General features: G+C 50.1%; 53 protein-coding genes (1 of these 53 running past the window's edge). 6 read left to right on the plus strand and 47 right to left on the minus strand.

Features of this window, described 5'->3' with window-relative positions; all coding sequences use genetic code 11:
* The coding region (locus tag DWZ76_RS13265; RefSeq protein WP_147353114.1) for a LysR family transcriptional regulator substrate-binding protein at positions 1–522 on the plus strand (522 nt) is incomplete at its 5' end.
* Between the two features lie 130 nt (positions 523–652).
* On the opposite strand, the gene DWZ76_RS13270 is transcribed toward DWZ76_RS13265, so the two are convergent.
* From DWZ76_RS13270 to DWZ76_RS13420, 31 genes are all read right to left on the minus strand, one after another.
* Positions 653–1,963, minus strand: a complete 1,311-nt coding sequence (locus DWZ76_RS13270; protein ID WP_118472963.1) for a cytosine permease — start codon at positions 1,961–1,963, stop codon at positions 653–655.
* Between the two features lie 12 nt (positions 1,964–1,975).
* Positions 1,976–2,740: a carbon-nitrogen hydrolase family protein gene (locus DWZ76_RS13275; protein ID WP_118472964.1), complete on the minus strand. Its 765-nt coding sequence runs from the start codon at positions 2,738–2,740 to the stop codon at positions 1,976–1,978.
* Positions 2,741–3,049: 309 nt separating this feature from the next.
* Positions 3,050–4,363, minus strand: coding sequence for a M18 family aminopeptidase (locus DWZ76_RS13280; protein ID WP_333549123.1), 1,314 nt, complete (start codon positions 4,361–4,363; stop codon positions 3,050–3,052).
* Positions 4,360–5,787, minus strand: coding sequence for an amino acid permease (locus DWZ76_RS13285; protein WP_107001735.1), 1,428 nt, complete (start codon positions 5,785–5,787; stop codon positions 4,360–4,362). Before DWZ76_RS13285 ends, DWZ76_RS13280 begins: the two co-directional genes overlap by 4 nt.
* 316 nt (positions 5,788–6,103) lie before the next feature.
* Positions 6,104–7,312: a TolC family protein gene (locus DWZ76_RS13290; protein ID WP_117796619.1), complete on the minus strand. Its 1,209-nt coding sequence runs from the start codon at positions 7,310–7,312 to the stop codon at positions 6,104–6,106.
* Positions 7,313–7,433: 121 nt separating this feature from the next.
* Complete coding sequence (locus tag DWZ76_RS13295) at positions 7,434–8,675, minus strand: TolC family protein (RefSeq protein WP_182431333.1); 1,242 nt, start codon at positions 8,673–8,675, stop codon at positions 7,434–7,436.
* A gap of 20 nt (positions 8,676–8,695) precedes the next feature.
* The gene (locus DWZ76_RS13300; protein WP_118472966.1) at positions 8,696–9,337 is read right to left on the minus strand and encodes a TetR family transcriptional regulator; all 642 of its coding nucleotides are present in this window, start codon (positions 9,335–9,337) and stop codon (positions 8,696–8,698) included.
* 88 nt (positions 9,338–9,425) lie between these two features.
* Complete coding sequence (locus DWZ76_RS13305) at positions 9,426–12,476, minus strand: efflux RND transporter permease subunit (protein ID WP_118472967.1); 3,051 nt, start codon at positions 12,474–12,476, stop codon at positions 9,426–9,428.
* Entirely contained in the window at positions 12,473–13,594 is a 1,122-nt protein-coding gene (locus tag DWZ76_RS13310; protein WP_227589701.1) for an efflux RND transporter periplasmic adaptor subunit, read from the minus strand. The genes DWZ76_RS13305 and DWZ76_RS13310 overlap by 4 nt, the downstream gene beginning before the upstream one ends.
* A gap of 302 nt (positions 13,595–13,896) precedes the next feature.
* Entirely contained in the window at positions 13,897–14,448 is a 552-nt protein-coding gene (locus DWZ76_RS13315) for a TetR/AcrR family transcriptional regulator (RefSeq protein ID WP_182431334.1), read from the minus strand.
* Between the two features lie 263 nt (positions 14,449–14,711).
* Positions 14,712–16,391 carry a potassium/proton antiporter gene (locus DWZ76_RS13320; RefSeq protein WP_117796614.1) on the minus strand — a complete coding sequence of 560 codons (1,680 nt, stop codon included), beginning with the start codon at positions 16,389–16,391 and terminating at the stop codon, positions 14,712–14,714.
* A gap of 101 nt (positions 16,392–16,492) precedes the next feature.
* Entirely contained in the window at positions 16,493–17,773 is a 1,281-nt protein-coding gene (locus DWZ76_RS13325) for a DUF1576 domain-containing protein (protein ID WP_107001742.1), read from the minus strand.
* A 196-nt stretch (positions 17,774–17,969) separates the two neighbouring features.
* Complete coding sequence (locus tag DWZ76_RS13330) at positions 17,970–18,506, minus strand: shikimate kinase (RefSeq protein WP_118472969.1); 537 nt, start codon at positions 18,504–18,506, stop codon at positions 17,970–17,972.
* A complete protein-coding gene (locus DWZ76_RS13335; RefSeq protein ID WP_118472970.1) occupies positions 18,496–19,188 on the minus strand; it encodes a flavin reductase family protein in 693 nt (230 codons plus the stop codon). The genes DWZ76_RS13330 and DWZ76_RS13335 overlap by 11 nt, the downstream gene beginning before the upstream one ends.
* 12 nt (positions 19,189–19,200) lie before the next feature.
* Positions 19,201–19,476 (minus strand): type II toxin-antitoxin system HicB family antitoxin, encoded by a 276-nt coding sequence (locus tag DWZ76_RS13340; RefSeq protein ID WP_118293722.1) that lies wholly within the window; start codon positions 19,474–19,476, stop codon positions 19,201–19,203.
* Between the two features lie 94 nt (positions 19,477–19,570).
* Complete coding sequence (locus tag DWZ76_RS13345; RefSeq protein WP_118472986.1) at positions 19,571–21,235, minus strand: putative manganese-dependent inorganic diphosphatase; 1,665 nt, start codon at positions 21,233–21,235, stop codon at positions 19,571–19,573.
* Between the two features lie 406 nt (positions 21,236–21,641).
* The gene (locus DWZ76_RS13350) at positions 21,642–22,586 is read right to left on the minus strand and encodes an ROK family glucokinase (protein ID WP_107001744.1); all 945 of its coding nucleotides are present in this window, start codon (positions 22,584–22,586) and stop codon (positions 21,642–21,644) included.
* Positions 22,587–22,815: 229 nt separating this feature from the next.
* A complete protein-coding gene (gene tkt, locus DWZ76_RS13355; RefSeq protein ID WP_022360014.1) occupies positions 22,816–24,801 on the minus strand; it encodes a transketolase in 1,986 nt (661 codons plus the stop codon).
* A gap of 46 nt (positions 24,802–24,847) precedes the next feature.
* On the minus strand, positions 24,848–26,131 hold the full coding sequence (locus DWZ76_RS13360; RefSeq protein WP_118472971.1) for a DUF5711 family protein: 1,284 nt from the start codon (positions 26,129–26,131) through the stop codon (positions 24,848–24,850).
* A 72-nt stretch (positions 26,132–26,203) separates the two neighbouring features.
* Positions 26,204–27,502, minus strand: a complete 1,299-nt coding sequence (locus DWZ76_RS13365; RefSeq protein ID WP_117796612.1) for a LysM peptidoglycan-binding domain-containing protein — start codon at positions 27,500–27,502, stop codon at positions 26,204–26,206.
* Between the two features lie 191 nt (positions 27,503–27,693).
* A complete protein-coding gene (gene yyaC / locus DWZ76_RS13370; protein WP_118472972.1) occupies positions 27,694–28,293 on the minus strand; it encodes a spore protease YyaC in 600 nt (199 codons plus the stop codon).
* Positions 28,294–28,508: 215 nt separating this feature from the next.
* On the minus strand, positions 28,509–29,603 hold the full coding sequence (locus DWZ76_RS13375; RefSeq protein ID WP_117796611.1) for a hypothetical protein: 1,095 nt from the start codon (positions 29,601–29,603) through the stop codon (positions 28,509–28,511).
* A gap of 45 nt (positions 29,604–29,648) precedes the next feature.
* Complete coding sequence (locus tag DWZ76_RS13380; protein WP_107001749.1) at positions 29,649–29,915, minus strand: hypothetical protein; 267 nt, start codon at positions 29,913–29,915, stop codon at positions 29,649–29,651.
* Positions 29,916–30,065: 150 nt separating this feature from the next.
* Positions 30,066–30,869 carry a sugar phosphate isomerase/epimerase gene (locus DWZ76_RS13385; protein WP_227589700.1) on the minus strand — a complete coding sequence of 268 codons (804 nt, stop codon included), beginning with the start codon at positions 30,867–30,869 and terminating at the stop codon, positions 30,066–30,068.
* Between the two features lie 78 nt (positions 30,870–30,947).
* The gene (locus DWZ76_RS13390) at positions 30,948–32,096 is read right to left on the minus strand and encodes an ABC transporter ATP-binding protein (RefSeq protein ID WP_117796609.1); all 1,149 of its coding nucleotides are present in this window, start codon (positions 32,094–32,096) and stop codon (positions 30,948–30,950) included.
* 42 nt (positions 32,097–32,138) lie between these two features.
* A complete protein-coding gene (locus DWZ76_RS13395; protein ID WP_022360021.1) occupies positions 32,139–32,963 on the minus strand; it encodes a carbohydrate ABC transporter permease in 825 nt (274 codons plus the stop codon).
* The gene (locus DWZ76_RS13400) at positions 32,953–33,843 is read right to left on the minus strand and encodes a sugar ABC transporter permease (protein ID WP_022360022.1); all 891 of its coding nucleotides are present in this window, start codon (positions 33,841–33,843) and stop codon (positions 32,953–32,955) included. The genes DWZ76_RS13395 and DWZ76_RS13400 overlap by 11 nt, the downstream gene beginning before the upstream one ends.
* 213 nt (positions 33,844–34,056) lie before the next feature.
* Positions 34,057–35,424, minus strand: a complete 1,368-nt coding sequence (locus DWZ76_RS13405; protein WP_118472973.1) for an ABC transporter substrate-binding protein — start codon at positions 35,422–35,424, stop codon at positions 34,057–34,059.
* Positions 35,425–35,852: 428 nt separating this feature from the next.
* Positions 35,853–37,202, minus strand: a complete 1,350-nt coding sequence (locus tag DWZ76_RS13410) for a glucose-6-phosphate isomerase (RefSeq protein ID WP_117796606.1) — start codon at positions 37,200–37,202, stop codon at positions 35,853–35,855.
* Between the two features lie 126 nt (positions 37,203–37,328).
* Positions 37,329–38,414 (minus strand): hypothetical protein, encoded by a 1,086-nt coding sequence (locus DWZ76_RS13415; protein WP_117796605.1) that lies wholly within the window; start codon positions 38,412–38,414, stop codon positions 37,329–37,331.
* A gap of 331 nt (positions 38,415–38,745) precedes the next feature.
* Positions 38,746–39,444 carry a 5'-methylthioadenosine/adenosylhomocysteine nucleosidase gene (locus tag DWZ76_RS13420; protein WP_022360026.1) on the minus strand — a complete coding sequence of 233 codons (699 nt, stop codon included), beginning with the start codon at positions 39,442–39,444 and terminating at the stop codon, positions 38,746–38,748.
* A 458-nt stretch (positions 39,445–39,902) separates the two neighbouring features.
* Here DWZ76_RS13420 and DWZ76_RS13425 point away from each other — a divergent pair, with 458 nt between their 5' ends.
* Positions 39,903–40,151 (plus strand): TIGR03905 family TSCPD domain-containing protein, encoded by a 249-nt coding sequence (locus DWZ76_RS13425; protein WP_022360027.1) that lies wholly within the window; start codon positions 39,903–39,905, stop codon positions 40,149–40,151.
* A 191-nt stretch (positions 40,152–40,342) separates the two neighbouring features.
* Here the strand turns inward: DWZ76_RS13425 and DWZ76_RS13430 are convergent, their stop codons facing one another.
* Positions 40,343–40,879 (minus strand): hypothetical protein, encoded by a 537-nt coding sequence (locus DWZ76_RS13430; RefSeq protein ID WP_117796604.1) that lies wholly within the window; start codon positions 40,877–40,879, stop codon positions 40,343–40,345.
* 13 nt (positions 40,880–40,892) lie between these two features.
* On the minus strand, positions 40,893–41,735 hold the full coding sequence (locus DWZ76_RS13435; protein ID WP_117796603.1) for a hypothetical protein: 843 nt from the start codon (positions 41,733–41,735) through the stop codon (positions 40,893–40,895).
* A 175-nt stretch (positions 41,736–41,910) separates the two neighbouring features.
* Between DWZ76_RS13435 and DWZ76_RS13440 the strand changes: the two genes are divergently transcribed.
* Positions 41,911–42,978 (plus strand): undecaprenyldiphospho-muramoylpentapeptide beta-N-acetylglucosaminyltransferase, encoded by a 1,068-nt coding sequence (locus DWZ76_RS13440; protein WP_117796602.1) that lies wholly within the window; start codon positions 41,911–41,913, stop codon positions 42,976–42,978.
* Between the two features lie 100 nt (positions 42,979–43,078).
* Here DWZ76_RS13440 and DWZ76_RS13445 read toward each other — a convergent pair whose 3' ends face one another.
* The 14 genes from DWZ76_RS13445 to DWZ76_RS15120 all read right to left on the minus strand — a co-directional run bounded on the left by DWZ76_RS13445 (position 43,079) and on the right by DWZ76_RS15120 (position 55,166).
* Positions 43,079–43,636 (minus strand): RNA polymerase sigma factor, encoded by a 558-nt coding sequence (locus tag DWZ76_RS13445; protein ID WP_227589698.1) that lies wholly within the window; start codon positions 43,634–43,636, stop codon positions 43,079–43,081.
* A 10-nt stretch (positions 43,637–43,646) separates the two neighbouring features.
* Positions 43,647–44,069 (minus strand): HIT family protein, encoded by a 423-nt coding sequence (locus tag DWZ76_RS13450; RefSeq protein WP_022360422.1) that lies wholly within the window; start codon positions 44,067–44,069, stop codon positions 43,647–43,649.
* A gap of 215 nt (positions 44,070–44,284) precedes the next feature.
* The gene (locus DWZ76_RS13455) at positions 44,285–45,907 is read right to left on the minus strand and encodes a DUF6382 domain-containing protein (protein WP_118472974.1); all 1,623 of its coding nucleotides are present in this window, start codon (positions 45,905–45,907) and stop codon (positions 44,285–44,287) included.
* Positions 45,908–45,920: 13 nt separating this feature from the next.
* The gene (locus tag DWZ76_RS13460; protein ID WP_117796600.1) at positions 45,921–46,313 is read right to left on the minus strand and encodes a hypothetical protein; all 393 of its coding nucleotides are present in this window, start codon (positions 46,311–46,313) and stop codon (positions 45,921–45,923) included.
* The gene (locus DWZ76_RS13465) at positions 46,310–46,873 is read right to left on the minus strand and encodes a prepilin peptidase (RefSeq protein ID WP_117796599.1); all 564 of its coding nucleotides are present in this window, start codon (positions 46,871–46,873) and stop codon (positions 46,310–46,312) included. Before DWZ76_RS13465 ends, DWZ76_RS13460 begins: the two co-directional genes overlap by 4 nt.
* 45 nt (positions 46,874–46,918) lie before the next feature.
* Positions 46,919–47,758 carry a hypothetical protein gene (locus tag DWZ76_RS13470; RefSeq protein ID WP_118472975.1) on the minus strand — a complete coding sequence of 280 codons (840 nt, stop codon included), beginning with the start codon at positions 47,756–47,758 and terminating at the stop codon, positions 46,919–46,921.
* A gap of 207 nt (positions 47,759–47,965) precedes the next feature.
* Positions 47,966–49,900, minus strand: coding sequence for a DUF5702 domain-containing protein (locus DWZ76_RS13475; protein WP_243017852.1), 1,935 nt, complete (start codon positions 49,898–49,900; stop codon positions 47,966–47,968).
* Positions 49,897–50,085 carry a Flp1 family type IVb pilin gene (locus tag DWZ76_RS13480; protein ID WP_022360416.1) on the minus strand — a complete coding sequence of 63 codons (189 nt, stop codon included), beginning with the start codon at positions 50,083–50,085 and terminating at the stop codon, positions 49,897–49,899. The genes DWZ76_RS13475 and DWZ76_RS13480 overlap by 4 nt, the downstream gene beginning before the upstream one ends.
* Before the next feature lie 27 nt (positions 50,086–50,112).
* Positions 50,113–51,336 carry a hypothetical protein gene (locus tag DWZ76_RS13485; protein WP_118472976.1) on the minus strand — a complete coding sequence of 408 codons (1,224 nt, stop codon included), beginning with the start codon at positions 51,334–51,336 and terminating at the stop codon, positions 50,113–50,115.
* A gap of 6 nt (positions 51,337–51,342) precedes the next feature.
* The gene (locus DWZ76_RS13490; protein ID WP_243015269.1) at positions 51,343–52,125 is read right to left on the minus strand and encodes a type II secretion system F family protein; all 783 of its coding nucleotides are present in this window, start codon (positions 52,123–52,125) and stop codon (positions 51,343–51,345) included.
* Complete coding sequence (locus DWZ76_RS13495; protein ID WP_333523633.1) at positions 52,076–53,284, minus strand: CpaF family protein; 1,209 nt, start codon at positions 53,282–53,284, stop codon at positions 52,076–52,078. The genes DWZ76_RS13490 and DWZ76_RS13495 overlap by 50 nt, the downstream gene beginning before the upstream one ends.
* 120 nt (positions 53,285–53,404) lie before the next feature.
* Positions 53,405–54,409: a hypothetical protein gene (locus DWZ76_RS13500; RefSeq protein ID WP_118472977.1), complete on the minus strand. Its 1,005-nt coding sequence runs from the start codon at positions 54,407–54,409 to the stop codon at positions 53,405–53,407.
* A gap of 35 nt (positions 54,410–54,444) precedes the next feature.
* Positions 54,445–55,020 (minus strand): prepilin peptidase, encoded by a 576-nt coding sequence (locus DWZ76_RS13505; RefSeq protein WP_182427989.1) that lies wholly within the window; start codon positions 55,018–55,020, stop codon positions 54,445–54,447.
* Positions 55,017–55,166, minus strand: a complete 150-nt coding sequence (locus DWZ76_RS15120) for a hypothetical protein (RefSeq protein WP_182427988.1) — start codon at positions 55,164–55,166, stop codon at positions 55,017–55,019. The genes DWZ76_RS13505 and DWZ76_RS15120 overlap by 4 nt, the downstream gene beginning before the upstream one ends.
* A gap of 384 nt (positions 55,167–55,550) precedes the next feature.
* Here DWZ76_RS15120 and DWZ76_RS13515 point away from each other — a divergent pair, with 384 nt between their 5' ends.
* The 3 genes from DWZ76_RS13515 to DWZ76_RS13525 form a co-directional block, all read left to right on the plus strand.
* Entirely contained in the window at positions 55,551–55,964 is a 414-nt protein-coding gene (locus DWZ76_RS13515; RefSeq protein WP_242995792.1) for a metalloregulator ArsR/SmtB family transcription factor, read from the plus strand.
* An 81-nt stretch (positions 55,965–56,045) separates the two neighbouring features.
* Positions 56,046–56,288 carry a YaaL family protein gene (locus DWZ76_RS13520; protein ID WP_107001765.1) on the plus strand — a complete coding sequence of 81 codons (243 nt, stop codon included), beginning with the start codon at positions 56,046–56,048 and terminating at the stop codon, positions 56,286–56,288.
* Positions 56,289–56,311: 23 nt separating this feature from the next.
* On the plus strand, positions 56,312–57,671 hold the 5' portion of the coding sequence (locus DWZ76_RS13525) for an alpha-amylase family glycosyl hydrolase (protein ID WP_243017854.1). The gene runs 185 nt beyond the window's last position; only the first 1,360 of its 1,545 coding nucleotides appear in the window; its start codon is at positions 56,312–56,314; its stop codon lies beyond the right edge, outside the window.

Here is a 57,671-nt window from a genome sequence, read left to right on the forward strand (position 1 = left end):
GACTTGTTAGTTCAATTAGCAAACGGAAGAATCCAGGCTTGTATTGTGGATACTTACTGTCCGCCGGAAGAATATGAATGCCACGAATTATTCGAGTCTGAAATCATCTGCATCTGCGCTCCCACTCATCCGCTGGCCGGAAAAACCGTAGATTTTAAAGAATTACATCCCTATCGGTTGATTTTCAGAGAAGAAGGTTCAAAATCCTATCTCAATCTGCGTTCTATTCTTCACGGTTACAATCAGGACATACATAATTTCGCCTCTTTTGTAGAAGTCGGAACCATCAATACCGTTCATAATCTTGTCATTGAAAATGTTGGTCTCTCATTTGTATACAAGTTTGTCGTACAGAAAAAACTGGATCGCGGTGTTATGAGCCAAATTTTTATTAACGATTTTAAAAGCAAAACCTTCATTAACTATGTATGGATGAAGAACAGCTTTTTCGCTGAAAAAAACAGGGAATTCCTGGATATATGCAAACATTATCTTGCCAGTCTGGGAGATCTGAATTTATAAGAAGAAATGTGCCATGGCACATAGAACGAGGTTTCCTATGGCAAAACAGCCGCTCCGCAATCTTATTGATCGCGAAGCGGCTGTCGACACTTATGTATAAGCTTTTCATACTTCTATTGCATATCTTAACTTAATTAATTCCCTCTGTAAATTTATCAGGTGCTACCTTTGCCTTCACCTTCATTATTACATAATAGGTAATACCGGTTATAATCAGAGATTGTGCCGGCGGAATTCCAATTACTACAACATAGGTTGTAATATAGCCAACTGCAATTCCCACAATCATTGCAATTGTAGCCATAAAATTCCATCCCTGCTTATCTTCCCACACTCCCTTTCTGAGGAAGAAATCAACAAACATAACCCCTGCAATGGCCGGATAAAGAAGAGCAGCCAGACTAAGCAGTTTCTGTAAATTTTCCAGAATACCCGTAAAACAAAGAAGAAGTGATAAAAATGTACCTGCGGCCGTTACAATCGCTCTTCCTTTATTTGTTTTTATATTCAGCATATTGGAGAAAGAAAGTCCCATTGTATAGTTATTTACAAGCTGACTGGTCCAGGCAGCAAGCCAAAGAACAATAAATCCCCAGATAGGAAATCCTAAGTTTTCCATAACTGCAACAATATCTGCAGTTCCATTTCCTGCTCCCATGATGGCACCAATAAAAAGAAGCGGAATACCAATTGCAACAATTCCAATCGGTATTAAAATATTATCCTTCCAACACGGTTTTGCATATCTTGTATAATCAGCAGAAATAACAAACTGCGATACATTCATGCCAAGTATCATCGTCACACCGGCAGCAAATGAAATCTCACCGCTTCCTTTGTAACTAATAATGTTCGACCATCCAATGTTCTTTAATGCCAGGTAAATACCAACAATGCACAGAAGAATTCCACCAGGAACCGCAAAATAATCCGTCCATTTCATAGATGAATATCCAATAACAGAAGGAATTGCGAACAATATTCCTGCGACAATGGTGGTAATCATCCAGGCAGTTCGATTAACTGTATAGTCAATTCCCAAAACTGCACAAAACGCATTGCCTGTTACCGATGTCTGAACGGCCCACCAGCCCATACTGATAACACCGATAACTAGCGCGATAATAAATTTTGCCTGTTTGTCGCCAAATCCTTGTTTTGCAATTACGGAAGAGGAAAGACCTGTTTTGGCTCCCATATATCCACTGATAGCATTTCCTACCCATGTTAAGCATATGAAAGTGAACAGTACAACCGGTATGATTCCTTTTAAGCCAAATGCGCCTATTAATGTAGAACCTATCATCAACAAGGTAACACTGAATTCAAGGCCTCCGAAAATAAATGCCGGTGCTGTCCAATGCTGCCGTTGATTTAGCGGTACCGGGGTCATCGGATCATCTATAATCACCGTTTTTTCTTTTTCTAATTCTTTTCCCATACAATCTCCTTCCTATATTTTGTTATAAACTTCTTCACGTCTCATTAATCTCCACGGGATGGTTTCTTTCGCTTTCTCCAAACATTCCTTTTTGAGCACAACACGTGTGTAGGATTCTTCTGATGTGCATAATCTGGCAAGCGTTGTTCCATCCGGATTCGAAACAGTTGTATTACCACAATACTCCACGTCCCCGGATGCCCTGTTTAATCCAACCGTATAAACCTGGTTTTCTGCTGCTCTTATACTGCTGCATCCGGAAAACAGGTAATCCCAACCCGGATTCCACGCGCTCGGATACATAATCACATCTGCGTTCTTTTTTAATGCTAAAGATTTTGCCAATTCTGAGAATCCAAAATCTGCACAAATTAACAATCCAATTGTCCAGCCTTTAAACGAAACCGTAACCAGCTCTTCTCCTTTCGCAAAAAAATCATTTTCCTTATCCCATAAATGAATTTTTTTGTACTCTCCCAAAAGTGTTCCTGTTCCATCCCAAATACAGGCAACATCATAATGCTGGTTTCCCTCTTTTTTATTAATTCCGGCCATGATTGCTATCTTATATTTACTGGCAAGCTCTGAGAAAAAAAGTGCTTCCCTATCTGAAATTATGGCCTTTTCAAAATTGTATCCGCTGATACAAAGTTCCGGAAAGCAAAGAAGATCTATGTCGTCAGAAGAATGGTTTCTAACAAGTTCTTCTATATGAGCACAGTTTTTTTCGATATTTCCTTCCTGGATAGATAATTGAATAATTCCTAGCTTTAACATATGTCCTCCTTTTTAAACTTACTTTTTTTCAATTTAATCCAAATATTCGATCCTTTTCTCCTTTCATTTTCATACTTACTCACGAAATTACGTTTCTTTTCTTGATTTTATCACGCAAATCAAACAAAATAAAATCATATTATTTTATAAAGTAATAAATCGTCATTATACCGACTATAGTCTGAATTCAAGTCTGTCGTCATTTAGATATAAAAATATAGTAAAAGCCCCGGAGTTTTGTGATTCCGGAGCTTTTACTATATTTTGATACCGGATTGCTATGTGCTTCGCACTTTCGCAATCCTAAAACTATTCAAACATTGCGCTCTCAGCGCCTTCAATCTGAAGATTGGTCTGATAGAATTTGGTCAGAGCACTGATTGCATACTCCACATCCTTCACACCGGCTGTCTCGTAGCAGGAGTGCATACCAAGCTGCGGAAGACCGATATCTACCGCATGGACGCTGACCTGTGTATTGGACAGATTGCCCAGTGTGGAACCGCCTGCGCTGTCACTGCGGTTTGCAAACACCTGAACCGGAACACCTGCCTCATTGCAGACATTCGTAAATACCGCACGGCTGAATGCGTCCGTGGTGTATTTCTGGTTCGCGCTCTCCTTGATGACGATACCTTTGTTCATCCAGGAGCAGTTGACTGCATCCGTCTTCTCCCCGTGGTTCGGGTGAACGGCGTGTGCGTTGTCGCAGCTTACGAGGAAAGAACCGGCAACTGCCTGATAATAGTCCTCCGGTGTCTTGCCAAGTGCGCCGTTGATGCGGTGCAGGACATCCTGTAAGAAGGTGGACATCGCTCCCTGCTTCGTATTGGAACCAACTTCCTCATTGTCGAAGCAGCAGTATACGCTGACATCGCGCTCATTCTTCGCCTCCAGGAATGCTTTCAGGGAAACGTAAGCGCACTGTAAGTCGTCCAGTTTCGGACTGGAAATGAACTCGTCCGCATACCCCCAGATCGTACCCGGCTGGCGGTTTACAAGGAAGAGATCCTTTCCTAAAATATCCTCCGCTGCCACACCAAGCTCTTTCGCAATCATCGCGTCAAACGCGCCTTTTTTCAGCTCACCAGCGGAGAACAGCGGGCATAAATCAACCTGACGGTTGTATTTGTATCCATTGTTCACCTCACGGTTGAAATGAATCGCTACGTTCGGAATGATGAACAGATCTTTATCGATGTACAGAAGTCTCGCGCTCACGCCCTGACCGTCCTTTACCAGCACACGGCCTGCGACAGTCAGAGGGCGGTCAAACCATGTGCTGTCGATCATGCCGCCGTATGCTTCTACATCGAGACGCAGATACTCGCCCGGACCATTTAACTCCGGTACATTCTTGATCTTGTAAGTCGGTGAATCACTGTGGGAGGCGCACATCTGGAAATGGTAATCGCCCAGTTCCTTTCCGACGCGGAACGCAATGATACTGGAATGGTTGCGGATCGTGTAATACGTTCCACCCTGCTTCACGTCCCAGCAAGTTCTCTCCGGCAGATAGGTAAAACCTGCCTCATCCAGCATTCCCTTGATCGTCTCAATCGAATGAAACATACTCGGGCTGTTCTCAATAAAAGTCAATAATTCCTTCGCAGCATTCATCATGCAGACTTCCCTTCTCTCTTCTTAATCGCCGGTAAAATCAGTCCCAGTGCTACCAGAACGACTGGTGTGATGACATTCAGCATGGTTGTGTACAGATCACCCTGTTTGTACATACCTAATAAGCAGCAGGCTGCGGTCAGGATAAAGCACCATGCGCCAAAGCCCAGTGCCACTCCGTTGTTCTTCACAAAACGATACTCGCGCTCAAACTTATCTGAATGTTTGCGAAGCATGAAGTACGCAAAGAATACCCACAGATAACGCATCGGCATGGTAACCGAATTAAGCTGTGTCAGCTGGCGCAGAACCGTATCCGCATTCGGAACCAGAACCTGAGCCAGAATGATGGAACCGGACAGGATGACTACCATCCAGATACCATTGACGTAAGCGCCAAATTTGTTTTTCTTTAAGAGCTTGGTCGGGATGAACTGACGCGCATCCTCGTTGTCAAGCAGCATACGAAGCGGTGCATCGATGCTGACTACCAGCGTCGAGAACTGGCCGATCGCGTTGCAGGCTGCATAAATGATCATAATCAGGTTTCCAACGCCGTAATACTCACCCAGTTTCTGGAATGCCCAGTACTGTCCATTCGCATTGTAAGAGTCAAAATTAGCCTCAACCAAGGATACATCGAACATCATACCCATCGCGATTGTACCGAAGATCGCGCAGACGATTACCATGATCGCTGCAAAAATCATACTCTTCGGGAATCCCTTGGACGGATCCTCTACCTTGTTTACATATGGGGAGATCTTCTCACAGCCGCCGACTGCAAATACAAGGATGGACAAGCTGCTGAAATACTTCCAATCAAAATGCGGAATCAGGTTTTTCAAGCTGAAATCCACCGACAGGTAACCACCGTTCGGATTGATGACCGGTGCAGCAAACATCAGCAGAATGTACAGGATACTCATGACAAACATACTGGTTCCCGCCAGGGTAGCCAGTTTCTTTAACGGGTTTAAGCCGCGGCTTGCAACCCAGCAGAAGAACAGCAGTACCGCAAAGGTAACTAACTGAACCGCTTTCGTGTTAAAGGACGCATACTTCTCTGCGTTCTGGAAAATCATCCAACTCAGCGCTTTCAGACCGCCGGATCCCTTCGATGCGATGTAGGTGACATGGCAAGCCCAGTAGGTCCAACCTGCGTAGTATGCAGCCTTCGCGCCGGTTGTCTCATGAATCCAGGAGCTGACACCGCCGCCCGAATTCTTAAATGCGGAACCAAGCTCTCCGACCATCAGTGCGTACGGTACAAAGTACAGTGCGAACATCAGAATCCAGGAGAAGATAACCTGTGTTCCATTGAAGTATACGAAACCATTTAAAACGTTTCCAAATCCCCAGAGGGTGGAGAAACACATAAAGGAAAGCATATACCACTTGATTTTGTTTTGTTGTGATTTGTTCATATCTTATTTTCTCTCCTTACTGAAAGTATCTTTTTTATTCTCTCATATGCTGCGTTAATTGTCAAAAGTATTTTTTTATTAACCCAGTATTTTCCAGTCCGAATCGGTAGTATTCTGTAGTTTGTGGCTACTTTTTGTTAAATCCATACAATATGCACCTATTTTTTCCCCAAAAAAAGCGGCGATTCGAAAGAAAACGCCGCTTTTTGCCTCTTGTTTTATAAATATTTTATTATATCATTTTCGATATACACAGCTCCTCCAGCGCCACGTTAACCCCCGCGCAGAGGAAGTGCCAGAGACTTAACTTCTGTCCCTACTTCATGTAACCTTTCAGCGCCCACTCATACGTCTCGATCGCCTGCTGCAGGTTCATGTTAGCTGTCTCTTTGTCGATCTGTTTCTCCAGGAAGGAAACTTCCTCGCTCTTGTACTCCAGCTGGGTCGCCATGCCAAGCTCCAGCTTCTTCTGCATCGCATTCATCGTCTGCGTCTCTGCTGCCAGGGACGCATCGGCAAGCTGCAGGGCTGTCTGCTTCTGCATGATGTCGTTGTAGAGTGTCTGCATACCGGAGCGGATCGTCTGCTCCTGGTTCTTGATGGTGCGGTCCATGTTTTTCTTATCAGCTGAACCTTCTGCCATATTGGCATAGCCGCGCTTATTGGACTGTAAGGACAGGTTCTGTTCGAGCGCCGTCTGTGTGTCCGCCGCCAGGTTCATTGCCGCGATCCGTCCAAGATCCGCCTGCGGCAGATCCTGGATATCCGGTTCCGCGTCATAGGTCCAGCCGGTCTGGACGCAGAGCTGCTGGTGCTGGGTCTGAAGCCCCGCTTTCGTCTGTGTCAATGTGGATTGAAGCGACTGCAGCGATTTCTGTGCATTTAACACATCAATCTGGGTCGCCTGACCGAGCTGCTGGCGTTTCTGAGTCATCTGCAGTGTCAGTTCCTGCAGTTCCAGCGATTTCTCCATCAGCGGAATTGTCTTTTTGACCTGATTATACGCCGCAAACGCTGCCTCTACCTGTACCACGACCGCATCCTGGCTATTCATATAGTCCAGACGGTCCATCTCGCTGTCACGGTAGGAGGCATCGGCCGACTGCTGCGTTTTTAATGCATTCTGCTCGACCATCGCCGATGCAGACATCAGGCTGGCATACGCACTTGCCATGCCCGGCACTGCCAGATAATCCTCAATCTGGTCTGCCTGATCCCGCAGGTTATCCGCGCTGTCATACAGGTCATTTGCCTGATTGTACTGCTTATCCTGCACTTCCTTCGCATTCTTTGTATCGCGTCCTGCCTGATAGGTTGTCTGGTTGTTTAAATACGTCGGGTTGTACTCCTGTACCAGATACGGCAGCTCGCTGTATTCCATCACATTGTCCTGAAGCTTCGCCCATGTATCCGCATCGTAGGCGAACTGCGGGCTGGCAGCCAGCGCCGCAAATGATCCCTGCAATACCAGAACCGCTGCTGCCGCTGCGCTCAGAAGCGCCGTTTTCCTTCTTCTATGTTTCATTTCCGGTTCCTACTTCCTTTCTGTTACCACCATGTTATCCTACGGCACTTTCTGTTCCAAAAGTGCCTACCCGTGAATAGCAACCTGTTCACACCTTAAGTAAACTGCCATTCCTGACGGATTAATTCGTCACAATCAGACCTTTCACAGCCCACTCGTAGTTTTCCACCGCTTTGGTATATTCCAGTTCCGCGCTCTTATACGACGCCACGCTGCTGAGCCAGGAGCACTCAAGCCCCAAATAATTGGCTCTTGAGAGCATTCCCAGTGCGTTCTGGCGCTTTGCCGCCTCGTAGCTCTGCGCTGCCGCCTGATATCCAGCCGTCGCACTGTCATACGCCTGTTTCTTTGATACCACCGCCGCATAGAGGTTCTGAACCGTGATCGTCACCGAATCCTCGGTATAGGCGACGTTTCGCTTCTTGACTGTGCGGTTGGAAGACCCTTCCGCTTTCGCAGCACGCACAGACATCAAATCATAATTTGCGCTGACTGCCGCCTGTGTATCGGCTGCCAGATCCATCGCCGCAAGGCGGGTGGCATCCGGAACCGGCACATCCGCAAAGGTTACCGGCGCATCCGCGTCAAATCCAAGCAGCATCAAAATATTCTGCTTGAGCTGCAGTGCCCCATTCTCTGCCTGCTGGGCGCTGGAATTGGCCTGCTGCAGCGCCTTCTGCGCCGTCAGGACCTCCTGCGCGGAAGCACGGCCGAGCGCCTGCATCTTCTGTGCGGCATCCGCATTTACCTGGCACATTTCCACATTCTTTTTCGCTGTTTCCACCTGCGGGAGCAGTTCCTCATACTGGATGAGCAAGTTCTGCACCGCCTTGACTAACTTATTCTTTGTCTGACGCAGGGTCCGGGCATAGGTGCCGGAAAGCTCCTTGTTCGTAAGCTTTGCCCCCTGTTTGCGCAGCTCTCTCGCTGCCGCCTTGTAGCCCTCAAACAGCTCTCTCGTCTCCGCATCCATATCGTCGGACTTCAGGTCCATCGCATCTTCCATGAGGGCGCTCGCCTCTGCCGCCAGGGCAGTTCCCGCCGACTGGCTGGTCGTCTGGCTGTAGAGCTGGGAACGCAGGTTTAAGTACGTGCTGTTGTACCCCTCGATTCGCCATGCGATCTCGCCATATTCCAGCGTCCCGTCCTCAAGCTGCTCTTTGGTGTACGGGGAAGTCTCCTCCTCCATCTCGGTATTGCCGCCCGTCAGCACCGGACCGGTCGCATCGTCACCGATCCGCGCATCTGAGCCGATCCCCGGTGTTTTAGCCGCATATGCCGGCATCGTCATAGCCGTGCTGACTAACGCCGCCTGTAAAAGAATGGCAAACAGTTTCTTCCTGTTTTTCTTCATCTTACTCATCTTCATTTCCTTTCGGCGCTCTACGCGCCTGCTCCCGATTCTATCCCGGCGCCCCGTTTCAGGATGCCGAGCGTCCGGACAAACCGTTCCCGGATACGGTTTTCCGGGACTCCGTCGTGAAAGCTCTTGATCTCCATCGCGATCGACATCATCGCCATGCGAAAAAAGCTCATATATTCCTCCCAGCCCATCTTCCGCAGGGATTTTCCCACGCACGCCTCATAAGCGGCGCGCTCCAGCCTGCGTCCGCGCACGGCGCGCGGGCTGTCCAGGTCATAATTGAATATATCGAAGGTCAGCGCCTCCCGACTGCTGCACTCCATGATGTTGCGGATGAAATCCGCGCGTTTCTGGTCGCGGCACAGGGCGAGTGACCCATTTAAGGACTGGTCAAGCATCTCCCAGATGTCCCCCTGCGCCGCTTCGAGGCAGCGCTCGCCGCATTCATAAAATTCATTGATAAAGCTCTCACACAGATATCCTAAAACATCCCATTTACTGTCAAAATACGTATAAAAACTGCCCCGGGAGATCCCGGCATCTTCTATCATACGGTTGAGCGATGCTTTTTCTATCGTTGTCCGCGTATATTCAGCCATACACGCGTCCCGGATTTTCTTCTGTTTTTCCTCCGGCAATCGCTTAAATCGTTCCGACGGCATCTTCTTCTCCCCCTTTTTCTATCCGTACAGGCAGCTTCCCCGCCCCGGGTCCGCCGCCTGACAGATTCACTGCTTAACCTGCTTTTCCTTAGTCGCAGTCCAGCTTATCATACTCATCTTCTTTGCCTTTTCCCATGTTATAAACCACCCGGTAGAAGGACGGAAGCAGTACCAGCGTCAGGATCGTCGCCGCAACCAGACCGCCGACGTTTACAAGCGCTAAGCCCTGCATCATCTTGCCCGCCTTACCAAATGCCAGACAGTTCGGGATCATCGCAATGATGGTCGTCAGTGTCGTCATGCAGATTGGGCGTACACGGATCGCACCGGCTTCTACCAGCGCCTCGTCTAACGGCATCTCCATCCGCAGCTGGTTCACCGTATCCACGTATAAAATACCGTTGTTTACAACCGTACCGACCAGCATCAGGAAACCAAGCATGGAGTTCATACTGATCGGGCAGTCCGCCAGAAACAGGAATCCAAAGGAACCGATCAAACTGAACGGGATCGTTGCCATAACCATCAGGGAGAATTTCGGGGACTCAAACTGGATCGCCATGACAATGAAAATCAGAAAGATCGCTGTGACAAGCGCCATTCCCAACGCGGAAAGCTCCTCGCCCATCGACTCATCCAGGCTATTGGTCGCCATCTCAACGCCGTACGGGAATTCCCAGTTCTGCACGAAGCTCTTGACATCTTTTTCAGCCGTCTTCTTATAATCTGCCTGTGCCTGCATCGTGATCGATACCTGGTACTGTTTCTCTTTTCGTGAAATCTCCTGTGGGCTATCCTGGTAGTAGATCTCTGCCAGATCCTCCAGCGGAAGCGTATTACCCGTCGCCGTCGTGATCATCATGCCCTGCAGTTTCGCGATGGAATCGTAGCGATCCGGCGCAAATTCTACCTTCACGTCCTGATCATTGCCGTTGACGGAGATCGTCGCCGCTTTCACACCGCTTAAATTACTGTATACCATCGAACCGATGCTGGCCGGGGTCAGTCCCTCTGCCTCTGCCTTAACCGGATCCACATTTACCTTGATAACCGGCGCCGCATTCTCAACAGAAGAATGTACCTGCATAACATCCTCGCGCTTGCGAAGCTCCGTTACCAGATCATCCGCTGCCTTCTTTAGGGTGTCGTAATCGGTACTCTGCAGATCCACCTCAATTGAATCACCGCTGCTCATGCTGCTGCTCATACTGCTGCTGCCCTGTTCCAAGGTAATGGTCGCATCAACGTAGTTCTGTGTCGCATATCTCCACTTCTCGATAACCTCGTCCGTGGAAAGTTTTCTCTTATCTTTTAAGTAGGCATTCAGCGTCACATCACTTCCGGAAGTCATGCTGACACCACTGTTTCCATATGTCATCAGGTAATGATCCACATCCTCGTCTGTCTCTACCATATTTTCCAGATCGAGCACAGTGTCACGGATCGCCGATACCGAATAACCCGGTTTCGTCTTGATCGTCATCGTGACGATACCTTCATCGATCGAAGACATCAGCTCCAGGTTCAGTCTGGACGCCATGAGGATGGACAGGACAACCAGCACTGCAGTCGTTCCGAATACAAGCGCATAGCGCTTGATGACATGCGGCATATGCTTGCGATACCAGCCCTGGATGCCTTTGATGATACGTCCTGCCGGCGCATGATCCTTCTCAACCGGATGCCAGAACATATAGCAGAGCGGCACGATGATGACTGCTGAGAATAAGGAAGCCGTCATACAGAAAATGATCGTGTACCCGAGCTGTGTAAAGAGCTGTCCAGACATACCATTTAACATCAGAAGCGGAATAAATACAACACAGGTTGTCAGCGTACCGCCGGTGATCGAGCCGATCATCGTGCGCGTACCTTCCAGCGCCGCATCATAGAAATCCAGTTTTTCCTTTGCCCGGAAACATCCGTCGAGGACGTTGATCGAGTTATCAACCATCATACCTACACCGAGAACGAGCGACGTCAGGGAAATAATATTCATTGAGAATCCCATCGCCGCCATACAAATGATCGCCAATACAACGGAGATCGGAATGGACGTACCTACGATGACCGACGCACGCAAATCGCCATAGAATAAGAACAGAATGATCATGGACAGGATGATCGCCAGGATCAGGGTCTGGATTACGCTGCTTAAAGACTGTTTCAGCGTGTCACTGGCATCATCTACCACGGTGATTTTAAGACCCGGATACTGCTGTTCAATTTCCTGCACCTTCTTGGTTACCTGGTTGGAAACCTCGATCGCGGTGGAACTCTGCTGTTTTTTGATTCCCAGGGAGATAACATCTTCGCCATTGTAACGTCCGATCGAGCTTGCATCCTCCAGCGCCTCATAGACATTTGCGATATCAGAAAGATGGATCGTCTCACCGTTTGCCAGCGGAAGTACGACATTTTTCAGACTTTCCGTGCTCTTAAATTCGTTGCCGACACTGACGTCGAGATCCTGTTTTCCAACCCGGACATCGCCCGCCGGGATCGTGAAATCGGCGGCACCGACTAACTGTGCAACCGTATTCATATTCAGGTGGTACTGTGCCAGTTTTTCCGGAATCAGTTCCACGCGGGTGTAGCTATCCTGACCGCCGGCAATCGAAACCTCGCCGACCGAGCTTAATTTCTCAAACTCAGGAACAATTTTGTCATCTACATATGTATAAAGGTTCTGATCAGCGTCGCCGCTGACTGCCAGCGTAACCGTCGCCATCGAGTTGATATCCAGCTCCATGATATTCGGATCGTTGGCATCGTCCGGCAGATCGCTCTGAATGCCATCTATCGCCTTTTTCAGGTTAATGTATGCGGTATCCATGTTGGTACCGTACTCATACTGGACAATGACGATCGATACATTTTCACGGGAAATGGACTGTACCTTATCGACCGAGTCCAATGATGTGATCGCATCTTCTTCTTTCTTGGTAACCAGATCGGTTACGTCCTCCGGGCTGGCTCCCGGATACACCGTAGCGATGATTAACATCGGCATCTCCATCTCTGGCGTCAGTTCCAGCTTCATGCCCATGACGGACTGAAGGCCGAAGTACGCGATGGTAATCAGACAGAGAATGATGGTAACCGGACGCCGCAGTGCGAGTTTTGTCAGTCGAATCATTCTTTGTCACCTGCCTCTGTCGTCTCCGCTGCTGTCTCATTGTTTCCGTCTGTCTGCGCGCCATCGGTATCCTGTGCTAACAGGACTTCTCCCTGATCCACCAGCTCGTTGCTCCAGCTCACGATGACCTGGCTGTCACTCGTCAGACCCGATTTTACTTCCATATTTTCATCGTCATAGATACCTGCTTCGATCTCGGTCTTCTCCGCTTTTCCATCCTCATAGAGATATACAAACGGGGCACCGTTGTCATAGCTGACTGCATCGACCGGAACGGTCAGCACCTGGCTGACATGGTCCATGATAACCGTCATTTTTACGCGAGAACCATTCGTAAGACCTGCTGCATCCGGCACCATCGCACGCGCGTCATAAAGGCCGCTGCTCTCGTTGACCATAGATCCGATTTCGGTTACAGTACCGGTGTAATCCGCACCATTTTTCTCCAGCGTCACGCTGTCGCCCAACTCCATCGTCTGGTGGATCTTCTCGGTGATGCCGAATTTAACCTGTAACTGGCTGGCACCGGAGATCGTGCAGATCTCGCCTGCCGGAGATACATGATCATGCGGCTCGACGCTCCGGGACTCGATCACACCGTCGATCGGCGCCGTCACGGTCGTGTATTTCACCTGCAGATCGTACTGGTTCTTCGCAGATTCATAGGAAATCTTCGCATTCTGTGCGCTGTTTTGTGCCTGCTCCATCGCCTCCTGGGAGACAAAACCATCAGCAAAGAGCGCCTGGGTACGGCTTAAATTGCTGTCCGCATTCTTTAAGGCAACGGAAGCCGCATCCACCTGTAGCTTTAACGCTGTCAACGCGTCGGAATCGATCTTGCACAGCGCCTGCCCTGCCTGGACCGTATCGCCCGCCTGGAAGTAAACCTCCAGCACCTCGCCGCTCATCTTCGGCATGACGCTCGCGCGGGACTGCGGCTCTACCAGTCCGGTCAGATCCGTGTACAAGCTGATGTCCTGACGAACCGGATTTTCTACTCTTACGGTTGGACGGGATTCATATTCCACCGCCGTATTCTTATGACCGCATCGGGACAAAACGACAGCGCCAACAACTACAATCGCAGCCAGCGCCAGAATCTTTCCTCTTTTTTTCATAATTTCCTCCATCTATGCTTGTTCTTGGTAAAAATTTTTCTCAGTCTATATTTTACTCATCTCGTATACACTTTGCCACTCCCAAGTTCGGACAGGTGTGTACACAAATTCGCCAAAATGTATCTATCCATGTTCATCTTTTTTTCATGGCACCCGAATTCTCCTGCCGCTGACCGTTTTTTCCGGGTACATGACAGCAAAAACGCAGAAAGAACCAACCAAATACCGCTGATTCCTCCTGCGTTTCCTTGTTCCATTTTCTAATTGATAATAATTCTCAAACATGCCGGAAAACTGATTTCCTAACGATTCCGCGTAGGGTCGCACCCGGTGCATTTGCGGATCACGCTCATGAACGTGGCGACGCGCTCCTTCACATCCGCCTCATTCTTAAACGGCGCATCAAACGCAACTCCCATAACCGAGAAAATGATGATCTGCACCGCCATCGCCGCCTCCGACATCGTCAGGTTCTTAAACATACCCATCCGTTCCAGATGGTTATAAAAATACTGGTACACCTTTTCTCCCATCTGACGGCGCAGGGCCATGAACTGTACCGACTCGGACAATGCCCGGATATGCTTCTGATTTTCCATGATATACATATACAGCTGTGTCAGCGCCTTCTCCGGATCTGTCTGGCTCATCGTCTCTTCCATGACGCGCTTCATCTCGCGTTCCATCCGGTATTCCATCAAATCATATATATCTTTAAAGTAATAATAAAATGTTTTTCTTGTGATCCGGCTCCGCTCGACCAGCGCCGTGACCGTGATCTTCTCGACCGGTCTCTCCGACTCCAGCTCGATATAAGCCTCTACAATCCGTTCCTTCGTATTTCCCTGCTGCATACTCTTTTCCTCCGGCAAACCGTTGTTGTTTAAGTATAGTTTATAATTCAACAAACTGCAAGTATTGCCTGAAATTTCCATGTTCCTGCGATGAATCGTTACTGTTCACGCATGCGTGCCCAGTAACGGAATTTGCCGTGGCTTCGCATTCAAATACGGCAAATTCCTGCTGCCACCACGTTTTCTTACGGCACTTTCGGTTCCAAAAGTGCCTACCCGTGAACAGTAACGATGAATCCACGTTACTGTTCACGCAAACGTGCTTATTTGTGGACAGCAGCCGATACGGACGGTCCGCTTTCGTGCTTCACACGCCCTTCCACCTGCGGCAGTTTCTGCGAGTATACAACCACCCGGTCGCCTTCCAGTATCTGCGTACCGCCGTCTGGAATGACGATCTGGCTGCCCCGCTTTATCATCACAATGATCGTATTCTTATAGAAGCGCGCCTCCGCGATCTTCTTACCACACCAGCGGTGATCGGGTGTCATCAGAATCTCTTTTAAAAGGATTCCCTGGCTGTCCGTAAAGCCCTCTGCACCCAAGACGACGGTATCCCCTTCCAGAATTACAGTCTGCCCTTTGGGCACAATCGTCTGCGCGCCGCGCCGGATCACTGTGATTAACATACCCGGAAGCATCTCAATCTCACAGATTTTACGGTTTTTCCACGGATGATTGTCCCCGATCGGAAGCTGCACGAACTGAATCTGCATATCGCCCGTATAGTCTGAGAACGTCCGCATGACATCGGTCGAGTTGTCGATCATGTCGCATTTTTCTGCCACCTTCGGAAGCAGCGAACCCTGAAAAATGATGGAAAATAAAACAACGCAGAACACGATGTGGAATATATCATATTTCATATATCCCTCACTGAGCGTCGCCATGATCGCAAATACGATTGACGCCGCACCGCGCAGACCCGCCCAGGAAATAACCAGATACTGCCCGATCGGCGGTTTCGACGGTGCGAGCAGCAAGCCAACCGCCGCCGGACGCGCCACAAATGTTAAAAACAATGCGATTGCGATCGCCGGAAGCACGATCGACGGCATCTGCGAGGGAAACGCCAGAAGTCCCAGTAAGAAAAACAGAAGCATCTGCATCATGCCGGTAAACGCATCAAAGAAGCCAACCAGCGCTTTCTGGTTCTTCAGCTCCTGATTTCCAAGGATAATACCGGTCAGATACACGCTTAGGTAGCCATTTCCGCCAATCTGGGATGCAAGCGCGTAGGAAATGATTGCCGCCGCAAAGACAAAGATCGTGTCAAATCCCTCGCCATAAAAGGCATACCGCTTTAAAAGCCATGTCACCAGCCACGCGACCGCCGCGCCGGTCAAAAGCCCAAATGCGAGCTGGCGGATCAAAAGCAGAACCGCCGAACCGCCGCTCACACTCCCCGTCATCGCAGACAGCAGAATCACCGTCATCATGTACGCAAACGGGTCGTTGCTTCCGCTCTCTAACTCCAGCATGGATGCCGTGCCGTATTTGAGGTTCAGCTTGCGCGAACGCAGGATCGAGAACACGGATGCCGCATCGGTCGATCCAAGAACTGCGCCGAGAAGCATTCCTTCCATCAATGCCATCTTAAGCACCAGATGACAAAACAGCCCGGTCAAAAACGCCGTCAGCACTACACCCGCCGAGGATAACAAAATCGACCGCCCCGCGACCGGCTTCGCCTCACTCCAGCGCGTGCCGAACCCGCCGTAAAACATAATAAAAATCAGTGCCACCGAGCAGACCTGTTCCGCCAGTGCAAAATTGCCGAATGGAATCTTAAAAATACCGTCCGATCCAAACAGCATTCCCAGCATAATAAAAATAAACAACGTCGGCACCCCCAGCCGCCCCGAAAGACGGCTTCCCGCGATGCAGACAAGGATAATAATCGCTACGACCAGAAGCGCAAATGAAGTTGAAATATGTATCATTCCTTTCTATGTTTAGTAGGTATCATAAATGTGGTGTTTTTATAATGATACAATATCTCTATGCCTCTTTCGTGTTAAGATTCCATTAAAAAGAGGAAATCTTACAGCGACAGATCTCCCTTCGCCCGCGCCCTCCGGTCGCGGATCGACTGGATCACCGGCACCAGGAACATTGCGACGATACCGCCCGCAAATCCATTGTTATAGAGGTTCATGCCCCCATACACGATCCCGACATTGAGCGCCACCGACGCGTGCAGAAAACCGGCTAACACGCCGCATAAAATTCCAAACTCTCCGGCGATCGGCGCCAGCGTCGTGGAAAAGAGCAGCGCCAGAAGTGCCGACGGATTCGTGATATCCCACGCCCGGACGGTACTCGCAATGCAGACGCCCGCCATGATCGGGAAAATATTCCGCAAATGTTTTCCAGTCGCACTGAATCCAACGATGGTAAAGATTCCGCCGATCGTCGGTCCATTTAGGTTTCCGCCGACTGCCAGCACAAAGAAGGTCGCAAACAGACCATTGAGTCCCATGTTGAGAAGCGTCACCGCACCGCCCAATTCCAGCAGGTAATCGGTACCGCCGATTCCCGTTGTCGCAAGGAGTTTTTCATAGCCTAAAAGCGTATCTTTTCCGCGCCACAGCACTGCCACCACCGACATGCCTGCAAACAGGACAAATAGCAGCCCTAAAAGCATCGCATCATTGCCGGAGGACCAGATAAGACGCGCCTCCGTCTCAATTCCAAAGGACTTAAACGTGGAGACCAGGACCGTCGCAATGATACCAGAGGCAAATCCCACATTATAAAGGGAATATCCCTTATGGGCATAGTGGGAATGCGTCGCGAGCGGTGGAAGCACGAATCCGATACAGATTCCCACCAGAATCGTCACACAGAAGCGCTGCCAGAGCGGCAGCTCCACCACGTGCATCAGCTGTGTGATGATCGGAGACAGGCTCGTTCCGTAGATGCCGACATAAATATAGTTGGATAAGTGCATTTTATGATATTTTGCATAGAGAAATACACCCAGAAAAATCGCCCAGATATTCATCAGATTTTTTCCGAACAAAGAGAATCCAAACATCAGACAGCAGGATGTGATCGTATGCCCGTCCATCTCCATCCCAAGACTATAGACAAAGTAGATGCTGATAAGCGCCATCATCCCGGCATTGACAAACGCGGCTCCCATGCCGCCGACCGCAATATAATCGGTGATCAGGAAATCCGGTTCCCTTATGATTTCATAGATACCAGTCACAATGGAGTCAAACGGCTGTATAATCAGCCCCACTGAAATGAAATAGATCGGAATCAGTGCCAGAAGAAAGAATTTCATCTCTCTGGACAGAGATTTCACTGTAGTCATATACGCACACCTTTCAAAAAAGGGATGCAAAAAAGATTCCGCATCTTTGCACCCCCGACTGTTAACATTCTATAAAAATGGTTACTATTCTATTGTATTGGATTTTCAACTGTTTTGCAACTGATTTTTTTCTCACTGTAACCCGTTATGAAACCCGTCCGACAGAACCGGCTGCCCCCATTCTCATGTGAAATTGTTACTCTTCCTCCGGCGCACTTCCCAGCACATAACCGCGCTCTTCCAATATTTCGCGCAGCTCATCAACCACCGCCCCCAGCTCTTTACCTTCCTCGTCGATCGTGATGTCCGCGTATTTCTCAAAATACGAGATCCTCTCATGGTAGAGATCCAGAAGTGTCATGCCGTCTTTCAGCGCCACGCCGCGGTCCTTGACATCGCCGACGCGTTTTACCAGCTCGTCATAGGTAATTTTCAGATAGACAACCAGTCCGATGGATTTTAAATGTTCCATCGCTTCCTTTCCGTAGATCACGCTGCCACCCGGTGCGATGATCGCCTGCTCGGCTTTTACCCCCGCGTTGACGCGGTTCTCCACATCGAGAAATCCGTCCAGCCCCTGTTCTTCGATAATCTCGCGCAGACGCTTACCTTCCTGTTCCTGAATCAGCAGATCCACATCTATAAAGGAATAGCCCAGTCTCTTTGCTAAAAGCACTCCGACCGTGCTCTTTCCTGCGGACGGCATACCAATCAAGGTTACATTATTTTTCATCTTTGGCACCTCTTTTTTTCTTTACACTCCATCCAAATGTTCCAAGAAGCTCTGAAAGCCCATAGTAGCCGCCATGTGAATACACAATCGGTTCCGCCTTTGCAAGCTCCAGGCCGCCGCGCTCGTTGAGCCACTGCTCGTCCACGCTGACCCCCGTCACCTCTGCCAAAAACATATGATGCGACCCCAGTTCCTTAACTTCGGTCACCCGGCACTCGATCGCGACCGGGCTTTCGGCGATCACCGGCGCTTTCACCGTCTGCGCCGGAACCGGCGTGAGCCCTGTCTCCTTCCATTTATCCACATTCCTGCCGGAGCGGACGCCGCAGTAATCGGTCGCATATGCCATCGACTCCGTCGCCAGGTTGATGACAAATTCACCGCTCTCCCGCAGCATATGGTAGGAATAGCGCTCCGGGCGCACCGAAATGTACGCCATCGGCGGGTTCGTACAGATCGTGCCCGTCCAGGCAATCGTGATGATATTGCTGTTTCCTTCGGAGTCCGCCACTGTCACCAGCACCGCCGGAACCGGATAAATCATATTGCCCGGCTTCCAGTGGGCGCGCGGTCCCGGAGTGTTCCGGGTCTCCACCCGTTTTTCCAACTGTCCTTCCGGGTTCTGCCTTGCTCCTCCCCGGCGCCGCTCTTTTGGCTTTCCAGCCGCTCTCTTCTGTGCCATCCCTATATCTCCTTAATCATTGTCCGGGAGAAGTTTGATCCGGACCATGATCTGTTTCACCATGCTTCCCTCCGGCAGGCTCATATCATCAATATGCGTCTGTGCCGGCAGATCGCCCTCTTCCTCCAGTTCCAGGCTGATCCAGTTGTACGCTGCATCCCGCGCATTTTCCACCGCATCCTCCAGATCCGGACCTTCTGCCTCGCAGCACTCCAAATCCGGAAAATATGCGTCATACCCTTTTCCATCTTTCTTAGGCGTAAAAACCGCCGGATATACAAATGTCATGGTATCCTTCCTTTCCGTCCGACCTTCCTGCCCTGCACGAACTATCACTGGATTTTCCGTATGGAACAATCCCGCCCGCGCACCGTCACCTGATTTACTGCTCCAATGTCACAGTCAGTGCCGGAATCAGCTGTTTCTTTCTGGAAACAACGCCCGGCAGTGTTGCCGTCTGCTTCAGCTCTTCATTTGCGTCGCCTACGTGGAACGCGTCTGCCACAACCTGTGCCGCCCCCTGTCCAACACAGAGAAGTTCGGTCGTCTCCGTCAGAATATTCGTCAGCATGAAGAAGATCATATCCAGACCTTCGTCCTCACGCGCCTTCTCCATAAACGGCAGCATACGGTTCTTCAGCTTTCCAAGCTCCTCTGCATTCAGGGAGTTGATCTGACCGACGCCGAAGTTTGTCTTTCCAGCTGAGAATTTCTTGAAATCCAGATACAGAATCTCCGCATCACTCTTGCCCTTTAACTCGCTGCCTGCCTCAAACATCTGATTTGCGAACTCATCCAGCTTGATGCCTGCCATCTCAGCCAGAGAAACCGCTGCCGCCCGATCCATCGGTGTGCAGGTCGGGGAACGGAACAGAAGCGTGTCGGAGAGGATCGCACTGCAGAGCAGACCCGCGATAGTCTTGTCGATCTCCAGCCCCTGTTCACGGTACATCTGGAAGATGATCGTTGCCGTACAGCCCAGCGGCTGGTTACGGAAGAATACCGGTCCGACTGTCTCCACAGTACCCAGACGATGGTGGTCAATCAGCTCCAGGATATTGGCATTCTCGATGCCGTCTACCGCCTGGCCGCGCTCATTGTGATCGACCAGAATCACGTTCTTGCCGCGCGCACCCAGTAAATTACGGCGGGAAATCAGGCCTTTGTATTTGCCTTCTTTATCGAGTACCGGGAAATGACGGAAACGCTTGCTTGCCATCACATCCTTAATATCATCGATGAAATCATCTGTATCGAAGGTGATCAGCTTCTCAGTCTTCATGAAATAGCTGATCGGCATACTCTGGTTAATGAGACGGGCTGCCGTGTAGGTATCATACGGAGTTGTGATGACGGTACAGCCGCGCTCCTGTGCCAGTTTTTTGATCGTCATGGAAACGCCAGCGCCCTCACACACGATAATACAGCTTGCACCCATCTCGATCGCGCACAGCTGCGACTCATAGCGGTTGCCGAGGATAACCAGGTCGTTCTCTTCAATATAATATTCCATCATATCCGGATTAGCTGCCGCAATCAGGACTTTTCCTTTATCAAAGTACGCTTTCTCATCGCCAACAAAAATCGCGCCCTCCAGGGTCTCGATGATATTTGCATACTGGGTGCATGCCTTGGAAAGAATGCTGCTGTCGTATACATTCATATAAGAACGGGTGATATCGCCGACTGTGATCAGACCTTCCAGTATATTCTTATCGGTAACAGCCGGAAGTGTTACCAGACCGTCCTCCTGCATCAGGTTCCATGCTTTTCTCAGGGAAATATTCTTGGAAACACCTGGAGTCTCGCGGATCTCAACATCCTTGACCTGCGTTTTAACGGATTTAATCAGTTTCGGCACATCTACCTTAAAGTAATCCAATACGAAGGTCGTCTCCGGGTTCAGTTCTCCAGCACGGCACGGTACATATTCGCCGCCCGTCTGAAGTGTTTTGAAATTCGCATAGCCGATTGCAGAACAAATCGAATCCGTATCCGGGTTTTTATGTCCAATTACAATCGTTTTCTTTGCTTTTTCTGCTGCCATTTTTTCCTCCTGATTCGCACCGTGCGCTGCAAATTCTGCCATTTTTCTTTCTATCCTCTGTTTTGATAGAGAAACCTCTGATTCATGAAACTTTTTTGTACAAAATCGCCAATTTTCATAATCTGTTTACACGGTGTTCATATTTTATTCATATCTTATTTTTATACTAAAAGCATAAAAGATTTCACTTTTCAAATTTGTTTTATAGTGATTTTGCACATAGATTTTTCATAATTGCCCCGGATGCTTGACCGCTCCGGGGTCTCCTCTTGTCTACAGCATTTTTCGGCATATCTGAACGTTTTTCTATCCCTATTTTCTTCAAACGTCCAGCCCCTTTACCCTGCACTCTGTCACTCAAAACAAGGCGTCTAATCGTAACTGTTCAGCACCTTCACAGTTACGCCTAATCTAAGATCAGTCTCGCCGCCCCATAGATACCTGCGTCATTTCCCAATGTTGCCAGGCGAACCTCGCCCTTATTCTCAGAGATCGGGGTCAATTCACGGTAATAGCGGTCAATCCAATCCGTTAAAAAAGTCCCCGCCTTTGACACGCCGCCTCCGATGACAAAAATCTCCGGATCCACGGTCATCGAAATAGTCGCCAGCGCCCATCCGAGATAATAGCACACGGTGTCCATAACCTCCAGCGCCAGTGCATCCCCGGCTTTTGCCGCATCCAGCACATCTTTTGCGGTGATCGCATCACCGTAGGCACGCATCACCGACGCATCCGGCTTTGCCGCCATCTTCCGCCTCGCTTCCCTGGCGATACCGGTCGCGGACGCTACCTGTTCCAGACAGCCGTGTCCGCCGCAGTTGCAGGTTTCTTTCTCGCCCTCGCGGATATGGATATGACCGATCTCGCCGCCCAGTCCGTGGCGTCCTGCAACGATCTTCTGATCGTGTACCACGCCGCCGCCGACACCGGTTCCCAGCGTCACCATCACGATATCATGGCAGCCCTTGCCGCCGCCCTGCCACATCTCGCCGAGCGCCGCCACATTAGCATCATTACCGGAGCGGACCGGCATTCCATCTAATAACTCACTCAAAATCTTCTGCGGGTTCAGATCGCGCCATCCCAAGTTGACGCAGACCTCCACATAGCCGTCCGGCTGCACCGGACCCGGAAATCCCATACCTGCGCCGATCACGGCGTCCATCGGGATTCCCTGCTCGTTCAATTTCTTCCTGATCGAAGCGGCTACATCCGGAAGAATGTACGCCCCATTCTCTTCCTTGCGGCTCGGAACCTCCCACTTATAAACAAGCGTTCCGTCCGTCTCAAAAATACCAATCTTAACCGTCGTTCCGCCGACGTCTATCCCAATACATTTTTTTTCCATGTCTGGATCCCTTCCCTTACGGCTGCACCGGCAGCCTTTCTTCTATGCCCTCATCTTTTTTCTGCGCTGGCTCTTATTATACGCAATGCATCCCCGTTTTGCAAGGTTTGGAAAGCAAAATACACCTGCCTGCCGGAGAAAGGCGCATTTCTGCTTAAGCGGTACCGCATTCTTTTCTGCCGACAGACAGGTGCCTGTCTTTTATCTTATTTTTTTACCAAAATCAGCATTATTTCAGGCTCTTAGCCACCTCTACCACATGCTCAACGGTAAAGCCGAACTTCTTGAACAGAAGCCCTGCCGGTGCGCTGGCGCCGAAACTTTCCATCGCGATGATCTTGCCGTCTAAGCCGGTGTACTTGTCCCAGCCGAAGCTTCCAAGCGCCTCTACTGCTACACGGCGGCGTACTTCTCTCGGAAGTACGGACTCCTTGTACTCCTCGCTCTGCTCCTCGAACAGATCCATACACGGCATGGAGACAACGCGGACTTTCTGACCTTCTGCTGCCAGAGTCTCTTTTGCATGAACCGCCAGAGCTACCTCGGAACCGCTGGCAATCAGAATTAACTCCGGTGTGCCTTCGCAGTCGTCGATGATGTAGCCGCCCTTTAATGCCTCACGGCTGCTGCCTGCCATCGGCTCCAGATTCTGTCTGGTCAGCACCAGTGCGGTCGGTGTGTGCTCGGAAGTAACAGCACTGTACCAAGCTGCCTCTGTCTCGGTCGCATCGCACGGGCGGAATACATGGAAGTTCGGCATCGCACGCAGCGCTGCCATCTGCTCGATCGGCTCATGGGTCGGTCCATCCTCACCAACGCCGATACTGTCATGCGTAAATACATAGGTCAGCGGCACGCCCATCAGTGCAGACAGTCTTGCCATCGGTTTGCAGTAATCACTGAATACAAAGAAGGTCGATACATACGCACGCAGACCGCCGTGCAGCATGATGCCATTTCCGATCGCTGCCATCGCAAGCTCGCGGACACCGAAGTGCAGGTTACGTCCAGCTCTGTCCTCCTTGGAGAAGTCGCCCGCATCCTTCATGTTAGTCTTGTTGGACGGTGCTAGGTCAGCAGAACCGCCAAACAGGTTCGGCAGAACATCCTTGATGTAGTTGATCAGGCGTCCGGAGATCGCACGGCTTGCTTCCGGTTTCTCCTGTTTTGCCCAGAATCCGGCGTCATCTTTCAGCGCCTCGCCCGCCTTTGCATTGTGATACTGGTTCCAGAGCGCTTCCATCTCCGGATATTCCTCGCAGTAAGCGGCAAACATCACGTTCCATGCAGCTTCTACCTCTGCCTTCTGCTCTGCGATCTCGGAGTAGTTTTTGTATACCTCTTCCGGTACGAAGAACGGCTCTTCGCTCGGCCAGTTTAAGTTCTTTCTGAGTGCTTCCACATTCTCCACGCCCAGCGGCTCGCCGTGTGCGCTCGCCTTGCCCTGTTTTGCCGGGCAGCCGAAGCCGATCTGCGTCTTGATGGTGATAAAGGACGGATGCTCGGTATCTGCCTTTGCAGCCTCGATCGCCTTGCCGATCGCGTCGATATCATTGCCGTCTTCTACAGTGATCGTCTGGAAACCAAATGCCTGCATACGCTCCTGTACATTCTCACGGAATGCGATGTCGGTGCTTCCCTCGATGGAGATGCGGTTGGAATCATAGAGAACAATCAGCTTGGAAAGTCCCAGGGTACCTGCCAGAGAGAATGCCTCAGAGGAAATGCCTTCCATCATACATCCGTCGCCGCCCAATACATAGGTGTAATGGTCAACTACCGGATAATTTTCTTTGTTGAATACGCTTTCCAGATGTGCCTCAGCCATCGCCATGCCGACTGCCATACCCATACCTGCGCCCAGCGGACCGGTCGTCGCCTCAACGCCAACGGTATGACCATATTCCGGATGTCCCGGAGTCTTGGAATCTAACTGGCGGAAGTTCATCAGATCTTCTTTGGAAAGATTTCCGTAGCCAAACAGGTGCAGCAGAGAGTACAGCAGCATGGAACCATGACCGCCGGATAAGATGAAACGGTCTCTGTTCTCCCACTTCGGGTTAGCTGGGTTATGGTTCATATGATGTGCCCACAGTTCATAAGCCGCTGCTGCACATCCCAGCGGAAGTCCCGGATGACCGGAATTTGCCTTCTGGATTGCGTCTGCGGATAAAATCCGGATCGCGTTTACGGATAATGTGTCAATCTGATTCATAAGTAACCTCCTGCTATGTATCTTAATTTTAAAAACTAAACGTGTGTTATTTGAGGCGGATCTCGCGCATCCGGTCGCCGCCGCTGATAATCAATGAATTGAACGCGCGGCCGCGTGTTACCTGCGCCACAGAGAAATCAAACTCCCCGGCAAACCGCTCCTTGCCGGACAGACTGTAGACCCGACAGGAATTTTCGTTATTTAGGATGACGAAATCGCCCTGTATATTTATGTTACGCCACGAATACGAGAAATCTGCCGTACCCATAGCGGTTCCATCGGATTTAAACATGCTCAAACGGCTCTCACTTCCGCCCTCGGTGTTGTCCGAGATGACCGCCACATAGTCCTTCGACCATGCCACGCCACGGACTTCCCCGTCGATCTCCGCCTGGCGCACCAGCGCCGGGCTTGTTACATTTTCCAAAGAGAAAAATGCCACCTGATCATCCGCAAATGCACACGCGTGATCCTCGTCGAGAAACCGGACGCGCGGACAGATGCTGTCTCCCAGCTCATCAAAACCTCCGACCAGACGGTCTGGATAATTCTTTCCATATTCGGAGAAATTGTAAAATACAATCCGGTTTTTGAGTGCCCCGTCCTGCAGATACAGGTCGGAAAGCATGACCTGCGTACCATCCGGCGATAAGGAAACGTCCATCAGGTAACCATTTCCCGACATAACCGTCTTGATCGCCCAGTCAAGCTCGCTGCCGTCTTTCTTGAAAAAGGTCACATACGAAGCATTGCTGTCCTCCACCAGCGCCGCCACGATGCCGTATGCCGATACGCTGACGCGCAGGATCGGCAGAAGCGTCGTCGCCTGTCCCTGGCTTCCGGTCTTGTCCACAATATAAATATCATTGCCCTGCTGGTCCCCGATCACGGCATAATCGCCGTTGACATAGCAGATTGGTGATTTCAGCTCATAACTCATCGACCAGACCGCCTTGCCGGACTTGTCCAGATAGGAAGCTCCGTCCTTCGTATATTTCAGGACATTTTCCCCAAATGGAACAAATTCCGTCGTGCTGCTCTCACTCGCCGCAATCTCTTTTTCCCACGCTACCGTATAGTCCGTGTAGGCATGGTTATCTTTATAATACATAAAACCAGCCGCCAAAAGCGCCGAGATTAACACCGCCGTCAGCACCCTGCGGAGACGTTTCCGTCTGGAATGGCGCTCGGCTTTCTCCGCCACCTCTTCCTCATTTTCCCCGTGGCTTATGCCCCGGCGGGGAAACATGTCCTGCGTGGCGGTGTCGATCACACGCCCTCTCAGCTGCTTTTTCTTCTGTTCCCGTTCAATCGGGTTCATCTCACTCATTTTTTTATCTCCTGTAGCTGGACTGCCATCTTGATTATACACTATTTTAGATGGTTTGGCATTATCTTTTTGCTATTCTCCGGACACATCCGGCAGCACCAGCGTCTGCCCTGCGATAATGCGGTTTTCATCGGTCAGATGGTTGACCGCAAGGATATCGTCCAGATGACGGATATTACCATAAAGCTTAAAACAGATCCCATAGAGTGTCTCCCCGTCCCCGACCGTGTACGTGCCGCCGGGCTTCAAGTTTGTGACCGGATAGTCCTGTCCCGCCGTCGAATTGCCGCCCGGATTCGGCAGGTCGCGCTGTGCCTCCGGCTCCGGCAAAATGTACGGGGCTTTCGTCTCCGCCATTTTTCCGTCCTCTTCGCTCTGCCCGCCGGAAGCCTGTCCATTCTGTCTGCCTGCTATGGCAGTGCCCTCTGTATCTCCATCCGCCGCGCTCTCAAGTGTCCATTTATGCGCCTGTCCTCCGTTTTCCGCTGTTGTTCCGTCTGCATCCACATCGCTGCTCTCAAGCGGCGTCACACTACCGCGGAGCTGTTCCACCGTGACCGCCTCTTTCCCGTCCGCAGTGCCCCGCACACCATCCGGGAGGACGGATACCAGCACACTCTCCATCTCGCGCATTTTCTGGTAATTGCCGAAAAGCACCACGCCGCCGGCAAGCACCGCGACCGAAAGCACGCCGCACAGCGTCCCCAGCGCCCGGATCGTCCCGTAACGCGACGCCGCCTCCTGCTGCCGCTCTTCCATCCGGTTACGGAAATCGCGGATCACCCGATCGCCGGTGCCTGTCTCCACCCGGCGGGCGTCCTTCCGCAGAATCATATAGTCCTGCATCATCTGGTTTTTCTCGTAGTATATATGATATCCTTTCAAACGGTAAAACCCGTCCTCCGACATCACATAGTATGCCGCCTCACCGTCCACACCGCTGTTTATGTACATGAGCTGGTTTTTCCCACCGAAATACTGCTTGTGCAGCCGCCAGTAGGTCAGGGGACTTAACATACACCCCGGCGCGCCGCAGATAAACCACCCCTGCACGGTCTTTTTCGGAAATGTCTCCTCCATCCGCTGGTATGCCTTTTTCCATGCCGCCTCCGAAAAGACAATCTTCTCCCCGGACGGCACAACCTCCTCCATCTCCAGCGCCCCGTCCACAAAGAGGCACGGAACCTCCTGCTGTGGATCCGAATTTCCGAGCAGCAGCCCGACCCGGAGTCCCGGTCCGCCGGATGGATATACCTGTTTCAAATACGTGTTTACATAATCCTCCACATACAACCGGACCACCTCATCCCGCTCGCCGATCTGCCGGATATTTTTCGGCAGTTCTGCGCGGGAACCAGAATATTCTCCCATATGTTCACCCCGCTATGATAGATTCTCCTGAAACCGGGTCTGTACTTGCTTCCATGATTTGATTGCTGCACCGTGCAGCATTTTCAGTGCTGAAAATACCTGCTCAAATACAGTAACATGATTTTCCGTAATTTCAGGAGTATGATGAATTTCTTTCCGCCTATCATAACGCCGATTGCATGCAAAATTTGTCAAACGGAGGCAGCATCCAGGCAAAAATTTTCGACAAGCCCGATCCCCGCGCTGATGCAGTCTGCCAGCTGCATAACGAGTGCCAGGCGGATACTCTGCAGCATCATCGGATCGTAATGGCTGCAGCCCGCCACGATCCCGGTGATAAAGAGATCTCCGACCGCGTGAAGCTCCTTGCAGACGCCAAGCCCCGGCTTTAAAGCCCCACGCCCCAGCGTGACATAGCCGATATGGTTTTCATCGCCAACCGAGGCATCGACCGCCACCACCAACGCATCCGGGTACCCATTTTTTAAAACCTGCGCGTAATGTTCCAGGTTCATCGCGTGCACGGGGCGATCAAGTGTTCCGAATACCAGCGTACCGCGCCGCCGTTCCTGTTTGAGTTTATATCCGATCAACGGTCCCAGACTGTCTCCGGTCGAGCGATCCGTGCCGATGCAGAGGAAAACCAGTTTCTTTTTATGTCTTCGGGTCATTTCTTCCTGAATCAGCCCACTTAACTGCCCTGCCAGCTCTCCCACCGCGTCCCGGCGGGCTGAATTGTAGTAATATATCTCCGGACTGCCACCGAACCGGCTGCGTCCCCGTCTGTTCATCTCCCACACCGTCCTGTTTTCTCCCTGCCTGTTGGACAGGGGTTGTTTTACCTTTATTATAGGCGGGGTGGCAGGAAATTATGCGAAAATTGAAGGATATATACACGGACGAAAAAAGATGTGACAGAAGGCAGCTTTACAGCGCCCGGTGTCACATCTTTTTTCTGGTTGTTCCTATATCTAATTATTTATTTTTATGAAATAATTTCCACAGTTTACTTTCCGCCGCGTTCGCGGTACTCTGCGATGACCTCGCTTAAATTAACGGCTGTGCTGTTATCCAGAATATGTTTTAGCGCGTCCAACTTTTCTGGATTCAGAAATTCCTTGCCTAAGTAGCACTCGTAGGTATCTGTGATAAAGATTCTCTTTTCCTTGATTACCGTCTCGGTATAGTGCAGGCGGCTCTCGACCTCCTGATGGCCTTCTTTGAGTTGTTCGAGCTTTGCACGGCTGTTGCTGGTGATCTCATCGGTCAGGATGGTTTTTGTCACATTTTCGAAGGTGTTTAATGCGTCCTTTTTCTTCTTCGCCGTCTCCTCCAGATCCTGCTCCATCTGGGAGATCTCATCGTCGTATTTTTCCAGATCGTAGAGCGCTTCACTGCGATCCCGACGGATCGAGGAGGTGATCACCGCGATCTTGCGGTTGTTCGCCGCGATCAGACTGCGGATCGAACGTCCTTCCTGCAGCGCCGCCAGATGGCGATCCTTCGTCCAGTTTCCAATCAGGATATACAGTCCGCCAAAAACAACCACATCCACGCCGTAGATCATCGCCAGGTATAAAGTCTTCTGTTCTGGAAGCAGCTTGTAGATGCCGCACGGGATCAACAGGAAACAGATCGCAAAGGTAATCAACACCGTCAGAAATTCTTTGAATCCCCTCGGAAAATACAGCGCATAGTACAGTGGGCTTTTGCAGACAAATGGAACACGATCCGACTGGAACAGCGTCCGCATCCGCACGGCAAGCTCTCGGTTGTGCGCGTGAAGCTCCTGCGTTTCTTCCTTAATCCGCTCCTTGATGCCCTGGTTTTTCGCCTTTTCGCGGCGTGTCCGCGTGCGTTTCAGCTTATCCTGCAGCTTCCCAAGCTCATCGTCATAGCTTTTTTCAATCTCATCCCGGCGCTTTTTCACGGTCGAATTCACGGCATCCGCCACCGCTTTCCGCTCCGTCTCCAGCACGCGCAGACGCTTTTTCTCTTCCTGAGCAAGCGTCTCCTCCTGTTTTTCAAACTCCGCCAGCTCCACCACTGCCTGTCTGGCGTCTTCCAGAAATGTTTTCACATCCGTTATCGCCTGTGCCATCTCGCCCCTCCCGGTCTTTGTCTTTTTGTAACGGCTGCCTGCCCTTTATTCTTCCAGCACCTGTATCTCCAGATAATCGAAATCGATGCTCTCGATAAAGTTGTCCTGGGTAAAACGCGCCTTATCGTGACGTTTGAACTCCTCGATCGTCTTATCCAGCCAGACCGGATGCCCCAGATCAAAGGCATAGCAAATCTGGTCGATCGCGTCAAACACCATCGCCGTTCTCGACATTGTATAATCACCGTTGCTGATCACAATATCCCTAAGCATCCGGTTTTCCTTCATCATTTTTCCCCAAAGACGAAACATCCTGCCGTTCCTTTCCCGCTGTCAAATTTCATTTTTACCGTGTCCGGATGTTCTCTCCGGACATCTTTTCTCACAATCTTATGTCCAGTATATCAGCTTTTTTAAGAGTTGACAAGGCGGGGCTTTTCGGCAAAATTCACTGCCACTGTGTCATCGTGCAGCACTTCCCATTTTCAAAAGAAACTGCAGATCTTCCTCAATCCCCCGCACATTTCCAGAAACGTCCATCGCATACTCCATGACCCACTCGGCATCCGGCGTCGCCTGCTTTGCCAATTTTAAAAAGCAGTCAAAATCAAGTGTTCCCTCATGAATCCTCTGATGGCTGTCGTGGACACCGTCGTTGTTGTGGAGATGGTACGCCACAATCTGGTCCGCCAGCGCGTTTACGACCCGCTTAAGCGACCAGCCGTTCGCCCAGGCGTGCCCGATGTCGATGAGCACCGCATACTGTTCCCGGCGGCACAGATCGATAAATTCCTGCTCATCGAAGAGACGGTTTCCGCGCTCCAGAACTCCGGCATTCTCCACGACCACCTGGGTTCCCGCCTCCTCACACAGCTGTTTCACGGTGTAATAATTTTCACAGGAAACACGGACGCGGTCTTCCTTCTCGCCCGGTATGATGCGGCAGTTGTTGTGATGATAAACGAGATATTTGCTTGAAAGCTCTTTCGCATACGAAAGCGTCTTTTCAAGCAGCTCCATCGTGCGCGCATACTCTACAGTCCCCTCCGCTGCCGAATGCTCTGCCTGATAATATGGACCATGGAAGCTGACCGGGACTTCCTTTAAGAGCGGCATGGCGTCCCGCAGGTTCTTCTCAAAGCATTCCTCATGAAACATCGGAAACACCTCGACTCCCACCTGTCCAGGAAACCGTTTGAGATACGGAAGAACCTGACCGAACTCGCTGCCTTTATACATATTAGTGCTGATAAGAATTTTTCTCATGATTGCATGTCTCCTCTTCAAAATATACGTTCATAATCTTGTTTTGAAAACACTTTTTTCGCTCTATTATCTCTATTCTTACTGGGCGATCGCCTTTTCCAATTTCGGCACCGCCAGCTTTTCCTGTGCGCGGATCACCATCTCCGGGTAACCGAGCGATTTCTCCGTCCCGCGGTCAAACAGATGCAGCTTTTCCGTCTCCACATGGATGTATACCTTCTCACCCGGCTGTGGAATCTCGCCCTCGCGGATGGCAATCAGCTCGTTCTTGTCTCCCTCGACCTGAATATAAACACCGTACCGGTTTCCGTAATCCTCCACGTAACGGACCATGCCCTCGATCGACCGCTCCTGCGGGGTGCGGCTCATCATCACGTGTTCCGGGCGGACACCGGCGTACAGCAGTCCCGACGGGCACTGCGCGGCGATCCGCTGCCAGATACCCGGAAGTTCTACCTTCTGCTTCCCGATGACAAGCGCCCCGTTATGATATTCCGCCTCCACGATATTCATGGACGGCGAACCGATAAACTTCGCACAGAACACGCTTGCCGGACGATTGTACACGTGTGACGGGGTATCGAGCATTTCCATCTTGCCCCGGTACATGAGCGCGATCCGATCGCCAACCGTCATCGCCTCGATCTGGTCGTGCGTAACGTAGACTAACGTCGGGTGGTACATTTCATGGATTTTTACCAGTTCTTTTCTCGCACGCATCCTAAGCTGTGCATCCAGGTTTGACAGCGGCTCGTCCAGAAGGAAATAGTCGGCGCGCTTTACCACGGCTCTCGCCAATGCCACTCTCTGGCGCTGTCCGCCGGAAAGCTCCTTCGGCTTCCGATCCTCCAGCCCTTCCAGTTCCAGCATTTTGAGGACTTCTTTTAAGCGCGCATCGATCTCGTTCTCATCCATCTTGTGCGCTTTTAAACCATATATGATATTATTCTTGACGCTCATATGCGGAAACAGCGCATAGTTTTGAAACACCATCGAGACACCGCGCTCGCCGCACGGCACATCATTTACCACCTGGTCGCGCATCCACAGGTTTCCGGCGGTCACATTTTCCAGTCCCGCAATCATGCGAAGTGTCGTCGATTTTCCACAGCCGGACGGACCTAATAAAATCAGGCGTTCGCCCTCCTTTACCTCCATGCAGAGGTCCTCCACGACCACATTTTTGCCATACGCTTTTTTAACATTTTCAAATACAATATTTTTCATTGAATTAATCTATCCCTTTCTTATGTCCAGCGCAATCTCCCATTATCCCTTCAATCCAGACGCCGCAAATGTATTGATGATATAGCGCTGGAAAATGATATACAGTACCAGCGGAATCAGCATCGTGAGCACCGACACCGCCATCGCGATCGTAAATTCCGTACCGCCCTCGGCGCTGATGTACATCTGCAATGCCAGCGACAGCGTATAATTTTCCTTGGATTTTAAGATCAGCACCGGCCACACATATTCATTCCACGAATTGATAAAGAAAATGATGCCGGTGGAAATGATGGACGGACGCACCAGCGGAATCACAATGTCGCGCATGATTTTCATGTGCCGGATATTTTCCATCCGTGCCGCCTCAATGAGTGCCAGCGGGATTCCACGCATTGCCTGGCGCAGCAGGAAAATTCCCAGCACATCCGCCAGCTGCGGCAGTGCGACGCCCCAGATACGATCGCGCAGACCGATTTTAGAGATCAGAAGATAATTTGGAATCATCGTGACCGTAAACGGGATGAACAGCGTACTTAACATAATAAAATACAAAAATCCTTTTCCCTTAAACCGGAAATAGACGAACGCATACGCCGCCAGAAGTCCCGTGATTGTCTTAAAAATCGTGACCGTCGATGCGATCAGAAACGTATTCAGCGTGATTTTCACAAACGGCAGTTTGTCAAATACATGCCGATAATTTTCCAGCGTCGGATGCAGCGGAATCACCTGAAAAACCGTGTTGAACGCCTCCTGCATCGTCTTGAAAGAGTTGGAAATTGCAAATACGATCGGCATCAGAAGGAGGAAAACGACCACCACCAGAAACAGATGCCAGCCGATCTGTCTGTCTTTAGTTTTCATAGTAAACCCCCTTTTCTACAAACCGGAATTCCAGCACCAAAAGAATGATAAAGAGTGCCATCGTCATGACCGATACCGCCGAGGAAGTTCCTGTTTTATAGAGTGTAAACGCCTCATGGTACGACATATAAATCAGGTTCGAACTGGCATAGTTCGGTCCTCCCTGTGTGACGACCTTGATCGGCGTGAACACATACTGGAGTCCCTGCACGATCGTCGTAATAAACACATAGATTCCAGTTGCAGAACTCATCGGCACGACGATATCCTTAAAAATCTTCCACATCGGCACATTTTCCAGACGCGCCGCCTCGATGACCTCCATTGAGACACCGGAGACGCCCGCTAGGATGTTGATGAAATTGTAGCCAAACGTCTTCCAGGTCGTGATAATACAGAGTACCGCGATGACCCAGCCCTCCGTTTTCGACCAAAACGGCAGTTTCAGCCCAAACCAGCCTGCCACAATCGCGACCGGACCCGAAATCGGATTCAGAATCCATGTATACAGAATCGAGCCGACGACCAGCGAAATCACACTCGGCAGGAAAAAGACCGCCTTGTAAAAACTCTGTCCCTTTTTGATGACGCACGAAAGAATGAATGATAAAATGTACGGCATCACAAAGTTAAACACCAGAAGAATCACGATGTACCAGAATGTATTGCCAAAGATTTTCCATGTATTCGGATCCTTCAAAACGGAAATATAATTCCCCAGTCCCACAAACTTCTTGACCGGCTTTACCATGTTCCACTCAAAAAAACTCAAATACAGCGTGTAAAAAAGCGGATAAAACATAAATACCGCAAACATGACGAGCGACGGCAGCAAAAAAACATATCCAAGCGCTGCCTGTTTTTTGTCCTCCCGATTCAAACTATTTCCTCCATTCCAATGCATTTTATGAAGGGGCTGCCGCCAAACAGCTCTTTCGCGCTCCGGCCGCTTCCTGCGTCTTATCTGCACGCAGTCCATTCTGCCAAAACACGTTCTGCTATTCCGCAACAACCCCATTCTCATTTCTGTCCTAAATTTTGTAATGATTTTTCTGCCACCCGAAAGCCGTTCCAAGCGTCAGGCTGCCTGTCCCTACTGTGCATCCAGCAGCTGGTTGATCGCATCCTGTGTGCTCGTCATACCATCTTTCGCAGATACCTGACCGCCCAGAATCTGGTCTCTCATATCCAGAAGAAGCTGCTCTGCCTCAAGGCCTGCATCGCCCGGGAATGCGGTCCATGATACAACGCCGTCCATCTGCTCAATCGCTGCATTCATCATTGTGTTCTCAGCCAGAAAATCTTTCAATCCATTTTCTGCCTCTGCCACATCTTTTCTCGGCGGTACATAACCGGTTCCCTCGGTCCATGCTGCCATTGATTCTACGCTGTAAAGATACTTTTCAAACTCCCATGCCGCCTGAATCTGCTCGTCGCTCTGCGCGGTGATGGCTAAGAAACAGCCGCCTGCCGGAACCTTGCGCTCCTTGTCGTTCCACAGCGGGGATTTCACGGTTGCTACGTCAAACTGTGCCCCCTTCTGTACGGAAGCGCGTCTCGCAATGGTGGTGTAGAGCATCGCGCAGTTGCCGTCGATAAAGCTCTGGCAGCCCTCTTCCCATGAAACATGAAGGGCAGAACCATCTTTTACCATATCCTGCATCATCTGCATTGCCGCAATGCCGTCCTCGATTGCAAAGCTTGCTTTTTTCTTGCCGGATGCATCCGCAGTCAACATATCCGCTCCCGCGCTCTCAACCAATGCCTGCTGCGCCCAGAAGTCTGCCGGTTCCTGCATATAGAAACCATATTTTCCTGTCTTCTCTTTGACTGCCTCGGCAAATTCCTGTACTTCCTGCCAGGTCTCCGGTCCATCTTCGGAAAGGCCCGCTTCTTTTAAGAGATCTTTATTGATGTAGAGAACCGGGCTGCTTAAGGAGTACGGGATTCCGACCTGCTCGCCGTTGCTGTTGACCGCCAGGTCTAAGACATTTGGAAGGAAATTGTCGGTTAAGAAATTTGCATCCTCGCTGTCGAATTTATCAATCGCATCCTGCGGCGCCACATAGTCAAAGTTATTGGAGAAATAATCCAGAAATGCCCAGCCAATCTGAACAAGCGCCGGTGTATTTCCGGTCGCCGCTTCCGCCTGCAGATTCTGCATCAGACCTTTGTACATATCCGGGTTGTATTTCGCTACTACCTCGATGTGATCATTTTCCTCATTAAATTTCTTTACCAGATCGTCTACGACCAGACCTCCCTGGGGTTCTGCGTTACAGTGCCAGTATTCAATCACCGTTTTATCGCCGGATGCCGCCTTCTCTGCCCCGCTCTCTCCGGACGCGCTCTGTGTGTCGCTGCTTCCTGTCGCCGAGCTGGATGCCTGGCTGCATCCTGCCATCAATGTCATCGTGCCTGCCATCGCAAGCGCCATCAGACGTCTCATACTTACCTTCATTCGTTCTCCTCCTGCTGCGGTGTCCCATCTCCCAGTCTGTCTTACCTTGGAACCAGCCATCTATGTCAAAATCGTGATCGGGAGTCCTTTGCCGCGCTTCTCTTCTGTCAAATCACTTGTGCTGTGTCCAGATTCTATCTTAAAGATGGTTTGTAAAATGCAGGAGGTGATTTATGTAAAAATTATCTATAATTTTTGAAAATTGTTTTTTCGAGGTTCTGCGGCATAAAAGAATGTGCCTTTTTGTGTAATGGGGAATTCCAAGGAATTTCCTATTACACAAAAAAACGCCTCTATCAGTTTTTGCTGATAAAAGCGTTTTTTATTCTATGTTCCGTTTTCTATGTTTATATCCGGGCTGCAGTTTCCTTCATGGAACATGCCGGAGAGAATGCCGCAGAACGCATACTTTTTTATATGTCCGCCCCCTACAGTCTCTTAAGCAGCGCCTCTCTCGCTTCCTCATAGCCCGGTTTGCCAAGCAGTGCAAACATATTTTTCTTATAGCTCTCTACGCCCGGCTGGTTGAATGGATTGACACCCAGAAGGTATCCGCTGACGCCGCAGGCAAATTCAAAGAAATAGAAGAGCTGTCCCAAGCTGTATGCATCCATCGCCGGGATCGTCACTTTCAGGTTCGGCACACTGCCGTCGGTATGTGCCAGAATCGTGCCGTTCATCGCACTCTTGTTGACGAAATCCACGCTCTTGCCAGCCAGATAGTTCATACCGTCCGTGTCAACATCTTCTTTCTTCAAAATGATCTCCGCCGGAGATTCAGCCACTTCCAGAACTGTCTCAAACATGATTCTCGCGCCATCCTGGATGAACTGACCCATCGAATGAAGATCGGTCGTTAAATCAACCGCTGCCGGGAAAATACCTTTCTGATCCTTGCCCTCGCTCTCGCCGTAGAGCTGTTTCCACCACTCCGATACATAGTGCAGGCTCGGCTCATAGTTTGCCACAATCTCGACCTGTTTGCCCTTCCGGAGCAGAATGTTGCGGACCGCCGCATATAACAGAGCAGAATTCTTCTCAAACGGAGTCTCCAGTGCATTCTTTCTCGCGTCTGCCGCGCCCTGCATCAACGCATCTATATCCGCGCCGCTGACCGCGATCGGAAGCAGACCGACTGCCGTCAGGACGGAGAAACGACCGCCAACATCATCCGGAACCACGAAGGACTCGTAGCCCTCTTCATTTGCCAGATTCTTGAGTGCGCCCCGCGCCCGGTCTGTCGTCGCGTAGATTCGCTTGTTTGCCTCTTCTTTACCATATTTCTCAATCAGCATCTCCTTAAATACACGGAATGCGATCGCCGGCTCCGTTGTCGTACCGGACTTGGAAATAATATTGATAGAGAAATCTTTTCCATCGACCAAATCCATCAGATCATGGATGTATTTGCTGCTAATGCTGTTGCCAACAAAGTAAATCTCCGGTGTTTTTCTTTTTTCTTTCGGAAGATTATTGTAAAAACTATGGGACAGGAACTCGATCGCCGCTCTTGCGCCCAGATACGAACCGCCGATACCGATTACCAGCAGGACATCGGAATCCTTCTGAATCTTCTCCGCAGCTTTTTTGATGCGTCCGAACTCTTCCTTATCATAGTCCACCGGAAGGTCGATCCATCCAAGAAAATCATTGCCCGCTCCGGTCTTTTCTACCAGCGTCTCTCTTGCCGCCTGCACGCCCGCCTTGATACCGGCGATCTCTTCCTCATGAATAAATGCAGCTGCTTTTGAATAATCAAAGATCACATCTTTTTCCATACGTTTTCTCTCCTTTGCATTTCAGCCGTCCGCAGGCGGCGTGATTACTTTGTCAAAAACTTAACTTATCCTTATTATAGCAATCTGGACACCCATGTGCAACCGGTTTTCAGTTGGATTCATCATTTACAATCCCGATAAATACTCCCTCATAATATCTCCTAGGACCTGCGCCTCCTCGCGGCTCAAACCTTTCATCCAGTCACCTGCATTTGCCTCTCCATTTCGTGTTTCCCGCGTATCCCGGCTTGCTGCAATCTGAGCGAGGCTCTGCTTCAAATACTCCATTTCCTTGTCGCTGGGACGCTCCTTTGCTTCCTGCCTGGGACCCGTATTGTTTCCCGTTTCATTTCCTGATACCATCCGGCGATCCGCAAGATGCCCATCTGTCTCATGCTTGTCCCGTTCCTCCGATTCGCACGGTGCAGTGCGAACTGCCCGCATCAGATTCTGTGCCCGTGCATCCCGCTCACGGAACGGATTCACTCTCATCGCTGTCCGCGATTTTCCTTTTTCAAACTCCGTTTCTCCCAGATCCCGATTATTCGTTTCTGCGCCATCCCGACTGCTCACACCGCGCTCTGCCCGCAAAGCACTCTGCAGCCGTTTCGGCATTTCCCGCACATTCGAGTCCGCGCCAGCAATTCCGCCGGATACTCCAGAAACTCCTGACATTTCCTGTCCGCGCGTCTCCTTCTCACGTGCCGCCCGAAGGAACACCGAATTATCCACATACTCCAAAAGCGCCGTTTCCAGCCGCTGCTGTTTCTGGTCAATCTGGAAACAGCTCTCGATAAATGCCAGAAACAGACCACTCATGACAGCTGCCGATGCATACAGCACAATATAGCTTGCATCCAGCTCATACCAGTACGCCAGAAATGCCTCCGCTGCTCCGGTCAGAAGCCCTAAAAGCACCATTTCCATTGACACGCCGTTCCACGCATCCAGCGAAATATGTAAAAATGAAAATCCGTCAATCTGCTTGTCCAGATATGCCTGCGTGTTCACGATGTTCTGTCCCAGGCGGCAGGTATTTTCCAACCGCTGCTTCAGATTTTGAAGATTCTTGTTCCGGGTCATCGCCATGTTGTCAGTTTCTTTTAATAATCTTTTGTAGAGGCTCCGTGTAATCAACTTGCTGACAAATCCGATCATTCCGATCGCCGCAAGAACGGACAGCGCTTTTCCAGTTTGTAAAAATTCCAGCATAAAAAAGCTCCCCTTTCTCTACTTCCGGATCACTTCCGGATGGCTTGCCACAGGTCAGGTTTAGGCGCTTCGCAGTTTGTCTCTTGCAATTTGCTTTTTACAATCTGCTTTTCACATTCTGCTTTTCACATTCTGCTTTTTGCGCCCTGTCAAATCCCGCCTGCATCGTGGCTTTATTATAGCCGCCGAAAGAGTCTTTGTGAAGATGAGAAAGGGGAAAATCGTTCGTCAAATTCTGCCTTAATTCGATTTTAAATAGGTATTAATAATGCGTATCATGCAAAATTTCGGGTTATTAAAAATTCTGTCTGTGAATCATATCTATGACTCATTACGCCTCATACCGGGACGCCATTTCAAGCAGTAGGTTTACCGAATGCTTGATCGCCTGCGCCTCAAACGCCGCATAGTCCATACCTGCGCTGTCATCCGCCTTATCTGAAATGGCACGGATAATCAGGAACGGGATTCCGTTTAAATATGCCGCCTGTGCGATCGCTGCGCCCTCCATCTCGGTACAGCTTGCGCTAAACTGCTCGATCAGCCACTCCTTTTTTGCCTTATCCGAGATAAACTGATCGCCGCTTACCACGCGTCCCGGAAATGCCTGAATCTCCGGATTGACCTTCTGGTTGCACTCAATCGCCAGCTCGCGCAGCTTCTCATCCGCCTCAAATGCAAAGGTATCTACTCGCGGAATCTGTCCGATCCGGTATCCAAATCCGCTCGCATCCATATCATGCTGCACCGCATCCGTCGATACAACGATATCGCCAATGTTGATCTCTGCACGCAGGGAACCGGCGATACCTGTGTTCACAATCGCGCTGATATGGAACCGATCCGCCAGAATCTGACTGCACATACCTGCATTTACCTTACCGATACCAGAGCGAACCACAACTGCGTCCTTTCCGCCCAGTTTGCCTTGATAAAAATCCATACCGGCTACGCTTGTCACGGTAACATCCGTCATTTTCTCCTTGATCTGAGCCACCTCTTCATCCATCGCTCCGATGATTCCTAACATCTGTTTATCCTCCTGTTTTTTCTAAATGTACTCTCGGAATCTTTCTGTGCTTGATTTTGTGAGATAATTTTTTGTCAGTTGCGCCCAAATTTCTGAAGCGTTGGCGTTGCGTCCGCCTCTGAAATTCGGGTGCAGCTGGCGGAAAATAAGCCGCAAAAGCAAGTGCAGAAAAGACTCCGAGCGTACATTCTATTATTCATCCTTCTATTCTTTTTAACACGACCGTATCGTCACAGTTCACACGTTGTACAAATTCCTGCTGCCACCATGTTTTCTTACGGCACTTTCGATTCCAAAAGTGCCTACCTATGAACAGTTACACCGTATCTTCTCAAAAGAAAGTATACTGGATTTTTGTTATCTTGACAACACCTTTACTGGCAGACTATAATCATTTTACTGCGGTGGATTCCCGCCACAGCAGATTAAAACACATACCATTTTGAGGAGGTTTTACCATGACATACAAGACAAAGGGAGTCTGTTCCCGTGAGATTAATTTTGAAGTAGAAGATAATAAAGTAAAGAATGTGCAGTTCGTCGGCGGCTGCTCCGGCAACACACAGGGCGTTGCCCGCCTGATCGATGGCATGGATATTGACGAGGCAATCTCCCGCATCGAAGGCATCCAGTGCGGCTTCCGCCCAACTTCCTGCCCGGATCAGCTGGCACAGGCGTTGAAGGAGTATAAAGCGAACGTGAAATAGGAATTTTTGAGGAGATTCTTTCACGCCTGTTGGCATAATGAAAAACCGTTTAAGAACCCCCACCTGAAAACATCTGGAATTTTGAATCAGAAATTCCTGGATGGTTGCAGGTGGGGGTATTTATGTGATCGCTTTTTTCATACTATTTCGTGTTGCAAATATAAATTTAGTAACACTGTCCCCGTTTAGAATTAGTCGCCGTATTCGGTGATTTTGATTCCCTCTGTTTTTGTCATAAAGGACTGTCCCTTTCCATTTGACTCTACATAATGAACGCCAACTACTCTATAATAATATCCTGTTTTCTGGTTTTTCACTGTAAAATCATTCGACATTCCTGATAAATCTTCCGTTGGAAAATCCTCTTTGCTAGCATCATATATATATCTAGAAACTTCTACCCATTTACCATCCTCTTCTCTTTGCAGAACTGCAATATTTTTTATTTTATCACACTCTACATGAGCTACTGTCTGAATAAGGATTCCAATATCTCCTTTTCCTAAATTACTAATTCTTGTTAATGCCGTATCAATAATACTTCCCCTTGGTTCTATCCCCCTCGCAATTCCCTCCGAAACATTTTCATTTAATAAACAAGCATTGCTATAATCCGCCTCTTCAACCGAAACTCCATTAATATACTGTGTGTCTGCTGCATAAACTTGCATCATACTTGCAGCTATAATCATTCCTGCACATATCAGTGTATATAATTTTTTTCTCATATAAAATTTCCCCCTAATAATTTTCTAAAAATAAATTTTCAACAATCTTTTTAAACTCTTTTTTAGGAATTATCCCCGAAATTTGATAGTATGTATCCCCTTTTACAATATTAGCACTATATTCAAATTTCCCATCTGAAAGCTCTGATTTTTCAAAATAAATATTTTCTTTTAACAAATCATTATAAATATACTCTTCTTTTTTTCTATCAGATATAACATTTGTAGAATTACCAGTACCACCTACTTCTTCTAATATCTTTACACGATATTTTTCATAAGAAAAATACATTATAACCCACGTTTCTCCTATATCTGCTTTTACATACTTCATCTTTTTAGGCATATACGCAAGTTTCAACGGACGAACCTTTGTTTTTTTAGTTATTTCTATATATGCTTTATCTAATTCATCCTCTCCAGGAATAGCCTCAACATTATTTAAGACAATCTCATTCCGTACACTGTCCTTCTCCCGCACCACATACCGATACTCCCTCTTCGCCCCAACCGAAATCCCCATCGCCACAACCATCACTGCGATAGCGGCGGCAGCTACAGAGACTTTTACAATCGATTTCAACCGGCGTGGTTTGCGAGCTTCTTCGTGCAGTTTGACAATGTTCTCGCTGGATGATTCTTTTTCACTTTCCGGGCTTGTTCCCACCTCCGCTTCTAACTTTGCCATCAACCTCTCAAAGCCATCTTCTGATCCTGGAGGTATGTCGCTGTCTTTTACTTCCGTCTGTGCAAGGATAAAATCCTTCAACAGCTGATCTTCGCTGACTCCAAACGCTTCCTGCAGCAGGCGCTCTGCATCTTCTCCAGCTTTTTTTCCGCGCCGGCTTCTGCTCACTTTTTATCCCTCCTCTCTGTCCTCGTCCTAACTTTTAGGTTGACTTTTCTTTTTTTCCGTTTACTATACTAAATGTAACCCTTTGCGGGTATGATAAAGCATAAAAACAGTTGTTTTCAGGTTATGGTTGTCCCCTCACACCGTAACCAGCGGCTGATGTGTGGAGGAAACTACTATGAAAAAAATCATTCTGACCGGCGGTGGTACTGCAGGTCATGTTACACCGAATCTCGCCCTGCTTCCGGCACTGCGCGAGGAAGACTTTGAGATTCACTATATTGGTTCTTATAACGGCATTGAGCGCCGCCTGATCGAGGCAGCCAGCATCCCTTACGATGGAATCTCATCTGGAAAACTGCGCCGTTATTTTGACCTTAAGAATTTTTCAGATCCGCTTCGCGTTCTGAAAGGATACTTTGAGGCTCGCAAGCTTATGAAAAAATACAAACCGGATATCGTCTTTTCCAAAGGCGGTTTTGTCGCTGTTCCGGTCGTTCTGGCTGCCAAGCATTATAAAGTGCCTGTCATCATCCATGAATCCGATATGACCCCAGGACTGGCAAATAAAATCTGTATTCCAGCCGCTTCCAAGGTATGCTGCAACTTTCCGGAAACACTTAAATATCTTCCGGAAGATAAGGCGGTTCTGACCGGTTCCCCGATCCGTGAAGAGCTTCTGCACGGGGATCGTCTGGCGGGACTCCAGTACGCCCATCTTTCTGCCGATCGCCCAGTAATTCTGATCATCGGCGGAAGTCTCGGCTCCGTCACGGTCAATCAGGCTGTCCGCGGCATTCTTCCGCAGCTTCTGAAAACCTATCAGGTAATACATATCTGCGGAAAAGGCAATCTGGATGAGTCTCTCATCGGCACCGAAGGATATGTTCAGTATGAGTATGTGGATAAACCACTCCGCCATCTCTTTGCAGCGGCAGATCTGATCATCTCCCGCGCGGGCGCAAATTCCATCTGCGAAATTCTGGCACTCCGCAAACCGAACATTTTGATCCCTCTGTCGGCTGCTGCCAGCCGCGGCGACCAGATCTTAAATGCCAACTCCTTTGCAAAACAGGGATTCAGCACCGTTCTGGAAGAAGAAGTTTTAACCGCAGATACTCTCAGCCAGGCAATCGAAGAGACCTATAAAAATCGCCAGCAGTTCATTGATAAAATGTCTGAAAGCCACTTAAACAATGCTGTCAAAACCATCATGGGGCTGATTCATGATTGCGCACGCAGTTAGTAGCATTGCTACGTTTGTATAGTACAAGACTAAAACACTGAATATGTAAGCTTATCATCACATCGGACAGATTCGAAACGGCTCTGCTTCGATGTGATTTTTAAATATCAAACAGCTTTGCCCTCAACACGCGCTTCTGCAATTCTGCTTTTGCCCTGTAAAGACGTGTACAGCATACCGTTGATTTGATTTTCAAAACCGCACAGGCTTCTTCCGCCGTCAAGCCCTCCAAAACACGGAGAATCAAAACATCCCGCCAGTCCTTCTTCATAGATTTGACAATCTTCCATACGTTCCAATAGATATCCCTATCGATAACCTCCTGATCCAGAAGCTGAATTCCTATCTCCCCTTCCAAAAGAAGGTTCATAATCTCTTCTTCCGCATCCGGATCTTCCAGATGCAGCATCTCGCGGCGCCGCATCTGCCTCCGGTTATCGATCCACTTGCTCCGTAAAATGCGGATCAGTAAAACCAACTTTACTTTATGATCCAGATCTAACGAATAGCGCTTGTAATATTCAATGAAAGCTTCATGCACCATATCCTCAATGTCATCGTACCCTACTCCAATTCTATACGCATATTTCTTCAGCGGTACCAGGTACTCTCTGTAAAGCGCTTCAAAAAGCGCCATTTTTTCATTCTCATGGTGCATATCCAAACTCCTATCGCGTCAGTTCTTCGCGGATGGAGCTGCTAATTTCTGCCAGCTCTTCCGGCGTTGCTTTTCCTGGCGCCCATGTCACCATATCCGGTCCATTTTCATATCTCGGAATAATGTGTACATGGAAATGAAAAACAGTCTGTCCTGCGGATATGCCATTGTTCTGAACCACATTGAAACCCGTGCAGCCCAGTGCTTTCTTCATCGCCGCACCAATCTTTCCAGCTAATGGAAGAGCTTTGGCCGCAATCGCCGGATCCAGCTCACATAAATCTTTGAAATGCTGCTTCGGCAGAATCAGCGCATGTCCCTTCGATGCCGGTCCTAAATCCAGAATCACACGAAAATCTTCATCTTCATAAACCGTTGAGGATGGAATCTCTCCGCCAGCGATCTTACAAAAAATACATTCTTTGTCTGTCATGTCGGTCTCTCCTTCTCTCTATGCTTCTCCATTCACTGGAAAAGCGGTATTTTCTTTTGTCACTTGGCTTGAAACTTCCATGTCAAGTGCCTTTATTATAGCATATCCCCATGGCTTGTTCTATGTAAATTTGCAGAAACGCGAAATTGATGTACTTGCAAAATAATTCACATCAATTTCGTGTTTTTGGTTATTATTTCATATTTTCAGACAATTTATCGGTGTTCCCAAAATTTATATCCGACATCCGCCAAATAAATGGAATCCCCATTCCCCAAACTGACTGTTTCATTTGCCTGAAGCGGATAGCCATTGACCGATGTTCCATTGGTTGAATTGAGATCTGTCAGAATGTATACGCCCTCCTTCTGATCGATCCGCGCATGAAGACGGCTGACGGTCGGACGGTCAATACATGCGTCCGACAGCCCCGGATGTTTTCCAAGTGTAAATGGAATATAGGAAATCTGAATCACTGTTCCTCCGGCTTCCACCGGCTCTAAGCGCACCGTTCCTTCCCCATTCTTTGAGGCAGACAGAAGCGTAGTCCCCGCTTCTCTCGCCCGCTCTATCTGTGCTTCTTCTTCTCTTCGAAGTTCCTGCCGATAAGCTTCTTCACTCTCCGGATAGACCTGCCAGCGGTTTTCAGGCGTTGTCTGCTGCCAGTCTTGATATGATAGAGTCCCTTCTATCCCAGACCGTTCTTTCTTTTTCTGGATCACTTTCCTCTCACCATTCCGCACACGACTACTCTTTCCACCTCGTCCAGCTTCATTCGCCTGATCCACTTCCGTGCTTTCCTCTCTATCCTCTCCCTGACCTCGATTTTTCTTCCTGCCACCATATACCTGCCATTTTCTGCGGGCTGCCAACATCTCCCTCAAAAACACGATTCCCCCGATGCCGCCGCTGATTGCATACAGCCATACATCCATTTCTCCCGTCACGTACCAATACACAATGCCAGCTGCCACCGCGCTTCCAAGTACCTTTATCCACCTGTTCTGCCATTGTCCCTTTTGTTTTCCACCTGCCCTTTCAGACTTTTCCCCCACTTCATCTGAGTTCTCTACCGGCTCCAGGTTCTTTTTCACCGTTTTCTCCTGATACAACGCTTCCTGCCTATATTTCCAATCCTTCCTGGCTGGCGTTTGAGTGTCAGAAGCCATTTTCCCAGATCGAGATTTCAACGTATCCCTCCGATTTTGCTCCGCTTCAATCCACTCCTGCCGATCCGCCCACACTCCCGCCGTCTCAGGATCCCCCTCATCCTCGTTTCGTTTTTCTGCCGAAAAGATCCGATCTTCCCCCGAAAGCTGGCGCAGCAGATCTGCCGTTCCGTAATTCTCCCGCAGACTAATCTGGTACAGATTATAAGCTAATACAACAGCCTCCCGATCCTGATGATCCGCACGTTCCAGAAGATACCCCAGCAGTTTTGAGAGCGCCTGCGGCGCCTCTTCCCGATGCCCCGGAACCAGACATAATTCCACAGTAAAATGATCGGGTTCCAGATACAGATATTCCGGATCCAGCAAAAGCTGTTCCTCTTTTAACAGGTACTCTTCCACCCGCTTCAGAACCGCCAACACACCAAGCAGAATCGACCGGAGTTCTTGTCCCGACAAGGTCCGCTTTTCCAACACCCGTCTAAGTGGCTGTCTCGACGTTATCTCATAATAATATTCTCTCGCCTCCTCCGTCTGGCGGACCCGGAACTTCAAAAGCCCTTCGATGGCATTCGCCGACAGCATCTGTACCGCATAGCCCGTTTCTTCCTCCGGCGCTTCGATTATCATATAATTATGATTCATTTCCCGGCTGTACCGAATCTCCATCCCGTATCCTCCATCACTCTGCATTTTCCAACACTGTCAGCAAACGGATCGCCCGCTCCGGCTCCTGTCCGCGCAGGGATATCTCCGTCTCTGTACTGCTCTTTACCCTTCCGTCCAAGTCTCCCCCATCTTCCCGGATCGTCAAAACTGCATCTCCGCACCGGAAGAATCCATGCAGGCGCTGTCCAGCTCTGCTGCTTATCTCCCCCACAGTCATTCCATCTCCCCGCAACGTTTTTTCCTCCCGATACAGGCACCATTCCATCGCCTCCTGCAGGACAAAACGCCCCGTAATCCTGCCATGCACCTCAAACACTCCATTTAACAGTGCCGCGATAAAAAAGAATGCAACCGCCATCACAAACGAGGCTTCCACCGTATAACTGGCAGAAACCTCCCGCTTCATCCAAGAGATGCTATCAGCATCCAAATCCACACCGGAAGCACACACGGCAGAAATGGCAACTTCTTTTTCCGCATTTTCTCCCATAGACCATTCCCCTTTCCGCCAAGCAGTGCCGTAAGCATCCAGACACCTCCTGCCAGACTGCTCACAAATACAGCTCCCATCAAAAGTTCAAGCGTCCGCCATCCCCCCAGATAGCACCCAGTGATCAGAAAAAAGCAGCCATCTCCCAGTCCGACCGCACCTTTCGTCTGCCGCTCCATCCAGAACAAAAAAATCCCCGGCAGCATTCCCAAAAGCCATACCGTTATCTGCAACACACTTTTTTTCCAATCCCATCCATCTTTTATAACCGACAGCACACACCGTATCATCGTAAGCGCCATTCCTGCCGTTCCAAATCCATATAGCCAGCTTACGCGTATCCGTTTTCTATGAAAATCCTGCCAGGAAAAGACCATCAGAAAAAGTGAAAAAACAACCGCACAGAGGAAACATACTGCACTTTCCAAATCCATCCGCGTAAATCCCATGAAACTTATCTCTGCACTGTTTTCCATCACTCCGCCCTCTCACCCCTCCTTGATTCTTTCCGCCATCCGCACCTATCCACTTCCACAGTATGAACACACCCCCATATATTCCACCTCTGATCGCCGCACCTTCTGCACATAATATGCCAATGACGAACAGTCCTGCTTTCCATGGTAAACCTCGCCGGACGGAAGAATATACACCAGACCTCCCGCCGACACCGTCTTTCCACAGTATCTGCAAGCCTTATAACGGCATCCCCCGCTGTTTCTAAGCACCCCCGAAATTACATCTGCATACGCAGCCGCGGTGATCTGATTCGATATATAATGGCACGAAGGTGAGAGATGGTAGCGCGTACTGTCCCGCCCCACATAGACCCATTTTTCCTCCGGTTCTGAAGCGTTTTTCTCTGAGAAATACCCGCCTTCCGCCCCAATCCATCCCCGCTTCCGGCTCCGGGAAGTAAGCGTCACATGGTCAAGCGCAAATACCGAGAACGGCAGCCGCACCTGATAGGAGGCGCGCAGGTCAATCCATTCTCCATCTTCCGATACGCGGCTGGCACCACACTGGATATTGGACACTTTGTTCCCGCCCGCTGTCTGAATCTTCTCCTTTAAATATCCCTGCAGGATAAGCCCGGACGGAAGTTCTGACCAGCCCCCCGTTCCCTTTTCTTCTGCCTCTGCCGCTTTTCCCGCCTCCATTTCTGCCGGATGCACCGTATGGGATGTCCGATACACCTGCCATCCCAGTTCCCGCCCCGTCACTTCCAGCACCGTCTGCACCTTTCTCTGAGTATCCAGTATTTCCATCGGAACTGACAGGAGAATCACCGTAAACATAAACAATGTCAGACTAAGCGCCGCCTCAATCGTCAGGCTCGCACACAGGGAAGCAGAGGACAATGCCCTTTTCCAGGGTCGTTTTGTTACTTGGGCTCTATGCCGCCGAAGGACGGGTATCCCGACCGCACAGATACTTTCATTTATTCGTTTTGTTAGGTTAGTTGTCATCATCTTTTTTACTGGCTTTCTTTATGTACTTGGAGAGGCACATTCACTTGCATCATCTCCTGAAAAAGGACACTGTCCTCCACTCCCCTGTAATTGTGTTTAATATTCCTTCTGGGACGTTCTACGAAGCGGTATCAACGTTCCCTGTGCCGCATAGGACACACTTACCCCATACTGGCACTGATCCATCCGAAATCCCGGCTCTTTTTCTGAAATGCGGTTCTGAATCATATCCATCATCCGGTAACAGAAACGGCTCTTTCCCTGTATCAGGAAAAAGAGTTTCAGCCAGTCCTGGTAGTCCAGCCCTCTGTCGTCTGTCCCGTTTTTCAATGAAGGATCCGTCCCCGTTTCCAGAAAGATGGACGCGCCCTTTTCCGTCAGAGCAGAAAGCGAAATCTGCCACTCCCCCGGCTGTTTGAAAAAAGGAATTTTTCCGCCCGCCAGCAGAACCTTCACATCTGCCACCGACTCTGCAAACGCCCAGACTGTCATGATAAAGAAGGATGCCGCCGCCGTGATCGGTGTGATTCCCGCCAGCCCCGTGATTGCCAGCGCCAATGCTTCCGCCTCCGACCGTTTTTCAGAATCCGCATATAAAGCTGCCAGATTCACCGCCTCGCGCACAGCCAGAAGTTCATTGACGGTGCGTTTTAAATTTTCCCGCTCCGACGCATTTCCCTGTAAGAGATATTCCTGCTCATAATGGACACTTCCCGTCTTTTCCTGCCCGAACCGGGTAAAAAAATGCGCCGCATACGCATCTAAAAGAGCCCGTTCAAGCCCCGCCGTCCAGACATCCCCAGCTGTCCCCCGCTTTCCGCTCTCTCCGCCTGCATACAATGCCGACGGAAATGCCGCGGTCGAAATCCAGTTTTCTGAAATCACAGTTCCCGCCGGCACACAAAGACTCAGCAGATCCGTCCCCGACAGGCGGCTGACTGCTTCCAGCACATTCATTTTTTTCTTGTCTCGGACTGCCGGAACCCGGAAACGTCCATCCTTCTGAAAACCCGCTGTGATCGTCAGAACCGGCGCCCACAGCGCTTCCTCGTCCAGCTCATCGTCCTCATCGTCAGGCTCCCAATCATCGATATAATCCTGTATCTCCTTTCCTTTCCGGACTGCTTCTGCAACCACCTCTTCATTTCCGTGAGCCGTCTCTTCTGTCTTTTTTACCTCCTGGCGGCGCGCTCCATCCGCATCCAAATACGAACGATACCCCCGCATCTCCTCCTGTACCATGCCCCAGGAGCCTTCTTCCAGATCCGGCTGGGCTTCCTGCGCCTCCTGCTCCGATCCCTGCAGTTCTTTCGCAAGCCGGTCCGCCTGTTTTTCATACGCCGCAACCAGCCCCGGAATCTGCTTTAATTCTTTCTCTAAGCTTTCCGCCGATTGAAAGAACGAGCTTCCATCCGCCTGGCGAACCGCTGCCTCCATCTCCTCCAGATGTTTCTCCTGTTTTTGCAGGCAGGCTCCGATCGCCTCGATCGACTCTTCCAGACGCAGCACTTTTCTGCCATTTTCCTGATATCCTTCCGCAATCCCATGAACCGCCCTTGCTTCCGTCATCCGTTTTTCCATCTCAGGCAGTTCAGACTCCTCACTTTCCAGCGTCCAGACACCCACTTTCATATAATCGGTAACTTCCTTCGCAAAGAAATCCCCATTATGCCCGGTGATCGCATCCATCGCTTCGATCTGTACCTTGCCGCCGCTGACCGGATAAAAGGGCGCTGCCGCCAGATATGTTTCCATCTGCGGCTCCATCTCCGCCGCCAGGCGCTCTTTATCCGCACATTCCAGCACAAAAATCCGGTATTTATCCCAAATCTCCCGGTGATAACAGCTCATCAGCGAATCCAGGGAGGAATTGAGCGCCATCTGCATATACCAGCCGCTTCCGGCTGCCCGGGCGGACTCAAACAGCCCGCCCATCAGCGCACAGATACAGGTCAGAATCAAACTCAGGAAAACTGTGATACCCCCGCAAACGTCCATTTCTGCTTCAACGTGCCGTTCTGCCCGGATCAATATACCTCCTTCGACTTGCTGTTGATCTGTTTAAAGATATTTGTAAGAAGCGTATTAATCTGCTTTTTAAAGACAATGACCAGACCTATCAGCACCACCAGAATCAGCACTAATTCAATGACCCCCACGCCATCCTCGTCCATCAGAAACGATTTTACTTCTCTTACCAGATACGCTTTATCCATATACTTTTTCTCCTTTCTCCCCATTTTTCAGATCCCAAACGCCAGAAACGCCGGGACTGAAACCATCACCATAATAATCATCAACATCAGAAACAATGGAAGCATCAGCTTTGTGGACGCCTCTTCCCCCCGGCGTCTTGCCAGTGCTTTCTCTTCTTCAAACGCCGACTCCATCTCTGTCTCCAGCGCCTTTCGAAGTCCTTCTGCCCCATTTCTGACATTCTGCTCCAAAAGCCCGGAAAGCTTCCGGTACGGTCTCAGACGGCAGCCCGCACCAAATTCCGCATATGCCTGCAGTTCCGGGACACCGCGCTGCATCCGGTGATATGCCGCTGCCATTTCCCGGTATGCCGCCCGCTCCGTCTGTGTTCCCGCCCGGCATGCCGCCTCGTATTCCAGCACAATCCGTTCCCATGCCCGGCGGACCGGAAGCCCCGCCCCGGAAAATACGGTCAGCTTTGACACAATCTCCGGGTAGTCTTCCATCAGTTCCCGCTTTTTCTTCTTTTTCTCCTCACTCTCCTTCTGTTTTTCATAAAGAGGAAGCAGAATTGCCGCCGCAATCCCCAGCACCGGAAACAGCAGATATTCCCTGTCTCCGCGCACCCGGTAAGATAAATTCTTCCCCTCATACATCTTTGGCAAAACCAGCTGACCTTCCGTTCTCTGCGCCTCATCCATCTGCTTTAACAGCTGCTTAAAACCTGCCTCTTTTTCCTGCTGCTTCGTCCGAAGCGGCGGATATAGCGTGACCGGAAACCGGTACTCCCGGCTGAATGCCCCCGCCTGCAGGGATGCGGTCAGTTCTGTCTGAATCCCCTTCTCCGGGCATTCTTCATTTAAAACTGTCCCATCTGTCTGAATCCATTCCGCATACTCCGGTGTCCAGCGGACCCGGATGCCCTCTTCTTCCATCCAGCCAACGAGATGTAGATCTTCCCTTACCTCCTGCAGGGACGGATTGTTTCCCCGAATTAAATCCGCCAGTTTACCTCCCGCCTCCAGCAATGCTTTTTTTGCATCCTCTTCCGCATATTCCCGCTCTCCGAGCGCAATCTCCACCGGAATCTCCTTCTCCCACAGTCCGCGCACCCACACTTCCTGCTGCCGTTCCCCTTCTCCGTATGCATAGCGGTTCAGCCGGTTCCCCTCTTCCAGCGCCCCATCCCTTTTTTCCACCAGATATCCCACAACTGCCAGAATTATCCCCAAAAGAATGCATAAAACCTGCTTTTTCCCCATTTTCCCCATTATGTTTCACACCTCAATCTGAAGAATTTTCCCCGATACCCTCCATGCCAGCAGATAGACCACCAGACACCCGGTCATCACCACCCGCCCCACCGCTGTCTCATACATCTGTGAGAAAAACCCCGGCGATGACAAATCCACGTAGAGCACAATCAGGTACGGCATCAGGTTCATAATTCTCTGTTCAAACTGCTTTTCTGCCGTCATCGTGAGAATTTCCTCCCGCACCTGTATGCGATCCGAAATCACGTGAACGACATGGTGAACCACGCTTGCCAGCTCACCCCGGCTCCGTTTGGATACAGTAAAAATAACAGAGAAATTTTCCACCTCATCCAGACCACTCCTCTTTGCAAAGGAAGAAAGCAGCACCTCCACGGTCCGGTTCATTTTAAGCTGACTTGCCAGGTATGAAAACTCACGGGTAATCATCCCCTCTTTTCCGTATTGTTCTTCCAGATCGCGCACGCTCGCGATAAACGCATTTTCCACCGAATAGCCTGCAGCCAGCGCCGAAGCCACAATCTGAATCGCTTCCTTAAACTGGAGCCGCAGTTCCTCTTTTCTCCGGCGGCAGAGCTCCCGCCTCTTAAAAAACGGCCGCAGCATCCCCGCCGGAAGCATCAGAACGAACGCCAGAAATGAACGGTAGAATACATACGCCGTCACGGCGCACACCGCTGTTCCCTCCAGAAGGTAACGTATCCACTCCTGCCCCGTCAGGTGGTAAACCCGGTAATCAGAAAGCACTTCCTCCCGCGAATCTGCGCCGCCCTTCAAATCTGCCAACCTGGATAAGTGCTCCTTCCACCTGTCCGGAATCAGCCTCCCCGCTTTCCTGAAACTGATAGATGGGAGAAAGGCGGATTTCCCCATTTTCATAGCCTATCACCTCCGTGATCTCCAGTACCTTCCGGCTCCGGTCCCGCATCCGCCCGACATGGACCATCAGATCGAGCGCTGAACCGATCTGGCTCCGGACCGCCGCAAGCGGCAACTCTGCCGCCATCAGAACCATTGTCTCCAGTCTTGAGAGCATGTCTTTTGCGCTGTTTGCATGTCCAGTTGAGAGCGAGCCATCGTGCCCCGTATTCATCGCCTGCAGCATTTCCAGCGCCTCGCCGCCCCGGACCTCCCCAACGATGATGCGGTCCGGACGCATTCGGAGACTCGCCCGGATCAGATCGCGCATGGAAATCTCCTGCGAACCATCCCGGTTCTCCACCCTTGTTTCCAGGCTGACAAGATTCTTTATATGGCGGATTTGAAGCTCTGCCGAATCCTCGATCGTGATGATGCGTTCCTCCTGTGGAATATAGCCGGACATGGCGTTTAAGATCGTCGTTTTTCCCGATCCGGTTCCTCCGCTGATGAAGATATTGAGCCCCTGCTCGACCGCTTTCTGCAAAAATGCCGCTGCCTCCCGGCTGATACTTTTTAACTCAATCAGACGTTCCATCGTGATCGGTTCCGGGAACTTCCGGATCGTTAAAATCGGACCATTTAACGCCACCGGTGCCAGCACCACGTGAACACGCGAACCATCTTCCAGTCTCGCATCCGCAATCGGAGACGCCAGATTGACCGTCCGGTTGACACGGCTTACAATCTGCTGAATCAGATCCTCTAGCTGCCCTACCGAATCAAAGTGCTTTTCTAATTCTTCCACACGCCCCTGCCGCTCGACAAAAATGTGCTCCGCGCCATTTACCATGATCTCCGTGATCGTCGGATCATCGACCAGCTCCTGCAAAATATCCAGCCGTCTGAATGAATCAAACAGCTCTTTTCTCAAAGAAAGCCGCTCTTTTAACGGCAGATACGCCCCTTCTGCTGCTTCCAGAATCGCCATGTCGATCAGGTCGCGCAGTTCCTCATCCTCCACCTGCATACGGCTCTCCATCTGCTCCATCAGACGCTGCCTCAAAACCATTTTCTGCTCCTGCATACTTCCCCCTGCCAGTTGTTTCTCTCACAACCGTTTACTCTTTAGAATGACTGGCAAAATCCCGCTCCATTTATCCCTGTCAAAAGACTTTGCCCCTTCTAATTTAACCCACAATGAACATTATCCGCCCACACTGCTTCCCCGCAGCAGCTGTCGTACATAATCACCCAGTTCTCCCCATAAGAGCTGGTCAATATAATCGCCCCGTCCAAAACTGCCGTGATACGGAAGCTTCAGGCGTTTAATACGTTCCCTTAGCATGCCATTTCCTGTCTGTGAAAAATACTGCTCCAGCTCCTTAAGCTTTGCCAAAGACACCGGATCTTCCCGGATCGGCATATAGATTACCCGGCACAGCTTCATTACCGAAAGCGCCGTCCTGCGCCCGCTTCCTATATCCACTACCAGCGTATCATACGCACTCTCCCCGGCAATTGCCCGTATAAGCCCCGCGATCGCCTCCTCTCCTGCCTGATCCAGATCCTCCGGATAGCGCACCGGAGGAATATAGTCCAACTCCCCCATCGTGTGGACAACGCTGCTTAAACGAAGCGAATTATAGCTTCCACCGTTGTAAAAATACAACAGATCCGACAAATCACTCTTGTATTCTTCTTTCATCAAAACCGACAGACCGGAAAATTCCTCCAGGTTCAGATACAGCACCCGCTCCTCCTGTGCCAGAAGTTTTCCTATTGTCAGGGCAAACGAGGTCTTTAAACACCGTCCAACCGGCGAATACACTCCCAAGACCTTCGCCAGCCCCCGTCCAGACACCTCCGGCAGATCCCCCGGGCTTTCCCCATACCAGGTCATCACGTCGCGCACAATCGCATCACTGGACTGGTATTTGTAGACACAGGGAACTGACGGACTAACCGGCTTTCCCCCATTATCCGATAAAAGAATGACCTTTTCCGCCCGGATAGACTCCTTTTCTTCCGCCGGAACATGCTCGCCCAACAACAGAAGCTTTACCGGATGTTCCGCCGCAAATGCCCGCAGCCGCTCGATCGAGCTGAACGCCACCACCTCAAACGGTATTTTTTCCTTCTGGTTAACTACCTCTGCAAACCGCGCCGCATAGACTGGATCCACGTCATACACAGCCAGAATATGCTTCATCGCACCGCCACCTCCCTAATCACAAGCCATTTTCCTTACAGATACCGAATCAGCTCCGCCCCAATCACTCCCAAAAACAGGCACGGTGCCAGACAAAAAGATGCCTCTTTTCCATCCCGCGCTTCCAGATAGTACGGCTCGACGCTTCCCCCAAGCGCAGACCGGTACAAATAAAACACAAGATATGTAAGCCGCTGCCTGGCAATCCCACGCCGGATAAGTAATACGAGCGACCATATTCCGGCAGCTGCCAGCCCGCACAGGAAAATCCGCCCGCCCTGCCGCAGCCCGGCGGCACCAAACAGGACGGCTGCCATTTTGATGTCCCCCGCACCTATCATGCGAAACAGATACAGAGGGAACAGGACAATCAATAAACTCCCGCTACGAATCAAATATCCACAAGTCTCGCCAATCCCCATCATAAGCGCCGCCCCATATCCCGGCAGCCGCCCGTCCCATCCGGCCGTATATCCCATCTTCATCCCCAGACCAAACCGAATCAAAAGAAACAACAGGCCGCCAAGCAGAAGCATCCCATTGGGAATACGGCGTTTTTTCAAATCCCAAAACGCACAGCCGCCAGTAAACAACAGCAGCAAAAAGGTCAATCCATCCCCTCCTTCTCTTTCGCATACATGAAACGAACAATTTCTGCACAGTATGTCCTCTTTTCAAAACTCCTGCCGCAAACGATAGCTGCCAGTCCTGCGCCAGCTTTTACCGCCACCTTTTTCCATTCATTTCCTGTATGCACTTCAAACATTCCTGAAAAATTATCGAACATTTCTCTGAACTTAACTTTTAGAATCTTAATAATAGATCAACGGGAAATCCGGATTCCCGTGACAGATGGAAGAACCCATCCATGAATGTTCCTCCATTATGAACAGTTTTTGATCAAAAGTCAATCCCAAAACACCCGAAATATGCGCCAAAAACATCTCAAAAACTTTGTGCATCTGAACCCATTATTTTAGCTAGACAATTTCGTTATTTGAAAATAATTGCCAAAATATCTCTTTATTTTTTATCTATAAATACCCATTCCAGCATTTTCCTTTCCATTGACTGACGAAACAAAAAATGGTAAAATACTATTAGTTTAAATTTTTAAACCATTATAGAAGGAGGAGCCGCGATGAAAAAAGGAATAGAACTTAAACAGCATTTTCATACCTGTATGCCTCTTTTTATCGCACTGGGTGATGAAATACGGCTGACGATCATCGAAGCACTGACGGACGAAGCCCTCACGGGACGCACAAAAAACACCCCTATGAACACAAATCAGCCGGATAAAAACGATGACCGTCCAATCAGCCTGCCCACCCAGCCCCGTCCGCACGGCTTAAATGTCCGGGAAATCACCGAACGGACCAGCCTGTCGCGCCCGGCAGTTTCCCACCATTTGAAGATCTTAAAGACAGCCGGGCTGATCGACGTCCACCGGGAGGGAACCTGCAATTATTATTACCTCTCGATCGAAGACAGCACCCGGAAATTGATGCAGCTCGGACATCTGCTGGAATCCGTGCTTTCCATGAACGCCTGAACCAGGATGCATATCTTTCCATTTTCTGAATATACTGATCGTTGTACCAATTTATAGGATTCAGAAAGAGAGCATCAAACCATGAAGCACAACCGCACCCACTGCTCCGGGAGCACCAGCACGGACATTTTTTCCGCCCACCCTGACCCGGAGCTGCTGACAGAACTGCGACAGACCATGAGCACGATCAACACCGTTTTCAACCATTTTGAAGAGGTCGTCGATCCGACTCTGATTGACTGCTATATCTACGAACTGAAAGCCGCACACCTCCGGTATCAGTTCCTTTTACGACATATTAAACAACAGGAAAATACCATTTAACCGACACAAGGAGGACCTTTCTCATGACAGCCTGGTACGACAAAGCTATCTTTTACCATATGTATCCTCTGGGAATGACCGGAGCACCGTTTGCCAATCCCTATCCTGTCTCCGATGGGACAGCGGATGGCACCAGGGACGTTTCCTCCGATTCCCGCATGGACGAACTGATGCAGTGGATTCCCTATTTAGAGAGCCTGCATATTTCCGCGATTTACATCGGACCGCTGTTTGAATCATCCACGCACGGCTATGATACCCGCGATTTCCGGCTCATCGACCGGCGGCTGGGAACCAACGTTTCGTTCCGATCTTTCGTGGACTGCTGCCATGAGCATGGCATCCGCGTCGTCGTGGACGGCGTGTTCAACCACACCGGTCGCGAATTTTTCGCCTTCCGCGACCTGCAGGCGCACCGTGACCAGTCCCCTTACGCCGGATGGTACAGGAACGTCAATTTCGGCTGGGGCAGCCCGCCGGGCGATTCCTTCGGCTATGAATCCTGGCACGGCATCTGGGAGCTTCCCTGCTTAAACCACCGAAACCCGGAAGTGCGGAACTATCTGCTTGACACTGTCCGTTTCTGGGTGCAGGAATTTGACATCGACGGTATCCGCCTCGACTGCGCGGGCGATCTTTCCTTTGAATTTATGCAGGAACTGCGCCGGCTGGCAAATGAAATCAAGCCGGAATTCTGGCTGATGGGCGAAGTCATCCACGGCGAATACGCCCGCTGGGTCAATCCGCAGATGCTTCATTCCGTCACCAACTACGAGATGCACAAAAGTATCTATTCCGCGCACAACGACCACAATTATTTCGAACTGGCACACAATGTCCGCCGCCTCGAAGCAGTGGGGCGGGATCTCTACACCTTTGTGGACAACCACGACGAAGACCGGATCGCAAGCAAACTGTTAAATCCGGCACATCTTGCGCCGCTTTACACGCTGCTGTTCACTCTTCCGGGCATTCCGTCCATCTATTATGGAAGTGAATGGGGCATTCAGGGACGCCGCGGACACAACTCTGATACGGAACTCCGTCCGAGAATCCTGCCGCCGAGACCGCTTGCAGAAGAAATGCAGACCAGCGACGGACAAAACACCGGCATCCGCACAGATGGCAACTGCCAGAGCTTTTCGAGCGCCACAGGCCCAAACATACACGCAGGCGCAAACACCTGCTGCCAGACCACTTCAAGCACCACAGACTCAAACACAGATACCAGCGCAGGCACCGTGACACCGCTTACACTTCTGATCCAGAAACTCGCCGCCATCCACGCCGCCGAACCGGCGCTTCACGGTGGGCGTTATCAGGAACTTCTGCTGACAAACCGGCAGTACGCATTTGCCAGACACGGTGACCACCAGGCGATCC

This window comes from Clostridium sp. AF35-15, assembly GCF_003477745.1.
GTDB classification, from domain to species: Bacteria; Bacillota; Clostridia; order Lachnospirales; family Lachnospiraceae; genus Otoolea; species Otoolea fessa.

Excerpts from the sequence above, each read along its gene's own strand:
- DWZ76_RS13460 (WP_117796600.1), bottom strand. The coding sequence starts at position 46,313 with ATGAAGCGGGAGGTTTCTGCCAGTTATACGGTGGAAGCCTCGTTTGTG.
- DWZ76_RS13365 (WP_117796612.1), bottom strand. The coding sequence starts at position 27,502 with ATGGGAGAATATTCTGGTTCCCGCGCAGAACTGCCGAAAAATATCCGG.
- DWZ76_RS13290 (WP_117796619.1), bottom strand. The coding sequence starts at position 7,312 with ATGAAACATAGAAGAAGGAAAACGGCGCTTCTGAGCGCAGCGGCAGCA.
- DWZ76_RS13380 (WP_107001749.1), bottom strand. The coding sequence starts at position 29,915 with ATGTTTCGTCTTTGGGGAAAAATGATGAAGGAAAACCGGATGCTTAGG.
- DWZ76_RS13325 (WP_107001742.1), bottom strand. The coding sequence starts at position 17,773 with ATGACTACAGTGAAATCTCTGTCCAGAGAGATGAAATTCTTTCTTCTG.
- DWZ76_RS13345 (WP_118472986.1), bottom strand. The coding sequence starts at position 21,235 with ATGGCAGCAGAAAAAGCAAAGAAAACGATTGTAATTGGACATAAAAAC.
- DWZ76_RS13440 (WP_117796602.1), top strand. The coding sequence starts at position 41,911 with ATGAAAAAAATCATTCTGACCGGCGGTGGTACTGCAGGTCATGTTACA.
- DWZ76_RS13305 (WP_118472967.1), bottom strand. The coding sequence starts at position 12,476 with ATGATTCGACTGACAAAACTCGCACTGCGGCGTCCGGTTACCATCATT.
- DWZ76_RS13520 (WP_107001765.1), top strand. The coding sequence starts at position 56,046 with ATGAAGCACAACCGCACCCACTGCTCCGGGAGCACCAGCACGGACATT.
- DWZ76_RS13390 (WP_117796609.1), bottom strand. The coding sequence starts at position 32,096 with ATGAAAAATATTGTATTTGAAAATGTTAAAAAAGCGTATGGCAAAAAT.
- DWZ76_RS13415 (WP_117796605.1), bottom strand. The coding sequence starts at position 38,414 with ATGCTGGAATTTTTACAAACTGGAAAAGCGCTGTCCGTTCTTGCGGCG.
- DWZ76_RS13330 (WP_118472969.1), bottom strand. The coding sequence starts at position 18,506 with ATGAAAAATAATGTAACCTTGATTGGTATGCCGTCCGCAGGAAAGAGC.
- DWZ76_RS13280 (WP_333549123.1), bottom strand. The coding sequence starts at position 4,363 with ATGATGAATGCTGCGAAGGAATTATTGACTTTTATTGAGAACAGCCCG.
- DWZ76_RS13515 (WP_242995792.1), top strand. The coding sequence starts at position 55,551 with ATGAAAAAAGGAATAGAACTTAAACAGCATTTTCATACCTGTATGCCT.
- DWZ76_RS13410 (WP_117796606.1), bottom strand. The coding sequence starts at position 37,202 with ATGGAAAAAGATGTGATCTTTGATTATTCAAAAGCAGCTGCATTTATT.
- DWZ76_RS13500 (WP_118472977.1), bottom strand. The coding sequence starts at position 54,409 with ATGAAGCATATTCTGGCTGTGTATGACGTGGATCCAGTCTATGCGGCG.
- DWZ76_RS13385 (WP_227589700.1), bottom strand. The coding sequence starts at position 30,869 with ATGAGAAAAATTCTTATCAGCACTAATATGTATAAAGGCAGCGAGTTC.
- DWZ76_RS13480 (WP_022360416.1), bottom strand. The coding sequence starts at position 50,085 with ATGGATAAAGCGTATCTGGTAAGAGAAGTAAAATCGTTTCTGATGGAC.
- DWZ76_RS13360 (WP_118472971.1), bottom strand. The coding sequence starts at position 26,131 with ATGAGTGAGATGAACCCGATTGAACGGGAACAGAAGAAAAAGCAGCTG.
- DWZ76_RS13295 (WP_182431333.1), bottom strand. The coding sequence starts at position 8,675 with ATGAGTAAGATGAAGAAAAACAGGAAGAAACTGTTTGCCATTCTTTTA.
- DWZ76_RS13310 (WP_227589701.1), bottom strand. The coding sequence starts at position 13,594 with ATGAAAAAAAGAGGAAAGATTCTGGCGCTGGCTGCGATTGTAGTTGTT.
- DWZ76_RS13425 (WP_022360027.1), top strand. The coding sequence starts at position 39,903 with ATGACATACAAGACAAAGGGAGTCTGTTCCCGTGAGATTAATTTTGAA.
- DWZ76_RS13320 (WP_117796614.1), bottom strand. The coding sequence starts at position 16,391 with ATGATACATATTTCAACTTCATTTGCGCTTCTGGTCGTAGCGATTATT.
- DWZ76_RS13275 (WP_118472964.1), bottom strand. The coding sequence starts at position 2,740 with ATGTTAAAGCTAGGAATTATTCAATTATCTATCCAGGAAGGAAATATC.
- DWZ76_RS13465 (WP_117796599.1), bottom strand. The coding sequence starts at position 46,873 with ATGGAAAACAGTGCAGAGATAAGTTTCATGGGATTTACGCGGATGGAT.
- DWZ76_RS13375 (WP_117796611.1), bottom strand. The coding sequence starts at position 29,603 with ATGGCACAGGCGATAACGGATGTGAAAACATTTCTGGAAGACGCCAGA.
- DWZ76_RS13285 (WP_107001735.1), bottom strand. The coding sequence starts at position 5,787 with ATGAACAAATCACAACAAAACAAAATCAAGTGGTATATGCTTTCCTTT.
- DWZ76_RS13350 (WP_107001744.1), bottom strand. The coding sequence starts at position 22,586 with ATGGAAAAAAAATGTATTGGGATAGACGTCGGCGGAACGACGGTTAAG.
- DWZ76_RS13455 (WP_118472974.1), bottom strand. The coding sequence starts at position 45,907 with ATGGAGATTCGGTACAGCCGGGAAATGAATCATAATTATATGATAATC.
- DWZ76_RS13445 (WP_227589698.1), bottom strand. The coding sequence starts at position 43,636 with ATGCACCATGAGAATGAAAAAATGGCGCTTTTTGAAGCGCTTTACAGA.
- DWZ76_RS13450 (WP_022360422.1), bottom strand. The coding sequence starts at position 44,069 with ATGACAGACAAAGAATGTATTTTTTGTAAGATCGCTGGCGGAGAGATT.
- DWZ76_RS13300 (WP_118472966.1), bottom strand. The coding sequence starts at position 9,337 with ATGCCGTCGGAACGATTTAAGCGATTGCCGGAGGAAAAACAGAAGAAA.
- DWZ76_RS13485 (WP_118472976.1), bottom strand. The coding sequence starts at position 51,336 with ATGGGGAAAATGGGGAAAAAGCAGGTTTTATGCATTCTTTTGGGGATA.
- tkt (WP_022360014.1), bottom strand. The coding sequence starts at position 24,801 with ATGAATCAGATTGACACATTATCCGTAAACGCGATCCGGATTTTATCC.
- DWZ76_RS13420 (WP_022360026.1), bottom strand. The coding sequence starts at position 39,444 with ATGTTAGGAATCATCGGAGCGATGGATGAAGAGGTGGCTCAGATCAAG.
- DWZ76_RS13405 (WP_118472973.1), bottom strand. The coding sequence starts at position 35,424 with ATGAAGGTAAGTATGAGACGTCTGATGGCGCTTGCGATGGCAGGCACG.
- DWZ76_RS13270 (WP_118472963.1), bottom strand. The coding sequence starts at position 1,963 with ATGGGAAAAGAATTAGAAAAAGAAAAAACGGTGATTATAGATGATCCG.
- DWZ76_RS13335 (WP_118472970.1), bottom strand. The coding sequence starts at position 19,188 with ATGGCACAGAAGAGAGCGGCTGGAAAGCCAAAAGAGCGGCGCCGGGGA.
- yyaC (WP_118472972.1), bottom strand. The coding sequence starts at position 28,293 with ATGAACAGACGGGGACGCAGCCGGTTCGGTGGCAGTCCGGAGATATAT.
- DWZ76_RS13430 (WP_117796604.1), bottom strand. The coding sequence starts at position 40,879 with ATGAGAAAAAAATTATATACACTGATATGTGCAGGAATGATTATAGCT.
- DWZ76_RS13340 (WP_118293722.1), bottom strand. The coding sequence starts at position 19,476 with ATGACATTTGTATATCCGGCGGTTTTTACGCCTAAGAAAGATGGAAAA.
- DWZ76_RS13395 (WP_022360021.1), bottom strand. The coding sequence starts at position 32,963 with ATGAAAACTAAAGACAGACAGATCGGCTGGCATCTGTTTCTGGTGGTG.
- DWZ76_RS13495 (WP_333523633.1), bottom strand. The coding sequence starts at position 53,284 with ATGCAGGAGCAGAAAATGGTTTTGAGGCAGCGTCTGATGGAGCAGATG.
- DWZ76_RS13315 (WP_182431334.1), bottom strand. The coding sequence starts at position 14,448 with ATGCAGCAGGGAAATACGAAGGAACGGATTGTAGAGGCTTATATCGAG.